58 protein-coding genes and 2 tRNA genes (2 of these 60 running past the window's edge) are annotated in these 57,671 nt (G+C 41.5%); 38 read left to right on the forward strand and 22 right to left on the reverse strand.

Going from position 1 to position 57,671, the window contains the following annotated elements; translation table 11 throughout:
- Positions 1-361: the 5' portion of a DUF4442 domain-containing protein gene (locus tag EGM47_RS06485; protein WP_124979967.1), read on the reverse strand. Its footprint begins 89 nt before the window's first position; the window shows 361 of its 450 coding nt (coding positions 1-361); it begins with the start codon at positions 359-361; the stop codon falls past the left edge of the window.
- Positions 362-520: 159 nt separating this feature from the next.
- Here EGM47_RS06485 and EGM47_RS06490 point away from each other — a divergent pair, with 159 nt between their 5' ends.
- The 4 genes from EGM47_RS06490 (at position 521) to EGM47_RS06505 (ending at position 4,019) form a co-directional block, all read left to right on the forward strand.
- Positions 521-1,021, forward strand: a complete 501-nt coding sequence (locus EGM47_RS06490) for a DUF4870 domain-containing protein (RefSeq protein WP_124979968.1) — start codon at positions 521-523, stop codon at positions 1,019-1,021.
- A gap of 1 nt (position 1,022) precedes the next feature.
- Positions 1,023-1,364 carry a PadR family transcriptional regulator gene (locus EGM47_RS06495; RefSeq protein ID WP_124979969.1) on the forward strand — a complete coding sequence of 114 codons (342 nt, stop codon included), beginning with the start codon at positions 1,023-1,025 and terminating at the stop codon, positions 1,362-1,364.
- Complete coding sequence (locus EGM47_RS06500) at positions 1,361-3,067, forward strand: PspC domain-containing protein (protein WP_124979970.1); 1,707 nt, start codon at positions 1,361-1,363, stop codon at positions 3,065-3,067. The genes EGM47_RS06495 and EGM47_RS06500 overlap by 4 nt, the downstream gene beginning before the upstream one ends.
- Before the next feature lie 127 nt (positions 3,068-3,194).
- On the forward strand, positions 3,195-4,019 hold the full coding sequence (locus tag EGM47_RS06505; protein WP_124979971.1) for a GIN domain-containing protein: 825 nt from the start codon (positions 3,195-3,197) through the stop codon (positions 4,017-4,019).
- A gap of 74 nt (positions 4,020-4,093) precedes the next feature.
- Here the strand turns inward: EGM47_RS06505 and trxB are convergent, their stop codons facing one another.
- On the reverse strand, positions 4,094-5,080 hold the full coding sequence (trxB, locus tag EGM47_RS06510; protein ID WP_124979972.1) for a thioredoxin-disulfide reductase: 987 nt from the start codon (positions 5,078-5,080) through the stop codon (positions 4,094-4,096).
- A gap of 116 nt (positions 5,081-5,196) precedes the next feature.
- On the opposite strand from trxB, the gene EGM47_RS06515 reads away from it, so the two are divergent.
- The 7 genes from EGM47_RS06515 to EGM47_RS06545 all read left to right on the forward strand — a co-directional run bounded on the left by EGM47_RS06515 (position 5,197) and on the right by EGM47_RS06545 (position 12,315).
- On the forward strand, positions 5,197-5,751 hold the full coding sequence (locus tag EGM47_RS06515) for a cupin domain-containing protein (RefSeq protein ID WP_124979973.1): 555 nt from the start codon (positions 5,197-5,199) through the stop codon (positions 5,749-5,751).
- A gap of 53 nt (positions 5,752-5,804) precedes the next feature.
- Positions 5,805-7,574 carry a Na+/H+ antiporter NhaC family protein gene (locus EGM47_RS06520; protein WP_124979974.1) on the forward strand — a complete coding sequence of 590 codons (1,770 nt, stop codon included), beginning with the start codon at positions 5,805-5,807 and terminating at the stop codon, positions 7,572-7,574.
- A gap of 89 nt (positions 7,575-7,663) precedes the next feature.
- Positions 7,664-8,542: an MBL fold metallo-hydrolase gene (locus tag EGM47_RS06525; protein ID WP_124979975.1), complete on the forward strand. Its 879-nt coding sequence runs from the start codon at positions 7,664-7,666 to the stop codon at positions 8,540-8,542.
- A 7-nt stretch (positions 8,543-8,549) separates the two neighbouring features.
- On the forward strand, positions 8,550-9,461 hold the full coding sequence (locus tag EGM47_RS06530; RefSeq protein ID WP_124979976.1) for a patatin-like phospholipase family protein: 912 nt from the start codon (positions 8,550-8,552) through the stop codon (positions 9,459-9,461).
- Positions 9,462-9,551: 90 nt separating this feature from the next.
- Entirely contained in the window at positions 9,552-11,243 is a 1,692-nt protein-coding gene (gene lysS / locus EGM47_RS06535; protein WP_124979977.1) for a lysine--tRNA ligase, read from the forward strand.
- A 168-nt stretch (positions 11,244-11,411) separates the two neighbouring features.
- Entirely contained in the window at positions 11,412-11,834 is a 423-nt protein-coding gene (locus EGM47_RS06540) for a guided entry of tail-anchored proteins factor 1 (RefSeq protein WP_124979978.1), read from the forward strand.
- 109 nt (positions 11,835-11,943) lie between these two features.
- On the forward strand, positions 11,944-12,315 hold the full coding sequence (locus EGM47_RS06545) for a hypothetical protein (protein ID WP_124979979.1): 372 nt from the start codon (positions 11,944-11,946) through the stop codon (positions 12,313-12,315).
- Positions 12,316-12,389: 74 nt separating this feature from the next.
- Here the strand turns inward: EGM47_RS06545 and EGM47_RS06550 are convergent, their stop codons facing one another.
- Together EGM47_RS06550 and EGM47_RS06555 are read right to left on the reverse strand one after the other, a co-directional pair.
- Positions 12,390-13,016 carry a carbonic anhydrase family protein gene (locus tag EGM47_RS06550; RefSeq protein ID WP_124979980.1) on the reverse strand — a complete coding sequence of 209 codons (627 nt, stop codon included), beginning with the start codon at positions 13,014-13,016 and terminating at the stop codon, positions 12,390-12,392.
- A gap of 139 nt (positions 13,017-13,155) precedes the next feature.
- Positions 13,156-13,656, reverse strand: a complete 501-nt coding sequence (locus tag EGM47_RS06555; RefSeq protein ID WP_124979981.1) for an OmpH family outer membrane protein — start codon at positions 13,654-13,656, stop codon at positions 13,156-13,158.
- A gap of 233 nt (positions 13,657-13,889) precedes the next feature.
- On the opposite strand from EGM47_RS06555, the gene EGM47_RS06560 reads away from it, so the two are divergent.
- Entirely contained in the window at positions 13,890-14,789 is a 900-nt protein-coding gene (locus tag EGM47_RS06560; RefSeq protein ID WP_124979982.1) for a DUF6263 family protein, read from the forward strand.
- A 108-nt stretch (positions 14,790-14,897) separates the two neighbouring features.
- Here the strand turns inward: EGM47_RS06560 and EGM47_RS06565 are convergent, their stop codons facing one another.
- Positions 14,898-16,247, reverse strand: a complete 1,350-nt coding sequence (locus EGM47_RS06565) for a DEAD/DEAH box helicase (RefSeq protein WP_206052132.1) — start codon at positions 16,245-16,247, stop codon at positions 14,898-14,900.
- A 97-nt stretch (positions 16,248-16,344) separates the two neighbouring features.
- On the opposite strand from EGM47_RS06565, the gene rlmF reads away from it, so the two are divergent.
- The 4 genes from rlmF to EGM47_RS06585 are packed head-to-tail and all read left to right on the forward strand — an operon-like array spanning position 16,345 to position 20,641.
- Entirely contained in the window at positions 16,345-17,190 is an 846-nt protein-coding gene (gene rlmF / locus EGM47_RS06570; protein WP_124979984.1) for a 23S rRNA (adenine(1618)-N(6))-methyltransferase RlmF, read from the forward strand.
- 14 nt (positions 17,191-17,204) lie between these two features.
- Entirely contained in the window at positions 17,205-18,545 is a 1,341-nt protein-coding gene (locus EGM47_RS06575; protein WP_124979985.1) for an ATP-binding protein, read from the forward strand.
- Positions 18,545-19,798, forward strand: a complete 1,254-nt coding sequence (locus EGM47_RS06580) for a tetratricopeptide repeat protein (RefSeq protein ID WP_124979986.1) — start codon at positions 18,545-18,547, stop codon at positions 19,796-19,798. Before EGM47_RS06575 ends, EGM47_RS06580 begins: the two co-directional genes overlap by 1 nt.
- A 6-nt stretch (positions 19,799-19,804) precedes the next feature.
- On the forward strand, positions 19,805-20,641 hold the full coding sequence (locus EGM47_RS06585) for a fructosamine kinase family protein (protein ID WP_124979987.1): 837 nt from the start codon (positions 19,805-19,807) through the stop codon (positions 20,639-20,641).
- A gap of 139 nt (positions 20,642-20,780) precedes the next feature.
- Here EGM47_RS06585 and EGM47_RS06590 read toward each other — a convergent pair whose 3' ends face one another.
- Positions 20,781-23,216 (reverse strand): hypothetical protein, encoded by a 2,436-nt coding sequence (locus tag EGM47_RS06590; protein WP_124979988.1) that lies wholly within the window; start codon positions 23,214-23,216, stop codon positions 20,781-20,783.
- 62 nt (positions 23,217-23,278) lie between these two features.
- The gene (locus EGM47_RS06595) at positions 23,279-23,878 is read right to left on the reverse strand and encodes a ribonuclease HII (RefSeq protein ID WP_124979989.1); all 600 of its coding nucleotides are present in this window, start codon (positions 23,876-23,878) and stop codon (positions 23,279-23,281) included.
- Positions 23,879-23,970: 92 nt separating this feature from the next.
- On the opposite strand from EGM47_RS06595, the gene EGM47_RS06600 reads away from it, so the two are divergent.
- The 5 genes from EGM47_RS06600 to EGM47_RS06620 all read left to right on the forward strand — a co-directional run bounded on the left by EGM47_RS06600 (position 23,971) and on the right by EGM47_RS06620 (position 30,623).
- Positions 23,971-25,932 carry a putative porin gene (locus tag EGM47_RS06600; protein ID WP_124979990.1) on the forward strand — a complete coding sequence of 654 codons (1,962 nt, stop codon included), beginning with the start codon at positions 23,971-23,973 and terminating at the stop codon, positions 25,930-25,932.
- A gap of 186 nt (positions 25,933-26,118) precedes the next feature.
- Positions 26,119-27,129 (forward strand): YncE family protein, encoded by a 1,011-nt coding sequence (locus tag EGM47_RS06605; RefSeq protein ID WP_124979991.1) that lies wholly within the window; start codon positions 26,119-26,121, stop codon positions 27,127-27,129.
- A gap of 96 nt (positions 27,130-27,225) precedes the next feature.
- Positions 27,226-27,513: a hypothetical protein gene (locus tag EGM47_RS06610; protein ID WP_124979992.1), complete on the forward strand. Its 288-nt coding sequence runs from the start codon at positions 27,226-27,228 to the stop codon at positions 27,511-27,513.
- A gap of 54 nt (positions 27,514-27,567) precedes the next feature.
- The gene (locus tag EGM47_RS06615; protein WP_124979993.1) at positions 27,568-30,024 is read left to right on the forward strand and encodes a TonB-dependent receptor; all 2,457 of its coding nucleotides are present in this window, start codon (positions 27,568-27,570) and stop codon (positions 30,022-30,024) included.
- A gap of 41 nt (positions 30,025-30,065) precedes the next feature.
- A complete protein-coding gene (locus tag EGM47_RS06620; protein ID WP_124979994.1) occupies positions 30,066-30,623 on the forward strand; it encodes a type 1 periplasmic binding fold superfamily protein in 558 nt (185 codons plus the stop codon).
- 220 nt (positions 30,624-30,843) lie between these two features.
- Here EGM47_RS06620 and EGM47_RS16295 read toward each other — a convergent pair whose 3' ends face one another.
- The 7 genes from EGM47_RS16295 to EGM47_RS06650 all read right to left on the reverse strand — a co-directional run bounded on the left by EGM47_RS16295 (position 30,844) and on the right by EGM47_RS06650 (position 36,592).
- Positions 30,844-30,987, reverse strand: coding sequence for a hypothetical protein (locus tag EGM47_RS16295; RefSeq protein WP_164510833.1), 144 nt, complete (start codon positions 30,985-30,987; stop codon positions 30,844-30,846).
- 30 nt (positions 30,988-31,017) lie between these two features.
- Positions 31,018-31,185, reverse strand: a complete 168-nt coding sequence (locus EGM47_RS06625) for a lmo0937 family membrane protein (RefSeq protein ID WP_124979995.1) — start codon at positions 31,183-31,185, stop codon at positions 31,018-31,020.
- A gap of 128 nt (positions 31,186-31,313) precedes the next feature.
- Positions 31,314-32,858: a cryptochrome/photolyase family protein gene (locus EGM47_RS06630; RefSeq protein WP_124979996.1), complete on the reverse strand. Its 1,545-nt coding sequence runs from the start codon at positions 32,856-32,858 to the stop codon at positions 31,314-31,316.
- Between the two features lie 240 nt (positions 32,859-33,098).
- Positions 33,099-34,424: a DASH family cryptochrome gene (locus EGM47_RS06635; protein WP_124979997.1), complete on the reverse strand. Its 1,326-nt coding sequence runs from the start codon at positions 34,422-34,424 to the stop codon at positions 33,099-33,101.
- Between the two features lie 10 nt (positions 34,425-34,434).
- On the reverse strand, positions 34,435-34,578 hold the full coding sequence (locus EGM47_RS06640) for a DUF2256 domain-containing protein (RefSeq protein ID WP_124979998.1): 144 nt from the start codon (positions 34,576-34,578) through the stop codon (positions 34,435-34,437).
- Between the two features lie 10 nt (positions 34,579-34,588).
- Positions 34,589-35,233 carry a flavin reductase family protein gene (locus tag EGM47_RS06645; protein ID WP_124979999.1) on the reverse strand — a complete coding sequence of 215 codons (645 nt, stop codon included), beginning with the start codon at positions 35,231-35,233 and terminating at the stop codon, positions 34,589-34,591.
- Between the two features lie 189 nt (positions 35,234-35,422).
- The gene (locus EGM47_RS06650) at positions 35,423-36,592 is read right to left on the reverse strand and encodes an FKBP-type peptidyl-prolyl cis-trans isomerase (protein WP_124980000.1); all 1,170 of its coding nucleotides are present in this window, start codon (positions 36,590-36,592) and stop codon (positions 35,423-35,425) included.
- A 77-nt stretch (positions 36,593-36,669) separates the two neighbouring features.
- Between EGM47_RS06650 and EGM47_RS06655 the strand changes: the two genes are divergently transcribed.
- From EGM47_RS06655 to EGM47_RS06665, 3 genes are read left to right on the forward strand one after another with little or no spacing between them, the layout of a single operon-like run.
- The gene (locus tag EGM47_RS06655) at positions 36,670-37,044 is read left to right on the forward strand and encodes an RNA-binding S4 domain-containing protein (protein ID WP_124980001.1); all 375 of its coding nucleotides are present in this window, start codon (positions 36,670-36,672) and stop codon (positions 37,042-37,044) included.
- The gene (locus EGM47_RS06660; RefSeq protein ID WP_124980002.1) at positions 37,041-37,634 is read left to right on the forward strand and encodes a methyltransferase domain-containing protein; all 594 of its coding nucleotides are present in this window, start codon (positions 37,041-37,043) and stop codon (positions 37,632-37,634) included. Before EGM47_RS06655 ends, EGM47_RS06660 begins: the two co-directional genes overlap by 4 nt.
- Positions 37,624-38,118 (forward strand): phosphoribosyltransferase family protein, encoded by a 495-nt coding sequence (locus EGM47_RS06665; protein WP_124980003.1) that lies wholly within the window; start codon positions 37,624-37,626, stop codon positions 38,116-38,118. Before EGM47_RS06660 ends, EGM47_RS06665 begins: the two co-directional genes overlap by 11 nt.
- On the opposite strand, the gene EGM47_RS06670 is transcribed toward EGM47_RS06665, so the two are convergent.
- A complete protein-coding gene (locus EGM47_RS06670; protein ID WP_240642315.1) occupies positions 38,110-38,643 on the reverse strand; it encodes a shikimate kinase in 534 nt (177 codons plus the stop codon). The genes EGM47_RS06665 and EGM47_RS06670 overlap by 9 nt on opposite strands.
- A 99-nt stretch (positions 38,644-38,742) precedes the next feature.
- Between EGM47_RS06670 and EGM47_RS06675 the strand changes: the two genes are divergently transcribed.
- The 9 genes from EGM47_RS06675 to EGM47_RS06715 all read left to right on the forward strand — a co-directional run bounded on the left by EGM47_RS06675 (position 38,743) and on the right by EGM47_RS06715 (position 46,098).
- Positions 38,743-38,815: transfer RNA gene (locus tag EGM47_RS06675), tRNA-Lys, on the forward strand.
- A 110-nt stretch (positions 38,816-38,925) separates the two neighbouring features.
- Positions 38,926-39,007: transfer RNA gene (locus EGM47_RS06680), tRNA-Leu, on the forward strand.
- A 204-nt stretch (positions 39,008-39,211) separates the two neighbouring features.
- Positions 39,212-40,123: a MerR family transcriptional regulator gene (locus tag EGM47_RS06685; RefSeq protein WP_124980004.1), complete on the forward strand. Its 912-nt coding sequence runs from the start codon at positions 39,212-39,214 to the stop codon at positions 40,121-40,123.
- The gene (locus tag EGM47_RS06690; RefSeq protein ID WP_240642317.1) at positions 40,120-41,586 is read left to right on the forward strand and encodes a phytoene desaturase family protein; all 1,467 of its coding nucleotides are present in this window, start codon (positions 40,120-40,122) and stop codon (positions 41,584-41,586) included. The genes EGM47_RS06685 and EGM47_RS06690 overlap by 4 nt, the downstream gene beginning before the upstream one ends.
- Complete coding sequence (locus EGM47_RS06695) at positions 41,583-42,422, forward strand: phytoene/squalene synthase family protein (protein WP_124980006.1); 840 nt, start codon at positions 41,583-41,585, stop codon at positions 42,420-42,422. The genes EGM47_RS06690 and EGM47_RS06695 overlap by 4 nt, the downstream gene beginning before the upstream one ends.
- Positions 42,423-42,425: 3 nt before the next feature.
- Positions 42,426-42,872, forward strand: a complete 447-nt coding sequence (locus tag EGM47_RS06700; RefSeq protein ID WP_124980007.1) for a sterol desaturase family protein — start codon at positions 42,426-42,428, stop codon at positions 42,870-42,872.
- A 3-nt stretch (positions 42,873-42,875) separates the two neighbouring features.
- Entirely contained in the window at positions 42,876-44,339 is a 1,464-nt protein-coding gene (gene crtD, locus EGM47_RS06705) for a 1-hydroxycarotenoid 3,4-desaturase CrtD (protein ID WP_124980008.1), read from the forward strand.
- On the forward strand, positions 44,336-44,956 hold the full coding sequence (locus tag EGM47_RS06710; protein ID WP_124980009.1) for a carotenoid biosynthesis protein: 621 nt from the start codon (positions 44,336-44,338) through the stop codon (positions 44,954-44,956). The genes crtD and EGM47_RS06710 overlap by 4 nt, the downstream gene beginning before the upstream one ends.
- Positions 44,935-46,098, forward strand: a complete 1,164-nt coding sequence (locus tag EGM47_RS06715) for a lycopene cyclase family protein (RefSeq protein ID WP_124980010.1) — start codon at positions 44,935-44,937, stop codon at positions 46,096-46,098. The genes EGM47_RS06710 and EGM47_RS06715 overlap by 22 nt, the downstream gene beginning before the upstream one ends.
- On the opposite strand, the gene EGM47_RS06720 is transcribed toward EGM47_RS06715, so the two are convergent.
- Positions 46,060-46,797: a DUF3291 domain-containing protein gene (locus EGM47_RS06720; RefSeq protein WP_124980011.1), complete on the reverse strand. Its 738-nt coding sequence runs from the start codon at positions 46,795-46,797 to the stop codon at positions 46,060-46,062. The genes EGM47_RS06715 and EGM47_RS06720 overlap by 39 nt on opposite strands.
- A 123-nt stretch (positions 46,798-46,920) precedes the next feature.
- Between EGM47_RS06720 and EGM47_RS16530 the strand changes: the two genes are divergently transcribed.
- Positions 46,921-47,079, forward strand: coding sequence for a hypothetical protein (locus EGM47_RS16530; protein WP_240642318.1), 159 nt, complete (start codon positions 46,921-46,923; stop codon positions 47,077-47,079).
- A 27-nt stretch (positions 47,080-47,106) separates the two neighbouring features.
- Positions 47,107-47,280, forward strand: coding sequence for a M23 family metallopeptidase (locus tag EGM47_RS16535; RefSeq protein WP_262707061.1), 174 nt, complete (start codon positions 47,107-47,109; stop codon positions 47,278-47,280).
- 237 nt (positions 47,281-47,517) lie between these two features.
- Here the strand turns inward: EGM47_RS16535 and EGM47_RS06730 are convergent, their stop codons facing one another.
- The 5 genes from EGM47_RS06730 to EGM47_RS06750 form a co-directional block, all read right to left on the reverse strand.
- Complete coding sequence (locus EGM47_RS06730; protein WP_124980012.1) at positions 47,518-49,785, reverse strand: aconitate hydratase; 2,268 nt, start codon at positions 49,783-49,785, stop codon at positions 47,518-47,520.
- A 451-nt stretch (positions 49,786-50,236) separates the two neighbouring features.
- Positions 50,237-51,196, reverse strand: a complete 960-nt coding sequence (locus EGM47_RS06735; RefSeq protein ID WP_394341792.1) for an AAA family ATPase — start codon at positions 51,194-51,196, stop codon at positions 50,237-50,239.
- Positions 51,197-51,220: 24 nt separating this feature from the next.
- On the reverse strand, positions 51,221-52,690 hold the full coding sequence (locus EGM47_RS06740) for a peptidylprolyl isomerase (RefSeq protein WP_124980014.1): 1,470 nt from the start codon (positions 52,688-52,690) through the stop codon (positions 51,221-51,223).
- Positions 52,650-53,459 carry a peptidylprolyl isomerase gene (locus tag EGM47_RS06745; RefSeq protein ID WP_240642319.1) on the reverse strand — a complete coding sequence of 270 codons (810 nt, stop codon included), beginning with the start codon at positions 53,457-53,459 and terminating at the stop codon, positions 52,650-52,652. The genes EGM47_RS06740 and EGM47_RS06745 overlap by 41 nt, the downstream gene beginning before the upstream one ends.
- Positions 53,460-53,493: 34 nt before the next feature.
- Positions 53,494-55,476 (reverse strand): peptidylprolyl isomerase, encoded by a 1,983-nt coding sequence (locus EGM47_RS06750; protein ID WP_124980016.1) that lies wholly within the window; start codon positions 55,474-55,476, stop codon positions 53,494-53,496.
- Positions 55,477-55,598: 122 nt separating this feature from the next.
- On the opposite strand from EGM47_RS06750, the gene EGM47_RS06755 reads away from it, so the two are divergent.
- Both EGM47_RS06755 and EGM47_RS06760 read left to right on the forward strand, forming a co-directional pair.
- On the forward strand, positions 55,599-56,102 hold the full coding sequence (locus EGM47_RS06755) for an SRPBCC family protein (RefSeq protein WP_164510834.1): 504 nt from the start codon (positions 55,599-55,601) through the stop codon (positions 56,100-56,102).
- Positions 56,099-56,332 (forward strand): hypothetical protein, encoded by a 234-nt coding sequence (locus EGM47_RS06760; protein ID WP_124980017.1) that lies wholly within the window; start codon positions 56,099-56,101, stop codon positions 56,330-56,332. Before EGM47_RS06755 ends, EGM47_RS06760 begins: the two co-directional genes overlap by 4 nt.
- Here EGM47_RS06760 and EGM47_RS06765 read toward each other — a convergent pair.
- Complete coding sequence (locus EGM47_RS06765) at positions 56,327-56,911, reverse strand: hypothetical protein (protein ID WP_124980018.1); 585 nt, start codon at positions 56,909-56,911, stop codon at positions 56,327-56,329. The two genes, EGM47_RS06760 and EGM47_RS06765, sit on opposite strands and share 6 nt — an antisense overlap.
- A gap of 320 nt (positions 56,912-57,231) precedes the next feature.
- Here EGM47_RS06765 and EGM47_RS06770 point away from each other — a divergent pair, with 320 nt between their 5' ends.
- On the forward strand, positions 57,232-57,671 hold the start of the coding sequence (locus EGM47_RS06770; protein WP_124980019.1) for an FAD-binding oxidoreductase. 946 nt of this gene lie beyond the right edge of the window; 440 of the gene's 1,386 nt are visible here — the first part of the coding sequence; its start codon is at positions 57,232-57,234; its stop codon lies beyond the right edge, outside the window.

Consider the following 57,671-nt stretch of genomic DNA (forward strand, 5'->3'; position numbering starts at 1 on the left):
GTCCTTCTCCAGTGGCGACGGTCTGCGCAATGGCTTGTTGAATAGCCTCTCCATCATGACATGTAAAAGTGATTCGTCCTGTTGCTTTTTTAGTAAAAGTCGCCTCATTATTGGCCACCAACATGGAAACTTTAGCATTGCTTTCCTGTATATATGACATTACGAGTGCGCCAGTAGAGAGTTCGGCAGCCATCGCTTGTACGGCAAAATATAGACTGTTGAATGGGTTTTGATTGATCCAGCGGTGCTTGACGCTAACCACGCAGCTTTTGGCATCGATATTCTTGCACCTCACCCCATTCCACCAACAGCTAGGCAGCTTAAAAAAGGTAAAAAGATTAATTTTTTTGGGCGTGATCATTTTTTAACATTTAGGCAAAAATACATAAAAGCCCTTGATGTATAACGCTTTCGCGAAAGCGAATTGCAACATTAACACCTGAATTAAAAAAATATATGGTACTTTGTATTGCATAATACCTTTTTTTAGATATATATTTGCATAAGAAAATATTATGTCATGGAAAAAACTCAAAATAACAACCACAAAAACATCGCAACGGGCATCCATTTGCTGACTTTCGGTAAGTGGTTATTTCCGTTGGGGAATTTTGTATTGCCCATTCTCTTGTGGATGGTTAATTCCAATAAATCTCCATTCATCGACCGGCACGGAAAGCAGGCGGTCAATTTTCAATTAAGTATCACTTTATACACCGTTGTATTGGCCTTTGTTGGTGGAGGCATCATCATTGGATCAATAATATCTGGCGGTCCCGGACTTTGGGAAGCCATGAACCACGGTAGCGACTGGCCGTTTAGCGAAAGTATGGGCACCTTCAGTACTATTGTAGCCAGTGGTATCATTTGTGGAACCGCAATTCTGGGCTTATCCATCTTGGATCTAGTTTGTACCATTAAAGCGGCAATCCGGGCCCATGACGGAAACGATTATGACTATCCAATAACGATCAACTTCATCCCACATTTTGATGAGGCTGACGTATCAAAACAACAATAATATGAAGATAGAAAACACAAAAGCGCAAATGCGCAAGGGCGTACTCGAGTACTGCATTCTATCCATTCTCAAGGAAGAGGATGCCTATGTGGCGGAAATCCTTGACACCCTCAAGGATGCTAAAATGCTAGTAGTTGAAGGTACCATCTACCCATTATTGACCCGGTTAAAAAATGCTGGCTTACTCAACTACAGATGGGAAGAAAGCACGAGCGGTCCACCGCGTAAATACTATGGACTAACTGAGACCGGAAAGATATTCCTGACTGAACTCAACACCACTTGGGATGATCTGAAGAATGCCGTTAACATTGTGACCAAATCAAAAAACAAGAAATCATGAACAAGACCATCAATATCAATTTAGCTGGGCTGTTCTTCCACATAGATGAAGATGCCTATCAACGACTCCAACGTTATCTGGCTGCCGTGCGCAGATCCTTTGCTGGCACAAGCGGAGCAGAGGAAATCATGGGCGATATCGAATCTAGGATTGCCGAACTTTTCCTCGAAAAAAGGGCCAATGAACAACAAGTCATATCCATCAATCACGTCGAGGAAGTCATCAGTATCATGGGGCAACCTGAGGACTATGAAGTGGACGAAGAAATTTTTGAAGATCAACCCAACTACAAACGTGCGTATAAGCAACCACGCAACAAGCAATTATTCCGCGATACCCAAAACGGATACGTTGGAGGGGTAAGTTCTGGTTTGGGCTACTACTTTGGAATTGAAGCGGTTTGGGTTCGGGTAATCTGGGTTATCTTGGTCTTTCTTAGTGCTGGATGGATCGTACCTATTTATGTATTAATCTGGATACTCGCTCCAGATGCAGTGACGACCAACCAGCGACTGACCATGATGGGAAAGGAAGTCAATATTTCCAATATTGGAGAGGAAAACGTTAAGTCGGGTTTTGAATCAGTGGCCGACGGGGAGACCGACGCCGGCCACCGAATCGTAGGTCAAAAAGGAAAAAGAGGTTCCATTAAGTTTTTTAACTTTTTAGGACGCATCATTAAAGGCTTTTTCAAAGCTATCGCAAAACTTATAGGACTCTTCCTTTTCCTGGGAGCGACCATAGGCCTCATTGCACTAATCATTTCTACCATTACGGCCAGTGTGGTGAGTATAGAAGGCCATAATTTGTTCACCATTTTTGACCTGGTCGTACCAGTTGAGCAAAATACTTGGTGGTTTGTACTTGCCTTGATCCTTGCTGCGGGAATTCCGTTGTTGATCCTGGCTATCTTAGGACTTAAACTGTTAGTAAGTAACTTGAGGTCTATTGGTACCACCGCCAAGGTTGTATTGGTGGTGCTTTGGGTAGCGTCCGTCATTGTGGTCACAATCCTTGTTGCCCAAATAGCTGCTAGCCAAGCAGTAGAAGGTACACACACCACCATTGAGAAATTTGACATCAATCAGGAGAAAGTTTTTCAACTCAACATGAATGATGATACCTATACTGATGACATGGATAACGTTCAATTCCGTTTCGACAATATGATCATCGCCGATTTTGAGAATGGAACGGAGCGTCGATTGTTTGACATCAAAACCGCTGTCGCGGCAACACCAGACAGCACGGCTTTTGCCAGGATCTCTTACATTGCCAGGGGCGCTTCGCTGAAAGAAGCCAAGGAAAATGCCAAGGCCATCCAGCACGAAGTAGTCATCAATGATTCAACCATGACGATTAGGGATTATTACACGCTAATTGAAGGTGCCAGACTTAACAAACAAGATGTTGAAATCACTGTTTACTTGCCTGAGGGAGTCAAGCTCAGGATGAACGATGCATTTGCCAGTCGGTACAGGTCCTATATCAGTAATGATGCTTTCTCGTTAGGAAGTAACAGTGCCTACACCTATCAAGTCGTAGATGGAAAAGCTGTGTGTCTGGATTGTCCGATCAAAAAGGAAACACAGCCCGAAGAAGAGATTAAAGCTGGATCCTCTGTCATCGATATGGATGAAGAACCTCAGGACTCTACGGTCACAACAGATGGTAAATGGGAATACCAAGAAGATCCAATTTGATAAAATTTTAAAAATTTGTATTTTCAGTTGACGTTTTGCTCTTGTGATTGAGGTGCAAAACAACGGAACCGCTTCATTGTGATAATGGAGCGGTTTTTGTTTTACCTTTGGAAAACAAATTAAAAACATGAAAAAAATACTACTCCTCATTCTTGCGATCTATTCAATCAATACTCAAGCACAAGACCTTATTAAAGTTAAAGGAAATCGAGAGGTAACAACTCAGATCAGTCCGTTGGATTCTTTTGATGTACTGGAAATAGATGGGGAATATGAAATAGAAATCGTTCCAGGTGCCGTACCTCAGATCGAGATCACCACGGACTCCAATCTTCATCAATATCTGGCAGCTAGCGTGGTCAAAGGTAAGTTGGTGGTCACTACTACCGCACGCATTCGGTCAAAAAAAGAATTGAAGTTCAGAATTATTTATGGCCCCGAACTCAAAAAAATAAGCGTAACTGATGACGCCCAACTTTCTTCAGTTACCAGTCTACAATTTGAAGAATTGGAGTTAAACATAGAAAAAGATGCTGAAGTTTACCTTACCGCGACCATTGACAACCTTACTTTGAACGCCGAGCGCAGCACTAAATCTGAACTGAACTTAACGGGTAAACAAGCTAACATCCGTTTGACCGATAACGCATCTGTAAAAGCCCTTGTTAAATATGAGAAATTGGATTTATCCTTGGACAACCGTGTGGACGCACGAATTGAAGGTGATGTCAAACGAGGAACGCTGAGCTTAAAAGATCGCGCGCAGTTGGAAGGTAAGAATTTGGTTTTTGACAACCTGGAACTCATGATCAAGAATAACGCTCAGGCTTCTGTGAATGTCAAGAATAATTTTTCTTTGGAAGCAACAGATGACGCCGAGATAGCAATACACAATAACCCTGATTTTGATATCAAAAAATTTACTGGTAAAGCCGTGCTTAAAAAAGAATAGTGAGTAGACATTACTATGAAAAAAAATCCCTTTGGTAGCCACCAAAGGGATTTTTTTATCAATAGAAGTGACTTTTATTCAACGTGATAATCACCGGCGGTCATCTCCTCTACTACGCCTAGTTCGGCCAGGTAGCGCTCTGCGTCTAAAGCAGCCATACAGCCTGTTCCTGCAGCAGTTACCGCCTGACGGTATATTTTATCTTGAACATCTCCAGAGGCAAAAACACCCGGTAAATTAGTCTTGGTCGTTCCCGGCACAGTTTTAAGATAACCATCACCTCCCATATCTAATTGCCCTTTGAAAATATCTGTGTTAGGTTTGTGACCGATAGCGATAAAAAGGCCAGTGATTTCGATCTCGTGCTTTTCTTGGGTTTCGTTATTGACAATGCGTAAACCTTCTACTACAGTATCCCCCAGTACCTCGTCTACCTCGCTATTGAAGAGCACCTTGATATTTTCTTTCCCATGCACCCTGTGTTGCATAGCCTTTGAAGCTCGCATGTAATCTTTACGTACCAGCATGGTTACACTTTTACAAATATTGGCGAGGTAAGTAGCTTCCTCGGCAGCGGTATCCCCTGCTCCAACGATGGCTACATCTTGATTTTTATAAAAGAATCCGTCACATACCGCACATGCGCTGACACCACCTCCTCTTAAACGCTGTTCACTAGGTAATCCCAGATATTTAGCACTGGCGCCAGTGGAAATAATCACGGTATGTGCTTCCACTTTCGTTTTTCCATCGATGATAGCCGTATGTATGCCTCCTTTTTCTTGAGCAAATTGCACCTCTGTCACCATACCTATACGTACTTGTGTACCAAAACGCTCGGCTTGTTTCTGTAGGTCAACCATCATCGCAGGACCATCAATACCTTCTGGATACCCAGGAAAATTATCTACCTCAGTAGTCGTGGTTAATTGGCCTCCTGGCTCCATACCTGTATATACAACGGGTTTCATATCTGCTCTTGCTGCATAAATGGCAGCCGTGTAACCCGCAGGACCTGATCCGATGATCAAGCATTTTATTCTTTCAATGTTTTCTGACATAATATTCGACTTTGCTTACAAATCTAAGCTATTGCCAGAGGATGTTGAAGCCAACAGCATCAGTATTTATTATCAGTTTATTAAGGGAATGAATCTGCAGCCATTACCTTTGAAGTATGAGCCAGACCTATGTCAATCCTATCACTCGGGAACGCGCCACTATTTTACGAAGCTCGGCTGATACAGATGGTGCTTTCAGTTTAATTGAGGTAGAGTTACAACCTGATGGAGGAAATCCTATTCATTACCACCAACGCTTTACTGAAGATTTTTATCCCATCAGCGGAAGCTTAGGTGTACATTATAAAGGAGAGGAGTTGCGACTCGGGCCAGGACAATCCTTTAAGGTTCCGATTGGCGATCTGCATAGATTTTATAATCCAGGTGACCGACCCATTGTTTTTCAGGCCAAAATAGAACCCGGCCAACCTGGATTTGAAAAGTTCATGGCTGCCTTGTTCGGACTGGTGCGGGATGGCAAAACCTTTGGTGCCAACCAGATTCCTTACAACCCTTTTTATGCCATTATTTTATTGGATTGGGGGGACACCCAGGTCAAACATTGGACGTTTAAATTAATACAGCCCTTATTACCAAGCATGTTATCGCTTTCGCGAAAGCTAGGATTCCAACGTCGCCTAGAAAGACTTTATGTCAATGCCCAGCGCTAAGGGTTGCAACTCAAATTACAATATCGTAACATTACACCTCATCAACAACATCTATGGAGAGCCAAAATATCAACCAGGAAGACGAAAAAATTATCGAAAATAGAGCCTTAAGTATTTGGGAAGCTTTGATTCCTGTGGCGGCTTTGGTTATTATGCTTGCCATAAATGTCTATGTATATGGAGATATGTCCCTAAGTGGAACCAATCAATTTGTCTTACTCCTAGGAGCTACGGTTGCTGGAATAGTTGGCTATTTCAATAAAGTCTCTTATCAAAGCATGATTGAGGAGGTTGCTCAGAACATAAAATCTACAACAGGTGCTTTACTGATATTATTGATGGTGGGGGCATTGGCTGGTACCTGGCTGATCAGTGGTATCATACCTACCATGATTTACTACGGACTTGATATCCTCAATCCCTCCATTTTTCTGGCGGCCTGTGTTATCATTTGTGCGGTCATTTCTGTAGCTACGGGAAGTAGTTGGACCACCAGTGCCACGGTGGGTATCGCATTGATAGGTATTGCCGGGGCGCTGGACATAAGTGTAGGGATGACAGCGGGAGCAGTTTTAAGCGGCGCCTATTTTGGGGACAAGCTGAGTCCGCTGAGTGATACTACGAATTTGGCACCAGCCATGGCAGGTACGGACCTATTTACCCACATTAAATATATGAGTTATACGACAGTTCCCACGATCATGGTAACATTGACAGTTTTTATCATCATCGGTTTTAGTCAAGGGAATTCTGGAATAGCCGATGTTTCCCAATACCAGGAGGCTATATCTAACACTTTCAACACGACAGCATGGTTATTTGTAGTCCCCATCGTGGTGATCGCAATGATTGTAAAAAAAGTATCTCCACTACTGTCCTTGCTTATAGGAACACTTTTAGCTGGAGTATTTGCACTGCTATTTCAAACCAATTTAATTTGGGGACAAGGAATGAAGTATAGCATCTCAGATATCCCTTCTGAATTTAAAGAAATGGTGTTATTGGATAATAAATCAAGTAATAATTATCAAGACCCTGGAGTGTACGAATTAGTGGCCGCTCCTGAATCTAATGTAAGTCTTTCGCAACCTTTGAAACTGAACCTTCCTGATGGAGCTGAAACTCAAAATTTTACCACCTCTAAATCTACCGAGATATTAGTGGACGGTCAAGTGAAAGGTACAATCGAAGTTACTGCCGCTTCTACAAATTTTCTGGTCACTTCTTACTTTGCTATCATGGACGCTATTACGGTTTCCACTTCCGTGACTCCAGTGACAAACAATCCAAAAATTAGTGATAAGCTTTCTGGACTATTTGAAGGTAAAGGCATGGAAGCTATGCTAGGAACTATCTGGCTGATCATTTGTGCTATGGTATTTGGCGGAGTTATGGATGCTATAGGTGCGCTAGCGGTGATTAGTCGTTCTTTACTGAACCTTTTTGATTCCGTATTTGGTTTGTTTGCGAGTACCGTTGTTAGCTGTCTAGCCATAAATGTTACCGCTAGTGATCAATATTTAGCACTGGTAGTACCAGGTAAAATGTACTCTAACGCATATCGAGAAAAAGGTTTGGCCCCAGAAAACCTTTCGAGGACATTAGAAGATTCAGGAACAGTAACAAGTGCCCTTATACCGTGGAATACTTGTGGTGCTTATCAGAGCACCACCTTGGGTGTGGATGTGAAGGATTATTTTATCTATGCCATTTTTAACTGGCTGTCACCTTTTATGACCTTATTATTTGCCGCTTTCCGGATCAAGATACGCCAACTCACCGTTAATGAGCCTACATTAGATACTATTGGGGAAGAACAGTAGATCACATAGATTTCTATAGCCATCTAGATTACTACATCAATTTTCTGTAGCCAGTATGCGTATATTTAGTACCTATTAATCTTCGCAATATGTCACTTAAATATTTCCTTCTGCTGATGGCGACCCTTGCTTCAACTATGGTTTATCCCCAAGGTAGGTTTGACAACGTCAATATCAAAACAACCCAGGTCAACGGTCAGGTTTATATGCTGGAAGGCGCTGGAGGCAATATCATGTTGTGGATTACCGAGGAAGGTGTGTTAATGGTGGACTCACAATTTGCACCGCTCAGTGATAAAATCAAGACTGCCATCAATGATTTGACGGATCAGCCGATTATTTATTTGGTCAACACGCATCATCACGGTGACCATACTGGAGGTAACGCTCAATTTAATGATGCACAAGCCACATTGATTGCCCATCAAAATGTTTATAAACGTTTGCAGGCTGACGGTAAAGAAACTGGCTTTTTACCTGAAAGCACCATCGAGGATTCTGCCATGCTGGAAATGGCATCTGACGAAATCATCCTGATACATTTGGAAAATGCCCATACGGATGGAGACAGTTTTGTCTACCTGCCCAGATATAATGTTCTTCATACAGGAGATATGTTTTTCAATGGCCGCTATCCATTCATAGACCTTCAGTCTGGTGGCTCGATCGACGGATACATCAAAGCTCAGGAAACCATGCTCGAATTGATCAATCCTTCCACAAATATCATACCTGGTCACGGAGCCTTGGGTAGTTTTGAAAACCTTGGCGAATCTGTAAAAATGCTACGTGAATTAAAATCTAAAATATCACTTGCTATTGAAGAAAAACGCACCCGAGACGAAGTGATCAACGATTCCAGTCTTACCAAATATTATGATGATCTAGGTTTTGGAAATGGCTATATTGATGGAGTCAAGATAAGAACAACACTATATGATGGTCTTTATCGATCGTCAGGTCAATAAATAAGGCATGAGGGCATTAGTAATTTCTGGTGGCGGCAGTAAAGGTGCTTTCGGTGGTGGGGTTGCCCAATATCTGCTGGAAGTACAAAAATATCAGTACGATTTGTTTGTGGGTACGTCAACAGGAAGTTTGATGGTCTCGCATTTGGCCTTGAACCGTATAGAAAAAATCAAACAAGTTTACACCAGTGTTAACCAATCCTCGATTTTTAACCTGCGCCCTTTCCTGATCAAAAAAGACAAATATGGTCAGGAGCAAATCAGTATTAATCATTGGAAAGTATTACGCAACCTGATCAAAGGATCTAAGACTTTTGGCGAAAGCCGCAACTTGAGAAAGTTAATCGCCAAAACTCTGACTGTGGAGGAATTCAACGAACTCCAACAAAGTCACAAAAATGTAGTAGTGACCGTATCTAATTTGTCGCTAAACGAGACTGAATACAAATCCATAAAGGACTTTGACTATGAGGATTTCATCGATTGGATCTGGATCTCCTGCAACTACATCCCTTTTATGAGCCTGGTGCGCAAAAACGGCTGTGAATATGCCGATGGCGGCTTTGGGAGCATGGTCCCTATCAAAGAGGCCATTGATCGTGGAGCCACAGAGGTAGATGTCATCATTCTGGAAACCGAAGTCACTTACTACAACAACCTACCTTCCAAAAACCCATTTGCTTTGTTGTCTAACTTGCATAATTTTATGATGGATAGGATTGAAAAACAAAACATCACCATCGGCAAATACACCGCAAATAACCACGACGCTATCATCAATCTATACTATACGCCTACTGTACTGACGACTAATTCGCTCATCTTCAAAAAGGAAAAAATGTCCTCTTGGTGGAAAAGCGGTTTTGATTATGCTGCACACAAAAACAAAGAATTAAATGAAATCAAACCTGAGGAATAGGTGCCTCGCGTTTTGGTTTCAGCAGTCTCGTTTTGATTTTGTAACTGCAAGGCTCCATAGTATCTTTGCAGGCTTAAACAAATTCTTGATATGCAACTTTCTGAACAAGAAATCGTACGCCGCGAAAAACTCGGTAAATTACGTGAGCTAGGCATTGATCCGTATCCCGCGGCACTCTATCCGGTGGACCACACCTCCAAAAAGATCAAAGCAGATTTTGAGGACGGAAAAAAAGTGGTGATCGCTGGGAGGTTGATGTCCAGACGCATACAAGGAAAAGCTTCATTTGCCGAGCTGCAGGATGCTGACGGTCGTATTCAAGTCTACTTTAACCGCGATGAGATCTGCCCTAACGAAGACAAGAGCCTGTACAATGACGTGTACAAAAAGCTACTTGATATTGGCGATTTTATTGGAATCGAGGGCGAATTGTTCCAAACCCAGGTAGGTGAAAAAACTGTCATGGTCAAGGATTTTACATTGTTGAGTAAATCACTCAAACCTCTACCCCTTCCAAAAACCGATGCCGAAGGTAAAACCTATGACGAGTTCAATGATCCAGAAATGCGCTACCGACAACGCTATGCAGATCTGGTAGTCAACCCCAAGGTCAAAGATGTATTTGTAAAGCGCACTAAATTGTTTAATGCAATGCGATCTTTCTTTAATGATCGTGAGTATTTTGAGGTAGAGACGCCTATACTACAGCCCATTCCTGGTGGTGCTGCGGCTCGTCCCTTTATTACACATCACAACTCGCTTGATATTCCATTATATATGCGTATCGCCAACGAATTATACCTGAAACGTTTGATCGTAGGAGGCTTTGATGGCGTGTATGAATTCAGTAAAAACTTCAGAAATGAAGGGATGGATCGTACCCATAATCCAGAGTTTACGGCCATGGAAATCTACGTAGCCTATAAGGACTACAATTGGATGATGGAATTTACCGAGAAGTTACTGGAGCACTGTGCGATAAGTGTGAATGGAACAACCAAGAGTACTTTTGGAAAGCACGAGATTGAATGGAAAGCCCCCTACCCCAGAGTAACCATGAGGCAATCCATTATTGATTTTACTGGATTTGATATCGATGGGAAAACGGAGCAGGAATTGTTCGCTTTCGCGAAAGCGCAAGGTATAGACGTGGACGACAGCATGGGTAAAGGGAAATTAATCGATGAGATATTTGGCGAGAAATGCGAGGGAAACTATATCCAACCTACATTTATCACGGATTATCCCAAGGAGATGTCTCCACTTTGCAAGCAGCATAGGGACAATCCAGAATTGACAGAAAGATTTGAACTGATGGTATGCGGAAAAGAAATTGCCAATGCTTATTCCGAACTCAATGATCCAATCGACCAACGGGAACGCTTTGAGGCGCAAGTAAAACTAGCTGATCGCGGTGATGACGAGGCTATGTTTATAGATCAGGATTTCTTACGTGCATTGGAATACGGGATGCCTCCCACTTCTGGTCTAGGTATTGGTATGGACCGTTTGATCATGTTCCTAACCAACAATCCATCCATTCAGGAAGTTCTTTTCTTCCCCCAAATGAAACCTGAAAAGACACTAAGCGTCGAGCTCAATGATGACGAAAAACATGTATATGAGTTATTACTCAAAACAGACCAACCTGAATTGAATGATCTTAAAGATCAGGCTGGTCTGAGCAACAAAAAATGGGACAAGGCTATCAAAGGGCTGACCGCCAAAAAGGTGGCCAAGGTTTCCAAGACTGAGCAAGGCTTATTTGTGGAGGCACTTTGATGTGATAAGATTTCACAAATCATGGATTTTTAAAAGGCAGGAAGTTATTCTGCCTTTTTTTGTACTCGCCATATTGCTACATGATAATTATGGCGTCAACTTGTATGAGCCATTAAACTTTTCATTTCCGGGAAAGTCATAATGGGGTAATACAAAAACACAAAAGACATGAAAAACACAAAAGCAATCCTATTGGCAGTCTGTTTGATGATGGTAGGTATAGTAAGTGCTCAAAGAGGAGATCGTGCTATGCAGGAGGCAACTCCAGCTCAACTTGCCTCGGTACAGTCTAAGAAAATGACTTTAATGCTGGATCTGGATCAGCAACAACAGCAGAAGGTTGAGCAATTATTGTTGAAGGAAATCAAAGACCGCAAGCAAAACAAAATCGACCGCGAATCTTTAAAATCACTATCTGTTGATGAAAAAGTAGCAAGAAGAGAGCAACGACTGGAGAAGAAAATCGCCATGAAGCGCGAAATGAAAAACATCCTGAACGAAGACCAGTACAAACGCTGGCAACGAATGATGGCCAAAAAAGCCAATCGAAGAAAGCATGCTAAAAATGGTAAGAGACCAGGTCGGTCATAGACCCGGACTGCAGATCAACATTAAAAGACTGGATTTCAACTAAGGAATCCAGCTTTTTTATGGTCTGTAGAAATAATTGCTTATTTTTAGGAGCGTTAAAACTTACAGCATGAAAAAATTACTATTTATCGCCGCTCTTCTAATGGGAGCCACTGCCATGGCACAGCAGGAAATAACACCTCAGCAAAAGCAACATACCCTTGAGACCGAAACACGTCTTGAAACTCTGAATGAAAAGGTAAATTCCCTTACGGATCAAATCATTTCTATTACCCAATTGGATCTCAAGAAAAAAGGTTCACTTTTGGAAGTGGTAGAACAAAGGGTTGCGGCACTTCAAGAGTTACATGCCGACAATTCTGCGGTGCAGGATAAACAAGGCATGGAAAACGACATCAATAACCGATACGAATTACAACTGAAAGAAGTACTGGGTGAAGAAAAATTCCAGCGCTACATGAACAATATTAGCCCTAAATAAGCTGTATTTATCAAATAAAAAAAGCCTCCAATGTTGGAGGCTTTTTTTATGAAGGAATTTACATGCGACTCTTTTTAATAGAACTCTACTTTCCCTGTAGCGATATCATACATACCACCCAGTATTTTGATCTCACCGGCTTCCTCCATATCGTTCAACACCTGGCTCTCATCCCGGATTTGCTCTATGGTCATATGAACGTTTTTCTTGGCCACCTCATTGACAAATTCAAGATTGCTTGAATTGCGACGTTCAGCTTCACTAGGTTGTTTTACCGCCTCAACGGCTGGTTCCAGTTTTTGAATAAGTTTTGTCAGATTACCTAATCTGGCATGATCGCAAGCACCTTTGATGGCGCCACAGCTGGTGTGACCCAAAACAAGTATCAATTTTGTTCCTGCCAATTTACAGGCAAACTCCATGCTTCCCAATATGTCTTCATTGACAAAATTGCCAGCTACCCTAGCGCTAAAAATATCTCCTATTCCCTGATCAAAGATCAGTTCTGAAGATACCCTGGAGTCAATACAACTCAAAACAGTGGCAAATGGAAATTGACCAGTTGCCGTGTCGTTTACCTGATCTAACAAATCCCTGTTGATCATTTTCTTCTGAACAAATCTTTGATTCCCTTCTACCAACAGGTCTTTAGCTTTGGTTGGTGTAATGGTAGACTGAGTTTCCTTGGTATGGGCTTTCATAAAATTTTGATTTAGTTATTCTCAAAAATAAGCATCATTCTTAGTCAAGAAAATATAATTCCAAGCATTAACCTAAAATTAGCGCAATAAAAAACCGTTTCCGATGTGGAAACGGTTCATAAGTTATGATGAAGTCTTCTTACTCCTGGTCCAGTGGAATACCTAATTCTTTGGCCACTGCCTCACTGATATCAGTGCCCTCGGTGGAATAAGCCACTGTACTTACATCAACAATGAGTTTAAAGCCCTTGGCATCAGCAACCTTCTTGATAGCTGCGTTTAATTTAGCCGTTAGCGGGTCAAGTAGCTTATTGCGTTCTGCGGCAAGTTTTAGATCTGCCAGTTGTTTCTCGCGTTCGATTTCTTGTTGTAAAGTCTGAGCTTGTTTACCGAATTCTTGCATCTGAGCTTCGGTAACATCTGGTGCTTGGGCTTTATATTTCAAATCATTCATTTTGGCCCCAGCATTTTTTTCAGCTTTTTTTAAGTCGGCAACCAATGTTTCTGTAAACTTGTTAATCTGAGATTGGGCAGTATTGTATTCTGGCATGGATTGGAGCAGGGCTTCATACTGGACGTAACCAGTTTGAGCCATGGCTGTACCTGCGACAAGAAATAACAATAAAAATACTTTTTTCATTTTTTGTGTTTTTAAGGTGTGCAAGATAATCAAGTCTACTTACACTCTTAGACTGTTTTGCTGTCCTAATTTCAACTATTGGACCGTTCTAGCTAGCTTTTGTGTTAATTAATGTTATTTGGCTATCAAAACCCTTATAGTGATCTTTCATATTTTGAACTTATTTACCAGAAATTATTCATTGTAGTGGAATTTTATCAGTTACTTTACCAACTATTGATAACGCTATAACAATGAAAAATCTACTTTGGATCACGGTATTCTTATCTACCCTAAGCCTTTCTTTTGCACAACAGGATATCAATTTGAACCTGGAAGTTGGTGAAACTTATAAAATGAGACAAGAAACTGTTTCCACTACCAAACAAAAGGTTAACGGATTCTCACAAGATGTTACTACAACCATTACTCAGGATACGGATTTTAAAGTTATGTCTCTGAAAGAGAATATTTATAAACTCGAGGTTACTCCAACCACTAGTAGTACAGAACAAAAATCTGCGATGGGAAATATGTTTATGGATTCTGAGGGTCCACAATCAGATCCCTTGAATGTCATTATGAAAAACCTAACTGGTACCCCACTACTTATGACTATCACTAAAAGCGGAGATATTCTATCTCTGGACGCCTCCAAAATGAGAGAAGGAATCATGAATAATGTAAATCTTCCAGAGATGCAAAAGTTACAAGTAGAAGCAGAAATGTTAAAAAATCTTACCGACGAAGTATTCACTGATAGTTACCAAGCCCTATTCAACATTTATCCAAAGGAAAAAGTCAAAAAAGAAGATACCTGGAATTCGGTCTTTAAAACTTCTACATTTTTCACCATTGAATCCACGGCGACCAATAGACTCATTGCTTATGACGATCATTCCTATACCATAAAATCTGAAGCTGATATGGCTACTGAACCTGGAGCTAAGCTTGAAATTTTAGGAATGAAGGGAGTAGCCGATATCAAAGGTCATATGAGCTCCACTTACATTTTAGACCGCAGTACGGGTTGGATCAAGAGTATGCAACAAGAGCAAAAACTTTCAGGAAGTATTGAAATGCCTGCTAATGATATGAGTCCGCAGGCAGTAAAAATAGTTATGGACGTCATCAATGTCACCACCATTGACTAAAATTAACACTCACCATAGCCGAAACTGAAGAGCCAGGTCATATCAATTGAAATAGAGCTGTAGGTAATCTGAACTGCTTTAGGATCATCTCCAAGTTAGTCGATGTGCCTATTTTCTTTTACGGCGGCGATTGATATTCTTGTCGCCTCTGGTCTTGGGTTTCTTATATTTTTTGGCCAGTTCTCGCCGGTAGCTACCTCCCTGATTGGTCTTTTTGTTTTTCTCGCTTTTTTCATGAAAGGCGGCTCCTCGCTCGTCTTCCTCGACATTGTGCGGGTTATGACGCTCTCTGACTACAGTCTTCTCCTCTGGAGCTTTGCGTTGAGAGACTTCCACCACTTTAGGAAATTCTAACACAGGAATGGGTTGATCCATCAATTGCTCGATCTCTATTTTCAAGGCTTGTTCCTTCTCTGTAAAAAACAATATACTTTCTCCTTTTTGTTCGGCTCGTCCGGTTCTTCCTATTCTGTGCATATAATTTTCGGGAAAGGCAGGAACATCAAGATTGATGACGTGGGAAATTTTTTCCAAATCCAAGCCTCGGGCCATCACATCTGTAGCGATCAGTATCCTGCATTGACCAGAATCAAACAATTCTATAGAACGCAACCTATAGTTTTGGGTTTTGTTGGAATGAATCACGGCTACTTCAGACCCGTAGTGTTCACTCATCTCTTCCTGCAATCGATCAGCCTGTTTTTTGTTTCCTACAAAAACAAGTACCTTATGATAGGTAGTAGGATCACTTAAAAGATGCATCAATAAATTGGCCTTGGTGTAAAAGTTAGGAACAGGATAACTGGATTGATTGATATGTTCTAGTGGTGTTCCAGAAACAGCGACAGAAACCTTTTCAGGGCGATGGAAATATCCTTTGATAAATTCCTCAATTTGATCAGTCATCGTTGCTGAGAACATGATGTTTTGACGCCGGTTGGGCAGATGATCAAAAATATTGGTGAGCTGAAACCTGAACCCCAAATCCAACATGACGTCCACCTCATCAATCACAACCTTTCGGCAATGTTTAAAGCTGACCGTTTGATGAACAATCAAATCATACAATCTCCCTGGTGTAGCCACCAGGATGTCCACGCCCTCTGCATAGGACTTTTTTTGTGTATTGATATTGGTCCCTCCGTAAATTCCCAGCACCTTTAAGTTCATATATCGAGAATAGGACGCTGCTTGCTCGACGACCTGTACGACTAATTCACGGGTTGGTACAAGTATTAAAATACGCGGGTGTTCCAATTCTGCATACGACAGCTGATGCAGCAAGGGCAACATATAAGCCAGGGTCTTACCCGTTCCGGTTTGCGCGATCCCGATCATGTCTTTGCCTGAACAAATTTTGGAAAACGAGTTTTCCTGTATTGGGGTCATTTTCTCAAACCCCAATTCGTCTATACTGTTGCGCAAGGGCGCTTTCAAGTTCAATTCGGCAAAGGTCATGATGACAATATTTTTTGCAAAGGTACTATTTAAGCAGCGGGTGATGATGCCTTCGCTTCACCATTGTGTAAAGTAGGTATAAGAGTATCTTTGTAACATGCATATCAGAAACATACATCGGTACGGCTACGATTTTCCAAAATTAGTAGATGCGCACCCAGCATTACAACCCTTTCTGGAGAAAAGCCCTACGGGTAGTGACACCATTGATTTCAGCGATGCTGACGCCATTTTGGAATTCAACACAGCTTTACTCAAATATCACTATAAAATTAAATATTGGAGACTGCCCGAGCACTCCATTTATCCGCCGATACCCGGTCGGGCAGATTATATTCATCATATCGCGGATTTAATCGGTAAAGGAGATAAAAAAGGCCTGGATATTGGTTGCGGGGCCAGCGCCATTTATCCCTTATTGGGTAACGCCATTTATGGGTATGAAATGGTAGGTGTGGATGTAGATGATCAAAGCGTCGCTTTCGCGAAAAGAAACACTTCTAAAAATGAACATATTGAAATACGACACCAGATCGATCGTGGCAACATTCTGAATCGCGCCATCCGTGAAGAAGAATATTTTGACTTTACCATGTGTAATCCACCGTTCTACGCCAGTGAGGAAGAGGCAATCAAAGCCAATCTAACCAAACAAAATAATTTGGGTACAAGAGAAGCGCGACGTAACTTTTCCGGTCAGGCGCATGAGCTTTGGTGCAACGGTGGAGAAGCCCTGTTCATTAAAAGAATGATCAAGGAGTCGGTCAATTTTAAAACTCAGGTGGGCTGGTTTACATGTTTGCTTTCGCGAAAGCAACACCTCCCCAAACCCATCAAACAACTTAAGAAGTTAAAAGCAGAACACCAGGTGATCCAGATGACCACCGGAAATAAAGATACCCGGTTCCTGGCCTGGCGTTTTCCAGAAGCTTCCAAATCATAAAAATACGGTCATCCATGGACGATAGAACCATCAATAATTTAAGGGAAGCCCTTGAGGTTTCTCCAGACAATATCCCGTTAAGACTACACTTGGCCGAGTCCTTGCGACAAGCTCAGCGTTTAGAAGAAGCCGAGGAGGAATATGAAATTATACTGCAGTATCAATCAGAACCTAAAGCACGACTAGGCTTGGCATTGATTTCCTACAAACAGCGCAATTATTCTAAAGCGATTGTGATCCTTGAAAGCCTGATTGCAGATGGCAGTAAAGATCTAGACACACATCTGTTCTACACCAGATCATTGGTACGCTCCAACGATACGGAACAAGCTGTTGAGGCCTATCAGGAATTACTGCGACTACACCCAGATTTTGCCGACGCCGAACTGGACAAGGAACTCAGAATGCCATCTAGCACAACCTATGCAGAATACGACGAGGATGATGAATTTGATGATTTTGAGGACGGCTACAACGATGCCAATATATTCATAGAAAAGCCCGAAATCAATTTTGACCAGGTCGGCGGAATGGAAACGGTTAAACGTGAGATTGATCTTAAAATCGTGCAACCCCTACTCCATCCAGAAATTTACAAAGCCTATGGAAAAAAAATTGGTGGCGGAATCCTGCTTTATGGACCTCCAGGATGTGGTAAGACCTATATCGCTAAAGCTACGGCTGGACAAATCAACGCTAAATTTATTTCCTTAAGTCTCAATGACATTTTGGATATGTGGATTGGAAACTCAGAAAAAAACCTCCACCGCATCTTTGAAGTGGCCCGAGAAAATACACCTTGTATTTTGTTCATAGATGAGATCGATGCGCTAGGCGCCAGCCGAAGCGATATGAAACAAAGTGCTGGAAAAAATCTCATCAACCAATTTCTACAGGAACTCGATGGAATTTCCAATGACAACGAGGGACTATTGATTTTAGGGGCTACGAATATGCCATGGCATTTGGATACGGCATTTAGGAGACCAGGGAGGTTTGACCGAATTCTTTTTGTTCCGCCACCAGACGAAAAAGCCAGAGAGGGTATTTTTGATTTAAAACTAAATGGTAAGCCTGTCAAGGATGTTGACTCATTAACTTTGGCCAAAAAAAGTCAGGAATATTCTGGAGCCGACATCGAAGCAGTGATCGATATTGCCATTGAAAGCAAATTGGAGGAAGCGATCTCTGCCGGAATACCTCAACCATTGACCACAAAAGACTTAACCAAAGCTCTGAAAAAACACAAACCCAGCACCAAAGAGTGGTTTGTGACTGCCAAGAACTTTGCTATTTACGCCAATGAATCTGGGCTGTATGATGACATTCTTACTTATTTGAAGCTTAAAAAATAATGCAGGAAGCCAGTTACGACCGAATTATATTACTTTACGAACAGGGAAGGTACAAACACGCAGAGGATTTGCTGAAAGTCGCTTTACAGGAGGATCCCAATGATGTTACTTCTCTGCACCTCATGGCAGCGGTCCACCTCGCTTTGGATCGACCAAAGGATGCCAAGCATTTTATTGATCTGGCGCTGGGTATTGCTCCTTATATGGATCAATTATATTCCACCAAAGCGCGAATCATGATTGATGTAGAACGATATGATGAGGCAGAAGGACTACTGAAGGAAGCTATCAACATCAATCCCTCAGAAGCCGGGCATTTTGCTCAATTGGCACAGATCAAATTGGCACGAAAAGAATATGCAGAAGCCGAAAACTTATCCGATAAAGCCTTGAGTTTAGAACCGGATAACTTATTGGCTTTAAACACCAAAAGCACAGCCCAACTCAAACAACACAAGAAAGCTGAATCTGAAGAAACCCTTAGAGGCGCACTGGGTGAAAATCCAGAAGATTCTTATACACATTCTAATTACGGCTGGCATAAATTGGAGACTGGCCAACATAAACAGGCATTAGAACATTTCAAACAAGCCCTGAGATATGACCCCAATAATGGATATGCTCAAGCGGGAATGATGCAAGCCTTACAATCCAAATATTTCTTTTATCGCTGGTTCCTCAAATATCAGTTTTGGTTGGGCAATATGGGCGCTAAGTATCAATGGGGTTTTATCATTGGATTTTATTTGGGTATGCGCGTATTGGATTATCTCTCTGAAAGTATTCCCGCCCTTTCCCCTGTCCTGACTCCAATTGTAATCCTTCTCGCGATTGTCGCTTTAAGCACTTGGATCATCGGGCCGGTTTCCCAATTGCTATTTAGTTTTAATAAGTACGCCAAGTTTCTGCTTGAACCAAAAGAAAAACAGGCGGTTTGGCTTACTGGAATTTGTATCATTGTCTTCTTGGCAGGGGTTGGCGCCTATTTGCTGACAGATGATTTTAGATATGCCATGATCGCCGTAGCTGGTTTGATTTTGATGATCCCTTGGAGCATGTTCTATATGGAGACGAAACCTAGAAACCTCATGCCATTGGCCGCTGGAATTATGACCATCATTGCTGGAATTGCAATTTATCTCAGCTTCAAGACGGGTGACATCGCCAATCCATTTGTCATCGGTTTTTTGGTCAGTTTTTTTGCTTTTCAATGGTTGGTCAATGCTGTAGTCATACGCAGAGATAATATTTAAAGTTCGATGGGTTTACCTGCTGACATTCGAGCTCAAATTCACTTGAACATCAATGCAACTCAACCTTTAAGTGGTGGGGATATCAACGAGGTTCACAAGCTCACAACATCGTCAGGTGATTTGGTGATTAAATTGAACGATAAGGATCGCTTTCCTGGCATGTTATATAAGGAAAAGTTAGGACTGGAATGGCTATCTTCTTGTCCTGATCTCAAGGTGCCAACAATTATTCAACAGGGAGAAACCGAAAGGTACCAGTACTTAGTCATGGAATATATACCCACCGGTACGACACCGGTGAAAGTGAAAACTCTAAGTAAAACATTGGCCGCGCTGCACCAACAAACCCATGAACATTTTGGAGCATCTACCGACAATTACATCGGTAGCCTGCCACAATCCAATAAACGCCATTCCACTGCGGCAACATTTTATTGGGAAGAACGACTGCAACCCCAGATACATCTTGCTCAAAAAAAGGGTTTTAATTTGCCTGTCAAAAATTTAAAAAAAAGAATTCTTGAATTAGTTCCAACTCAACCACCAGCGCTCATTCATGGTGATTTATGGTCGGGTAATTTGTTAACCGACCCAGCAGGGGACCCTGTTTTTATAGACCCGGCTGCGCATTACGGGATTGCCGAGATGGATCTGGCGATGATGAGATTATTCGGCGGATTTTCCGAAGAGGTTTTTGAGCTTTATCACCAATATCGTTCACCCATAGTTGGATGGCAAGACAGGATTGCCTTGTTTCAGCTTTACTACCTATTGGTACATTTAAATCTTTTTGGGAGCGCATATCTGGGCAGGGTGACTTCCATTATTCAGAAATATTCCTGAATTCGAGACCATGCGTATTTTGCCATGAATGAGGACTCAAATTGTAGGTCGGTCACTTGCATCTCCAATAAAGCCCTAGCGTAATTGAAATTCAGCATTTGTTTCTCTACCGACCCTTGCCATGTGTTTGTTATTTACATTACCACTTGTAAATAATGACATCATCGCCGTCCAAGGTCGCCAGATAACGTCCCTTGGATTGTGCTAAACTACTGGTTGATTTTCCGTACACTGGCAAGGAGGGTAAAATATCGCCCTCTTCATCAATAATATAGACCCGATGCTCTCCAGACTCTACCAGGTGTACAAAATTTCCATCTTTCAAATGGGATAAACGTGCAGGAAGATAGGTTCCGTAAGGCAACGTAGTTTTTACACCATTGATATTAAGCACATTATTATCTTGTCTGATCAGCAGTTTTTCATTGGTCACCAAATGCTCGCCGGCGCCCCATTTACCTGAGAGTACCACCTCTCCCTTAACTAAATCTACAGTTGCCAGGGCACCATCTGTTGTTAACGTTTTTAAGCGATTCTCATGGAAGTATAACGGACCTCTTGGGTTAACTTTTTGTTTTACCTTGGTTCGTACACCACCTGTTCGGTGCAATAGGGAGATGTTTCCGTCCGCTTTCGCGAAAGCGATAAAATCCTTGCGTCCGACTCTACAGTGTTGTGGCTTACTGACAATGCTACCATCGGGACGATAGTTAAAGCCTTTGACCACATCTCCTTCACGATCAAACATGATCAACTCATCCTCCTGTGTTACCAGAAACCTGTATTCCCTGCGGTTGTCATAATCAAAAACGCTCAATGGCTGGGTGATGGGTTGTTTGAGCTTTTTGGGATATGAATTGACATCCTTGCCATTACGATCAAGGAAATATACAGCGCCAGAAGTGGCAAAAGCCATTTGCTTGCGCCCATTTTTGTAGGCATCTGTAACTTCAGGTGTACCCAGGATTTGAGCATCCAGCGGTTTGCTCCACCATTTCTTGCCCGTCGCCGAAATCAAGTGCAAGACGTTTTCCTCGTCCTGAAAGGCTACATCGTGTGTTTTGGCAATGTGATTGGGGAATAGAAATGGGCCTGCAATAATTTTCTTAGGCGATTTAAATACGCCGGCTTGACTGATCTGTTGTTCAATACTTGTACCTTGAGTAGTAGGCACCACGATATGGTAATGCGCATATTCATCCTCATGCACGTACTGGCTGATCATTAATGGATATTGCTCTCTATCCAGACTTGTCATGATTTTCTTATCGGCGGTAGAAGCTACCTCTGCCAAGGATTTAAAATAATCCAGCGAGGTGATTTTTAACAGGCTACTGCTCCTACTGATAGAACGATTGGCCGATTTCCACCACGACTGCTCGGACAGTACTGTTTTGTTTTGGTAATTAGAAATAAAAGTTTCTGGAGTGGCCTGGCTTTTTGAAAAAATCATATGCTGACCCAAGACGGTAACATAAGGATAGACATCTTGCTTAACCAACGGAACAATACTCGAGGTATTTAACGCTTCCGCCAGTTCATAAACTGTCTGCTCACGGTAGGTAAACTTTGCCGTAGATAGGCTATCCAGATTCATAAAAATGGCTTCGTAGGGTTTTAACGTAAAAACCAAAGCCAGTTCCTTTTGCAATTGGATCTCGCTCATTTCTGAGGTATTTTCCAGTAGGTCTTCAATGGGCTGGCTCACATTTATTTTCTTGGAGTGGAATCTGCTCAGGTTTTTGACCAACTGTTCTGGACCATCGTATGTCACAGATCTTAAATTAATCAGATTGACTGGCGCAATTTCCTGCACTCTATTTTCTTGTCCGCGCAGGTTGTTGTAGAGATCATGGTCCATGCGCATACTGTCCCTGTAGGTCAAAATACCGTCCAATTGTAAAACAGCCTCACTATTTTGAGGTTCCAACTGATACCAGAGTGCATGGTTTTGGTTGGCATTCGTATTTCTACCCATCAAGAACTGCTCAAGCCAATTTTTGCTGCTGGCTTTGACATATATGGAAAAATCATTGTTGTAGGTCCGCTGATAAATATGTCGGAAAGATTCATCAAAAACATAATTCTCAATGTTTCTGTTGATCAGATTTTCAATCACCAATTGTGAGGTACTCGCCAGATGGATGCCTTTATGATTCAAAGAATAAACAGTAAGCCCCTCTTTGGAATGCGCCTCAATCTTTTCACCATTATAGGTAAGGCTGTGATGCAATGAAGTAGAATCTGCAGGAAATTGAGCAGTATTGGTGATTAAGGTAATAACTACCTCATTACGCCCCTCCATACTCAAAGCAACTAGAGCTTCATGATCCAAATCATATGCTCCTAAAAAATCAGCTGCCTTTTTGATTTCCTGTAGGCGAGAAAGCTTTTCCAATTGACCAAATAACTCATTGCTTTGCAGGAACTGATGCACGTCGGCAAGTCGTTCAGTATGCAATATAATTCTGGAATCGGTAGGGATACGTTGCAATAAGTCATTACTGTATTCAACGTCGTTTTGACAGCTGGATAGTAGCATGGCGCTGGCGATCATTACCAAAAGTAGGCGCATAAAAAACATTTTTTGTAAAAATATAAAGGAATTCAGAATGCAGATACTGAATCTACAACAAGTTATAAGTCCAGTGTCAACTGTTCTGGCAAAAGTCTAAAACTTTTTCGGTGATATGATGTAGGTCCAAAAGCCTTGATGGCCTCACGGTGTTTAAAGGTGGGATAACCCTGGTTGTTCTGCCAATCGTAGTTCGGATGGATTTTAGATAGCTCCATCATATAGTCATCCCTGTAGGTTTTGGCCAAGACTGACGCAGCTGCAATGTGCAGATATTTACCATCTCCTTTGATCACAGTCGTAGACGGGATATTTGGATAAGGAGTAAATTTATTGCCGTCAACAGCGATGTGCTCGGGTGTGAGTTTCAATTGACTGATGGCTTGATGCATGGCCAGAATACTGGCTTGAAGGATATTTATCTCGTCTATGGTATCCATCATGACATGAGAAACGCTCCAACTCAATGCTTGCTCTTCAATGATTGGCCGAAGTTCATATCTACGCTTTCGCGAAAGCTTTTTGGAATCATTTAAAAGGCTACAGCTAAAATCCGATGGCAGAATTACCGCAGCCGCAGTAACTGGACCTGCCAAGCAGCCTCTTCCCGCTTCATCAGTACCACATTCTAAAATATCAGGATGAATCTGAAGTTCTAACATGGTCAAAAGTACATAATAGGCACAGGATAACATCGTTTTAATGGTTACTTTTGGACACAGATGGCGTTCTTATGGCGAACAGATTTTTAGTAATGACTTTTCTTTTGATAGGCTTTCCCCTGGCTGTTCTGGCCCAGGAAGAAGAGCTTAGACCTATCAACGACTTGAATCCAGCCCAGAGGGAGGATCAATTAATCAATAAAGACATCACTATCGAGGGAGATAAGCCTCCTATTACAGATTACTTGATTATTTCACAAGATCGGGATACCACTTTTGTAGACACCACTCTTTCTTTAAAAAAAGAATATAAGTTCAATTATTTGCGGCAGGATAATTTTGAACGACTGGCTTTTCATAATGTGGGCCAGCCCTATAATCATTTGGGCCGTAATTTTGACTTTGATTTATTGTCTCCACGTATGGGTGCCAGAGCCAGGCATAACAATTACATAGAGATTGAGGATGTGTATGACTATTACGTACCCACGCCGCTCACCGAACTATATTTTAAAACAGTGGTGAATCAGGGTCAACAACTGGATGCCTTATTCACGTCCAACCTATCTCCAGAATTCAACTTTTCCATTGGTTACAAAGGGGTGCGTAGTGCTGGTGATTATATCAATACCTTGACCAGTTCTGGAAACTTTAAGTTTACCGCTAATTACGTTTCAAAAAACGGTAAATATCGCTTGCGCGCTCATACTACTTTTCAGGATCATCTTAATCAGGAAAATGGTGGACTGACCTCCCAAAGCTTGGAAAATTTCAGGGCAGATCTTGAAGACTTTAGCAATAGAGCAAGGTTGGAGCCCAACTTGGAAACAGCACAAAGCAACCTGGATGGGCGACGTTTCTATATTCATCATGATTACGAATTGGTAGGCCATCGAGATAGCACCTCTTATTACAGCGGAAGAATTTACAACCAAGCTTTCTACGAGGATAAGTATTACAGATTTACCGAAGATCGACCTACCAATAGTTTTTTAGGTGAATCCTACGTAAATAATGGTATCAGGGATAAGACGGATTTTGAAGAAGGTGCTATTGAAGTGGGCGCGGTATTTGATCACCACCTTTTGGGCTATTATAAGGCAGGAATTGCCAGACGCAAATACAATTACGGCTACAATCGGATCATTGATCAGGGAACTAATGTGATTACAAATAGATTGATAGGCGAATTGTATCAGTTCAAAGCTGGTTTTGCCAAGCAAATAGGTAAATTTGATGTCTCCGCTCAGGGAGGATTGAATCTGGCCGGAGAGCTGGACGGGCAATTTCTGAAGGGAAAAGCTAGTTATGATTTCCCTTTATTCCAACTCGCCGCCGGTATTTCGGTAAGTTCGCGGGCTCCTGACTTTAATTATCAACTCTTTCAAAGCGATTACGTCAATTATAATTGGCAAAACAGTTTTAGCAATGTTGAAAAACAAGAGCTGAAATTTGAAATGAAGTCAGAAAAATTATTGGATGTCGAGCTGAGCCTGACCACCCTTCAAGACCACGTCTATTTTTCTGAGAACTTGATTACAGACAACGACGGTGAAATCACAGGATATACGGCCCGACCTTTTCAAGCCGATGATGACATTGCCTATTTAAAGATCAAAGCCCACAGGGAATTTAAATTCCTGAAATATTTTGGATTGGACAATAGCATCATGTACCAAAACCTGACCCAAGGTAGTGATATCATCAATCTTCCCCAGTTGACCACGAGAAATACTTTATATTACAAAAACAGATTTTTTCAAAAAGCGCTTCTCCTGCAAGCTGGAATAACGGCAAGGTATTTTACTGAGTACTCCATGGACGGATATGACCCAGTTCTGGGTGAATTCTACACCCAAAACTCAGAAGAATTAGGCGGATTCCCGTTGATTGATCTCTTTATCAATGCCAAGGTCAGACAAACCAGAATATTCTTTAAACTTGAACATGCCAACCAATTGGTGGCGAGTAACAGTGATTACTTTTCTGCCCCAAGAAATCCTTATCGAGATTTTACCATACGATTCGGTCTGGTCTGGAATTTTTTCCTATAAACTTTCCAATAACTAACTCCAGACGTATTAAATTTTTGTTAGAAAAGTTAAACTATCAGAGTTTTGCATCCGTATTTGCCTGATAATCAATCCTACATTGTTAAAACGTTGAGAGCGTTTAGATTTCTTTAAAAACCACATCCCAAGAAGCCTCGTAGGTTTGTGTACATATTAAAAACACAAACTATGAAAACTAAAATTTTAATGATCGCACTTCTTGCAGGTGCAGTTTCTTTCACATCATGTGACGATGACGACAACGTAAACGAAGAGCGATTTGACCGCGCAGAACTTTACGCTACAAGTACAAGTAATGGAAATGTTACAGTTTACGATTTTAGCGAAAGTAATGATGTAACCACCACATCCCTTACCACTACCTCAACAAATAATGAAGGTATTGCATACAACCCAGATCAAAATGAACTGTATGTGGCCTCTCGTAGCAATAACACCCTAAGCGCTTTTGTCGGAATAGAAGATCTTCTTACTGGTGGTGTTACTGCTATCACTGGAGCAACCAGTAATGTAGATTTTTCCAGTCCCAGAGCTTTAGCTTATCAAGGCAACAGTATTGTTGTTGCAGATAATGCCAATAACACTTTCTTTGTGTACACAAGAACTGCTAGCGGACTACAATTGAGAAACACTTTTGATATCAATTTTCCGGTTTGGGGAATTGAATTTGTAGGTAACGATTTATATGCTGTAGTAGATGTATCTAGTGATTTGGCCATTTTTAATAATTTCCTAAATAATACTACAGATGGAAGTCTGGCGGCCACAAAACGCATTACTATCGAAGGTATAGTTAGAACTCATGGTATCGCTTATGATGCTCAGGATGATTTGTTGATCATGACCGATATTGGTGAAGCATCAGGGGCTGGATCGGATACAGACGGTGGATTCCACTTGATCTCCAATGCAGTAAGCAAAATTGGCGCGGTAGCCGATGGAGGTACCTTGGCCGTAGCAGGAAACCAAATTAGAGTAGCAGGTTCTGCAACTTTGATGGGAAATCCAATCGACGTTACTTATGACACCAATACAGATACAGTATTTATCGCTGAAATCGCTAACGGTGGTGGTCGTATCTTAGGATACAGTAACGCCAGTGCTGGAGGAAACCTTACACCAACTGTAAACAATACATTGGCAGGAGCAAGTTCAGTTGATTTCTATCAAGAAGACTAGTTGTTATTTCCATAATTCTAAAAAGGTCGTCCTCACAGGCGACCTTTTTTTATTTAAATTGTGTGACCATACATATTTTTGATACCTTTGTTGATCATGCAGATCAGCAAATCCATTTTGGCCACCATCTTCTTGATGGTATTTGCAGCAGCGCAACTTACTGCGTTGCATGAGTTCTCACATGACGACCAAGGCTCGGATTGTGAAATCTGTCTGATCGCTCATGACTTCCAACAAACAGACTTTGCCTTAACCGAGGCCATCAGTTTTGAAATAGTGGAGATCAATCCAGTTTCAAAATTGATGATTGTAGAAACCGCTTTCGCGAAAGCGGACAGTCACACATCTCTATTTTTCACAAGACCCCCTCCTGCTTTACTATAACTACCGTGGCCCGACTGGGCAAAATCAGTATTATTAGTAAAAAATCCTCTATTTATGTTCACGAGAACACTCGTGGCATTGTTGGTCCTCACGGGATTACATCTCGTTAAAGCCCAGGAATGTCGTTTGGAGCTTAAGGGTGTCGTAATTGATTTTCACGACGCACAACCTTTAGAATTGGCCCAGATTTATGTGGTCCAGCTGCAAAAAACTTTTTCATCAAAATCCGACGGAAGCTATATCATTACCGGACTCTGTCCAGGAAATTACGAGCTGAAGATTTCGCATTTTGATTGTGAAAGCAAAACCCTGTCGCTGAACTTACAGGAAAGTATGGTTCGGGATATTACATTGGAACATCATGTGAACGAACTTCAGGAAGTTCAGGTGCTTGCAGATGTGCACGATGATCATAACAGCTCACAGTCAGCCACCAGATTGGACCAAGAAAGCATCAACAGGTTCAGTGGAGGTACTTTGGGAGACGCTTTGGAAAGCGTTCATGGGGTAAATGCTCTTAAGACAGGTAGTGCAGTGGTCAAACCCATCATACATGGTCTTTATGGAAGCAGGGTAAGCATAGTCAATGATGGGCTACGCCAACAGGATCAGGAATGGGGTGTTGAACACGCGCCCAATATAGATCAAAATACCGCCGGGAATATCCAGGTAATTAAAGGGGCGAGCGCCCTAAGGTACGGAGGCGATGCCATAGGAGGTACAATTGTCCTGGAACCCAACCGAGTTTTGGCCAAAGACACCCTGAACGGTAGGTTGATCATGCAGGGCCAAACCAATGGCCGCGGTGGTTCCTTAACAGGTACCTTGAACCGTTTCCGTAAATCAGGCTGGTTCCAGCAGGCAACGCTTACTTACAAACGATTAGGTGATTTTGAAGCGCCAGATTATATATTGAGTAATACAGGAAATCAGACTGCAGCAGCCAACTTGAAAATCGGCTATAAAAAATTTGAGTATGGTGCCAGTCTTAAATACAGTTATTATCAGGCATCCCTGGGAATACTGCGGGCATCCCATATTGGAAATGCCTCTGATCTGGTATCCAGCATCAATTCTAGAACACCCTTAGTGATCAATGATTTCACCTACGACATTGCCGCTCCTAGACAGGACGTAAATCATCATGGTTTACAGGCTCAACTATTTAAAAGATTTGCCAGTGCTGGAAAGTTAGAAGTGGACTACAGCTTTCAATTCAACAATCGCAAGGAATTTGACATTAGAAGAGGAGAGAGATCTGGACAGGCTTCACTGGACATCGACCTGAGCACACATCAAATGGCTAGCGTTTTCCGATGGGACGCTATGGAAAAACTGAATTTAGAAACAGGGTTGGACGGCATGTTTCAAATCAATCAGCCCAATCCGGAAACAGGAATCCGTCGTTTGATACCCGATTATGAAGCCTACCGATTGGGTGCATTTACTTCTGGTATTTATAGGTTCAATTCTTCATGGATTCTTGATGCTGGATTAAGATATGATTTATATCATATAGATGCGCAAAAATTTTATCTACAGAGTCGATGGGAGGATTTAGAATACGATCGTTTGTACCCACAATTTGAAGTAAGGCAAGAAGGCAATCAGATTCTTACCAATCCCAATTTTGATTATCATCTACTGGCTTTTACCACAGGTATTCAATACATATTTGACGAGCATTATGATTTATCTATGAATCTAAGCAGCGCTAATCGGGCACCCAACCCAAGTGAACTCTTTAGTGATGGATTACATCATGCACTAGCCACGATTGAATTAGGTAGACTGGATTTGGAGAGAGAACAGTCTTATAAAATAAACACAGTCTTCCATCTCAACAAAAAAGGTTTTGACGCAGAGATCAATCCGCATCTGAACCTAATCAATAATTTTATACAACTGGTTCCTACTGGATTGGAAACCACAACTCGAGGAGCCTTTCCTGTTTACCGCTACCGTCAAACGAATGCCATATTATATGGAGTGGATCTATCGGCTAGATATAATTTTTACAAGCAATCCGATAGCCCGACAAATCTCAATACCAACGTACTAGCAGCAAGCATAGGAAGCCAATTCTCTTATAACCATGGAAACGAAAGAGATACGGACCGACCATTGATTGATATGCCGGCACCCCAATTGCGCACCAGTGGCACACTGTACGGACTTTTTAATACTGCCCTCCAGATAGGACTGACGCACGAATGGGTATTTAAACAGGACCGTTTCCCCGATTACGATTATGAAGTGTTTGTTCCTAACGATCAAGGCGGACAGGATTTGAGAACGGTAGAGATATCAAAATCACCTGATGCCTACCAACTCGTGCACTTAGAAATGGGATTGCCTATTGGGGCTAAAAATTCCCAGCCTAGGGCACAAGTCTTTTTAAGAATCAACAACGTTTTTGACAGGAGTTATCGCAATTACTTGAATCGTCAACGATTTTATGTAGACGAGTTAGGCCGCGATATACAGCTCCAATTGATTTTGAATATTTGAAAGTATTTCCTTTAATTTTTTTAAACCTTAATTGTTTTATTATGAAAAAGAACATTTTTAAACTAGCTATGATTTTTGTAGGTGCCATTAGTTTGACCGCCTGTGGCGACGATGATAATCCCATGGTGATCAACGAGGAAGAGGTGATCACCACGGTAGAATACACATTGACCAATACAGCTGATGCGAATGATGTGGTGGTTTTAAGATCCATTGACGCTGACGGTGAAGGACCAAACGATCCGATCCAAACGGTTTCCGGAGACCTTACTGCCAATGCAGATTATGAAGGAAGTATCAGATTCCTGAACGAGACTGAGAATCCAGCAGAAAACATCACTGAGGAAGTGAGGGATGAGGCCGATGAGCACGAGGTGTTTTATATCACTAATCTAAGCTCACTACAAATCACTAAAACCGATACTGATGACAATAACAATCCACTAGGATTGTTTACTGACGTTACTACCGGCGCAGCTGGAATGGGAAATCTGACCATCGTATTGAGACATGAGCCCAATAAGCCTAATGACAACACATTGGCAGGAGCTGGTGGAGAAACAGATGTACAAGTAGTGTTTGAAGTAGCCATCCAATAGGATCAGATACTTTATTTGGTAGGGAGGCAGCCTGAGGGCTGTCTCTTTTTTTTGCATTAAATTCAAGCAAGGAATTTGCAAAAAAAGTTGGGGTTAGTACTAAAGGTGAAGGATGAAGCATACCAGAAATTGTTGGCAATTCAGACAAAAGACGAATCCAGTACACTACAAAAAAAAACCGCTTCCTTTCAGAAACGGTTTTTATCACGTATATAGAAAATTAATCTTCTAAATCATCCGCAGCATCCTCAATATCGTCTGCTACGTCTTCAACCTTATCTTCAAGGTCTTTTTCTTCTCTGCAGCTCACGGTACCTAGGGTAAACATGGCTGCAATAGCGATAATAAATATCTTTTTAAACATGGTTATTGAATTTAGTGGTTGATTTAATAATTATAGGGGTTTTCTACCAGAAATTATATTGATCAAGATCACAATTACCGCGATCACCAACAAAGCGTGAAATAATCCGCCAGTGGAAAGACCTGGCACTACTCCTAATAGTCCAAGTAACCAAACGATAATACAAATAACGGCAACCAGCCATAAAATACTTCTCATAATTAAGTTTTTAAAGGTTATGATACGAATGTACCTACAATATCAAGCCTTAGTTGTTAAGGATTTACGAATTTGTCAAAGTTTAACTTAGTTATTTATAAGCCTCTTAAACAAAAATTGGATATTCATTAGAACTTTGCTGGGTTATCAATAACCTCTCTGGCCCGCTTTTTATGGGCCTTTAGTTTATCTGCTGCCATTTTATCTAGCGTACTTAGCATCATATTCATCCGTTGATTGTTGGAAAAATGGGTCTTTTTCTCATCCAGAAAATTCCAATACAGCGAATTAAACGGACAAGCATCTTCCTCTCCCCCTTTTTTGCTGACCTTATATGTGCACGCCTTGCAGTAATTACTCATTTTATTGATGTAACTACCGCTGCTTACATATGGTTTTGTCGCTACCAGGCCGCCATCAGCCCATTGTGACATTCCTCTTGTATTGGTGATTTCTACCCACTCGATCGCGTCTATATAGATTCCCAGGTACCATTCATCTACATAACTAGGATCCGTCATGGTAAGCAAGGCATAATTTCCGGTCACCATCAGTCGCTGGATGTGATGGGCATAGGCGTTGTCCAGCGAATTGTTGATCGCATGCGACAAGCAATTCATCTTGGTTTTACCGGTCCAGTAAAATTCAGGCAGATCATTTTTGTTGTCGAGTTCGTTTTTGGTTTGATAACCTGGCATTTCTTTCCAGTAAATCCCACGCATAAATTCACGCCAGCCCAATATTTGCCTAACAAAGCCTTCCACCTGCGAAATATGTATGTCTGTATCGCTTTCGCGAAAGCGGGAAATGGCTGCCTCAATTACTTCTTGCGGACTCAACAATTTTGAATTCATTGCAAAACTCAGTCTAGAATGGAACAAATATTCCTGTTCGGTATGCATGGCATCCTGGTAGTCTCCAAAATGTTTCAATAGATGCTGGCAGAAGTAATTAAGTACATCCAAGGCGTCTTGGCGGGTCACTGGCCAATTAAAACTTTCTTCATTGATACGACCGAAAGTCTTTACTCCCTGATCTTGTAATAATTTGACGATCTTGCGTACATCTTTGCGAAATCCTTTTTCATGAGGGATTTCTGTATCTCCATCCCATTTTTTACGGTTGCTTTGGTCATAGTTCCATTGGCCGCCTTCGGGCTCCTTGTCGCCTTCGATCAGGATATCGTGCTTTTTGCGCATATCCCTGTAAAAATACTCCATGGTAAGGCGTTTCTTCCCCTCAAAAAACTTTTGGACGTCCTTCCTTTTGGTGTAAAAATGCTCTGTATCATAGCCTTGCCACTCGATATCCAAACCTTTGCAAAAATCCTTGAGTTGCTGGTCGAGACGATATTCATCTGGAGCGAGGTATTCAAATTTTTTGATGTCGTGTTCCTTGATGAGCTGTTTCAAGTTTTCAGTCAAATCCTGATGATTTGATTGATCATCCAATTGATAATAGACTGTATTCCACCCCCTGGATTCCAACCAATCGTTAAAACCTCTCATGGCCATAAAAAAGGCCACAACCTTTTGGACATGATGCTTTACGTAATCTGTTTCTTGGCGCATTTCTGCCATGTGGTAGATGATATGGTCATGGTCACCTTTATACCAACTGTGCTTGTGGTTGAGCTGATCACCCAGGACCAGTCTTAAGGTCTTTTGTAACATTATTATACTTTTTAGTACTCATAACGAAATGAACGTCATGAAAAATCATTTGAAATATACCTTGGTACTAACCCTGTTATGGCTCCTCAGTCTTTTTTACATCAGCTTTTTCACTGATGCAAGTTCCACCACCATCACCATGGTCTATGTTATTGGACAAGGGTTTTTAACAGCTTGGGTCATCTCGCAATGGAATAACAAAAGTTGTCGAAACTCAAAAAAATCTTCCAAAGCTGATCGTTAAAACAACTCATCTTCAAGCCATAGTCTTTGGTATTCTCCATTCTGGTCATAGCGATCAGCTTGGGAGACTATATTGAACTTTCTGTCCCTGGGATCGTTCCCTACTCCGCTGTTATACATCCAGTTGCCATAATTGGAATGCACATCATAGTCGATAAGGATATGCTCAAAATAGGCGGCTCCTAGTCGCCAATCCTGCTGCAAGTGTTTTGACCAGTAACTCGCTACATTTTGTCGTCCTCTGTTGCTCATAAATCCTGTTGCAGCAATTTCTTTCATGTTGGCATTCACAAAACGCTCATGGGTCTCCCCATTGATCCAGCGATCCAATTCGCGCAAATTATTTTTCCAATCGTATTCTTTGTCTAGTAGGCCTCCTAAGGCAAACATTTCCTCTTTATGTTTAAGGGAAACATATTTAAAAAAGTCTCTCCAGATCAATTCAAAAATCAACCAGTAAGTATCTTGGTTTTTCTTTATTTGCTCTTCAAATTTTTTGACCTGATAATAAATTTCAGGCGCTGAAATACAACCTTGGGCCAACCATGCACTGAATTTGCTGCTGTAATCCGTACCGATCAAACCGTTTCTTGTTTGCTTGTATTCCTGCAGTTTTTTGGTGTCCCAGAAATAGTGTTGTAACCGCTCCCAGGCGGCTTTTGACCCTCCTTCAAAGGGAAAAGCACTGCGATCGTCCCTATCGATTTCACTCAAACCCAACTCCTGAAGGCTGGGCAGATCACCTTGATCAATATGGGGCATCTCCTGTTGATACCCATCCACAGATACCAATGGGCGCACATCGGCCTGTTTCTCACATCTTTTTCTAAACTCTGTAAAAACTTTGGGGATCTTTTGAAAATGATCAAATGGAATATCGTCTGGATGGAATAAAAATTGGTCGTAAAATCGATGACCCTTGGGAGGATTGTTTAACCTTCCTAATGCTTTTCCCAATTCGTTTTCCTGGGTTAATTCGTCCCGCGTCCATTCTTTTTGCAGATAAATATCTGTGACATTATGTTCTTTGACCAAGGTAGGTAGATACCCTGCAGGACTGCTGTGACTGACCATTAATGGAATTCCCATCGCATTGAGTTGGTTCCTGAGGTCTGCTATGGACTGACGTATAAATTCGGCTCGGTACTTACCAGTTTTTCCGAATTTAATCTGAAGTCCCAAATCTTTTTCAAACGAGTCTGACGAATAAAAAAAGGGGTCAAAACAATATACCGCCATCACTGCACCGCCAGCATCACAGGCAGCTTTCAACCCATGGTGGTTTTGAGTCCTCAAATCGTTCCGGTACCAGACTAGTTGCATAAAATTTTTTCTACGATTGTTGTCGACATTTTTTACTACAGAATTTGACCTGCTCCCAATCCTTGGCCCATTTTTTTCGCCATGTGAATTCGCGTTCACATACTGGACAGACCTTAGTAGGTAATTGATGTGGATTCCTGGCAGATTGTTTCATTGGTGAAGGTTTATGAAGGAGATATTTTTTCTAATTCTTTACCGACCTGCGCATAGCTGAATCTGGTTCCTCCTTTCGCGGAAGCATAACCATCAAGACCATTCACCACCATACTTCCCGCGGCAGTCAGGTCTACCCATCCATCTTTTGATTGCAAACCTTTATCGAGGTAGATATCAGTTATACGACAAATCACAAAAATACATTTGTTCTCTTGGAGAAAATATTCATTTTCGTAGACTGCTGCTACCTGCACAGGCGCCGCCTGAACAAAAGGGACCTCATGAGGTTCTCGATCCAGGCGCTCTATTCCCAATACCTCAAATTCGGAAATGTTGGGATCGTATTTGGCGCTGGACTGATGAGCTTTTGTGACCAAATCCTGGGACACATGATTAAGGCTTATTTCTCCAGTTTCCTTTAAATTCTTGTAGGTATTTCCCGCTCCGTGTCCCAATGGACGCTGTACAAAACCAAATAATGCAGGATCACTTCCCAAATGGAGAACACTACTAAAAATCGCTACATTATCCACCCCATCTTTAGATCTTGTTGCCAACAGGTTGGCACTCTTGAATCCCGTAATACAATTGACCAAATTGGCTCTATCAAAGCGTTCCATATGTTGGATTTGGTCTAGACTGTAATGAATCATGTAGAGTTGGGTTTAGAAATTTTTCTATTGGGTGACGGCAGAGCGATGGTACTTAATAACAACGCTCACCACACCCAAATTTAAGTTTAATATTTACATAAGATAGTTAAACAAAAATTAAGCCTTAGGATTGTGCTCAAAAAAAAACCGCCCTGAAATAGGACGGTTTGTATTGAATTGTTTCCGGAATTAGCTGTTCGGATCCAAGTAATCAGGAATTCCATTTCCGTTAGTATCTACCGCATCAGAGGGGTTTCCATTATTGTTGGGGTCTGCCATCTCATTGATGGTAAGTATCCCATCGCCGTCGTCATCAGGGTCCAAATAATCAGGCACACCATCATTATCTGTATCTCTAGCATCGGCTGGATTACCATTTCCATTTGGGTCTGGAGCTTCAAAACGATTTTGTATGCCATCGCCATCCAGATCTATATTGACCGAATCTTCGTCCAGGTAATCAGGAATTCCGTCATTATCTATATCTTCTGCATCACTAGGGTCACCGTCTCCATTTGGATCAGCATTTTCAAAAATTGTAGGTACGCCATCATTATCATCATCAATATCTACATAATTATAAAGTATCCTAGTACGCGATCTATCCTGATCTGTATTATCTGCATTGTTAGGAGAAGTCACACTCTTATCTCCATCTAAATCCTCGAATTTGGAAAAAATACCATCTCCATCGTGATCTGTGGTTTCACTCTTATATAACTGAAAAGTAAAAATTAGTGGAGAATAAGTTGGTATTCCAGGAATAGCACTGCTAAAATAACCTATTCCTGAAGGCATAAAGACAGCACCCACACCTGAGTCAGTAAAAGTAAAAGTTCCATCACCATTAGCACTAGAAGCACTAGATTCGTTAAAGTCAGTTAATCCCAGAGAGAAACCGGTAACGGTGTTGGTCAAATCAAACCAAATAGGATTAGTAGATTGATCAAAGTTATTCCCATTCAATAGCTGGCCGCGATAAGTAACTAAAGTACTGTCAGCAAATGCCGGTTGTCCTGCTCCACCTCCCTGGCGCACTTTCAATACATAATACGTGTAATCTATATCGTCACGTCTGATGGTACGACTCACGACATCCTGCATAAGAGGTCGTTTATCAACATTGTTTCCAGCGATGGTATCAAATTCGATTTCAAATCCTTCACCTTGCGGATTACTGGCAAACTCTTCATAGTTATAGAAGTGAGTTTCCAGATAGGCTTGGAGCTCGACAAGATCTTCTGCATAAACTTCGTTGCGGTCCCTCACTGGTATCCCTCCGTCATCATCATCGTTTCCACAACTATATAGCACCAAACCTGCCAACAGGCCGGCCAGCGCAAATCCAATATTTTTCATCATCAATTTTTTAAAGCAGTCAAAGATAGTATTTTCCGCTATTTTTGTGGATAAAACGAGTAAATATCGGGCTTCTTATGCGTGTAGATAAATATTTGTGGTGTGTACGATACTTCAAAACCAGAAGTAAGGCGACTGATGCTGCCAAAAAAGGTAGAATACGCGTGAATAATGATATCGTTAAACCAGCCCGCGATGTCTACCCAGGTGATATCATTCAAGTGCGAAAAGACCAGATCGACTATAAAATTGAAGTATTGGATCTACCACCCAGCCGGGTGGGTAATAAATTGGTCAATCTTTACCGGATGGACCGCACACCTGCAGAGGCATTTGAAGCCAAAAAGCTTATCAGCCTGAATCAAGATTATTACAGGCGTAAAGGAGAAGGTCGTCCCACTAAAAAGGATCGGCGAGACCTGACCGATTTATTACGTCAAGAAGAAGAATGAAACTGGATGCCAAATATTGGGAGAATCGATACCTGAACGAGGAGACAGGTTGGGATCTAGGGCAAGTTTCTGCGCCTATCAAAAACTATGTCGATCAAATCGCCGATACGGATATTTCGGTATTGGTTCCTGGAGCGGGTTATGGTTATGAAGTACTGTATCTGAGAAAAAAAGGAATTTCCAACGTGACAGTAGTAGATATTGCGCAAACGCCATTGAAGCGGCTTCATCAACGCCTAGGTGATCAGCAGGGGTATGAACTGATCCAACAAGATTTCTTTTCGCATAGCGGTAGTTATGACTTAATTTTAGAGCAGACTTTTTTTTGTGCCTTGGAAGTTCGCTTTCGCGAAAGCTATACCCAAAAAATGTACGAATTACTGAAGCCTGGTGGAATACTGGCAGGTGTGCTATTTGATTTCACTCAACAAAGAGATGCTCCGCCATACGGAGGATCTATTGAGGAATATCAGGAATTATTTGCTCCTAAGTTTGACATCTCCCGCATTGAAAGCTGCAGATGTTCTGAACCTGATCGTCAGGGAAAGGAATTGTTTATCGAACTCATTAAACCAGTTTATGAAAAATGAAATTCTCAACCATAAAGAAGTTGAACATAAAATTAAAAGAATTGCCTATCAAATTGCTGAGGTCTACCATCAGAACGATGAGATAATTTTGGCTGGAATCGCTGAAGGTGGTTATGTTTTTGCCCGATTGATCAAAAAAGAATTGGAAAAAATAGTAGGAAGCACAATCAATCTCTGCAAGGTAAAAGTGAACAAAAATGATCCCCTAAAAGAGGTGTCCACCAGCATGACACCAGAAGATTACAAAAACAAGGGGTTGATTTTATGTGATGATGTACTCAATAGTGGGACTACGTTGATTTATGGTGTAAAACATTTCTTGGATGTCCCATTGGACAGGTTCAAGACGGCGGTATTGGTCAATCGTAACCACAAAAAATACCCTGTCAAAGCAGATTTTAAAGGCATCTCTTTATCCACAACCATTGAGGAACATATCAAAGTACAACTTGACCAACCTCCTTATAGTGTTGTTTTAAAATAGATCGCCTACGATCAATTGCACGACTTCGTGGGGACTTTTGTCATCGCATTTGATTTTTTTATCTGCTTGATGGTAAAATGGTCGACGTTCAAAAAGATGCTTCCCTATGAATTCTGCCAATTCCTCTTGGGAACCCACATCAGCAATAAGTGGTCGGTGGTCTTTTTCAGGCCACAACCTTTGCACCAGTTGAGTAATACTCAAATCCAGATACACAGTAATCACTTCTTGTTGGTCGCGTAGAAGCTCCATGGTGTTATAATAGCATGGAGTTCCACCACCAAGCGAAATTACAGTTGGCGAATCCTGCCCGAGTAATTTTTTCAACAGTTCGTGTTCCTTTTTCCTAAAATAAATAACTCCTTTCTCCTGAAAAAGATCAGCAATGGACTGTTGGAGTTCAGAAGTTATAAAATGATCCAGATCCACAAAAGGAAGTTGAAGTGCTTTGGCAAGCTCCTTTCCCACAGTAGATTTTCCTGACCCCATATAACCCAACAAGACAATTTTAAAAGCTTTTTGCATGCGAATAAATACCTTGAAAAATGAATCGGTAAATTAATCCAAAAAAAATTAGGTAGTAATTTAAAAACAGCCGTATATTTGCAGCCGCTAACGCAAAAAGATCTGGTAGCTCAGTTGGTAGAGCATCTCCCTTTTAAGGAGAGGGTCCTGGGTTCGAGCCCCAGCCAGATCACAACAACAGAACGATAGGGACTCCTAATCAAGGCATTTCCTACAATAGAATCCAAATCGTAGCTGTACAAAGTCTTCAAAAAGTCCTTATTTTTAAGGACTTTTTTTAATACCCGGGTGCTGAAATTGGTAGACAGGCACGGTTGAGGGCCGTGTGCACTTGTGCGTGTGGGTTCAAGTCCCATCCCGGGTACTATTTTTCTTCCAGGAATCAACCACCCTATTCGTTTTACTTCAAATTCCATCTTCATCTGAAAGAGATAGGATTACTTATCAGACCCAAGTTAAATCTGTCCCAAAGACACAAAGTACTGTGGTTGGTTTTACATTTTTGTTTAACTTTACTTTGTTGTTTGATGAACAAAACAATGATTTATAATTATTAAAAACATTAACTGTGATCAAGACAAGGTTCAGTATTAAGGATCTAGAAAACTTGAGTGGTATTAAATCACACACCATACGCATTTGGGAAAAGCGATACAATCTACTGAAACCAGACCGTACGGATACAAATATCAGGACCTATGACCTTGAGGCCCTACAAAAGATATTGAATGTCAGTTACCTCAATCAACTGGGGACAAAGATTTCAACCATCGCCAGCCTCTCTACGGCTGAAATTGAAAATCAAGTTCGCAACTACGCAGAACGCAGCAATAAAAATAACCATGCCATCCAAGAATTAAAATTGGCCATGGTCAATTTTGACCAACATATGTTTCAACGGGTGTATGACAGCGTGTTGGATGAATTAGGATTTGAAGGTCTTTTCTACAATTTATTTGTGCCATTCCTAGAGGAACTAGGTTATTTATGGCAAACAAAGACCATCAACATTGCACACGAGCATTTTATCAGCCACCTCATCAAGCAAAAACTCTTGGTCAACCTAGAGAAGGTGCAGTACAGAGAAACACGCTTTAAAGAAAAGGTCTATATCCTTTTTCTTCCAGAAAATGAAATGCATGATTTAGGATTATTGTTCCTCAATTACGAGTTACTCTCCAGAGGTTGCAACACTATTTATCTGGGAGCAAGTATGACATTAGATGCCCTGCCTTATTTTAAAAAGCAGGAAATGAAACCTACATATATCACCTATATTACGGTACAACCTACCATTAAGCAACTTCCGAGTTTTTTAAATCGTTTCCAAAAAAAGGTAGCCAAAGAAGATCCAGTCGAATTATGGATCTTAGGACAAATCGCTCAAAAACTGGATCCCTCCCATTTGAAAAAGAATCAAACGGTTTTCCAAGGTATGTCGGATGTTATCAAGCAAATTCCCCAACTGATCAAAACATGAGTCAAAAAATTGCCGTTATAGGCTCCGGATTTTCTTCACTGGCCGCGGCAAGTTATCTAGCTCAAGCAGGTCACGAAGTTACCATATTTGAAAAAAACGACACGGTAGGTGGCCGAGCCAGGCGACTGGAAAGAGATGGATTCACTTTTGATATAGGACCATCCTGGTATTGGATGCCGGATATCTTTGAAAGATTTTTTGCCGACTTTGATAAAAAACCTTCTGACTTTTACGCCCTGGACAAGCTGAGTCCAGCCTACGCGGTTGTTTTTAAAGAGGATACCATTAAAATCGCAGATAATCTGGAGGATATTAAATCCACTTTTGAGAGCATAGAACCAGGCAGTTCAAAAGCATTGGATGAATTTATCTCAGAGGCCGAGGAACACTATGAGATAGCCATTAAAAATTTGGTATATCGACCAGGTGAATCTCCCATGGAATTAGTGACGCTGCAAACGGCCAAAAAGGTAGGTGCCTTTTTAAGCAATGTTTCCCGGGATGTGCGCAAAAAATTTCAAAACCCAAAACTCATTAGCATACTTGAATTTCCCGTGCTTTTCCTTGGTGCTACTCCTCAAAACACTCCCAGCTTTTATAATTTTATGAATTATGCCGATTTTGGACTGGGCACTTGGCACCCCAAAGGTGGTATGTACGAAGTCATCCTGGCCATGAAGAAATTGGCACAATCACTGGGCGTGGTCATTCAAACCAAAAGCCCGGTAGATAGGATACTGATAGATGAAAAAGACAGAGCGCACGGCATCATGACCAATGGGCAAAAATTCTTGTTTGATGTCATACTGTCTGGAGCTGACTATCACCATTCCGAAACCTTGCTGCCAGAAAAACACCGTCAATACTCAGAAAAATACTGGAGCAAAAAGACCTTTGCGCCCAGCTCTTTGATCTTTTACGTGGGATTTGACAAGAAATTAAAGAACATCGAGCATCATAATTTATTTTTTGATACTGACTTCACCAAACATGCCAATGAGATCTATGAGGATCCTCGATGGCCTGAAGATCCTCTTTTTTACGCCAATTTCACTTCGGTCACCGATCCAAGCACTGCTCCAGAAGGTTGTGAAAATGGTTTTTTCCTTATTCCGCTGGCTCCAGGTTTGGAAGACACACCTCAATTACGCGAGAAATATTTTGACATCGTAATCGATCGGTTTGAGAAACGTACCCAGCAAAAGGTAAGAGATCATATACTTTTTAAAGAATCATTTTGCGTCAATGATTTTATTTCAGCCTACAACAGTTATAAAGGAAATGCCTATGGAATGGCAAATACCTTGATGCAAACCGCATTTCTTAGACCAAATTTAAGAAGTCGCAAAGTTAAAAACCTTTACTTTACAGGTCAATTAACCGTTCCCGGTCCTGGAGTTCCACCTTCATTGATCTCTGGGAAGCTAGCCGCACAACTCATTAACAAATACTCTAACCAATGAAAAGCCTATTCGATAAAGTCTCCAGGGAATGCAGCCGCACTGTGACGCACAATTACAGTACGTCCTTTTCACTGGCCAGTAAAATGCTGGGACCCAGTATCCGCCAAGACATCCACAACATTTATGGCTTTGTACGATTTGCTGATGAAATTGTAGATACTTTTCATGATTACGACAAACGTACTTTACTAGATAGGTTTGAAGAAGATCTCCAAAGAGCCATTGAGGATAAGATCAGCTTAAATCCGATTTTAAACAGCTTCCAGGAAACCGTCAATAAATATGATATCACACCAGATATGTATGGAGCGTTCATCCACAGTATGCGACTGGATTTGGACAAATCTGTATATCTTACAGATGAGGAGTACAGAAATTATATTTATGGGAGTGCAGATGTAGTCGGACTCATGTCGTTGAAAGTATTTGTCAAAGGGGATAATGCAAAATATCAAGACTTAAAAGATGACGCTATGAGATTGGGTAGCGCATTTCAAAAAGTAAACTTCCTGCGGGATTTAAAAGCAGATTTGGACATGTTGGAGCGTAGTTATTTCCCCAACACAGACCTACATGACTTGAGCGAAGAGGATAAAGCTAGACTCATTGAAGAAATCAAAGAGGATTTTGATGCTGGACTACGAGGTATCAAAAGACTACCAATCGAAGCAAAATTGGGCGTATATACTGCTTACACCTATTACCGCAGACTACTCACCAGATTGGAACGCACTCCTTCGAGGGAGATACGCAATACCCGAATCCGTGTACCTAATTATGAAAAGATTTTCCTGCTGTCCAAAGGTTATGTAACTTACCGCCTCAACCTCATATAATCTATGCAAGTCGTCTATTGGATCTTGATTTTTGTCGGCACGTTTTGGATCATGGAATTTAATGCCTGGTGGATGCACAAATATGTGATGCATGGTTTTTTATGGAATTTACATGAAGATCACCATCACAAGAAACATAATAGTTGGTTTGAAAAAAATGATTGGTTTTTCGTCTTTTATGCAGTGATAAGTATAGGGTTAAAACTCATCCATAGTATTTACGACATTTGGTGGTGCCTTCCCCTTAGCGCTGGTATTCTGGCTTATGGTATCGCCTATTTTGTGGTACACGATATTTTTATCCATCAGCGGTTCAAATGGTTGCGCAAAGCCAATAATAAATATGCTCGTGGCGTACGCCGCGCCCATAAAGTTCACCATAAACATTTGGGCAAAGCAGACGGTGAGAATTTTGGCATGCTTGTCGTTCCCCTCAAGTACTTTAAATAAGTCATGAAACAGGCCATTGTCATAGGAGCTGGAATCGGCGGTCTGGCCATGTCTCTACGCCTAAGAAAACTAGGCTATGCAGTTTGTGTAATTGAAAAAAATGAGTACCCAGGCGGTAAATTACACGCCATCGAGCAGGATGGGTTTCGTTTTGACCTTGGTCCTTCTTTATTTACGCTGCCTCATTTGGTAGAGGAACTACACCAACTTTTTCCTGATCAATCGGTTGATTTTAGATTTCATGCTAAGTCTACTGCTTGTCATTATTTCTGGGAAGATGGGACGGTATTTAAAGCCCCTACCCTACCTGCAGATTTTGTAGAAGAAGCCCATGAAGTTTTTGGAGAATCTAAAAAACGAATTGACCTCTACCTCCAAAAAAGTAAGGCCAAATACAATCTTACCAAAAGACTCTTTCTGGAAAGATCGCTGCATCAATGGAGCACCTATTTTTCTCTGGATACTGTTAAAGCCATTATCAATGCGCCTTTTTTAGGACTAACCAATACGTTGGACAAGGAAAACCAACATTTTGAAAATCCTAAATTAAGGCAGTTGTTTAACAGATACGCAACCTACAATGGATCTTCCCCCTATCAAACACCAGGCATCATGAGTATGATACCGCATTTGGAATTGGAATTAGGGACATATTATCCTGAAAACGGAATGCATCGTATCTCTCAATCACTCTACGAATTGGCTATCAAAGTGGGTGTAGAATTCCGCTTTCGCGAAAGCGTAAATCGCATCAATCACTCCCTGGAAAGAGTGACCGGAGTGTCCACTAACAAAGGTCAACACAAAGCAGATGTCGTGGTCTCAAATATGGATATCGTTCCTACGTACGAAAAGTTGATGCCCGATATCAAGGGACCTCAAAAAACCCTTCAACAAGAACGATCCAGCAGTGCATTGATTTTTTATTGGGGAATAGCCAGAAAATTCGACCAACTGGATTTGCACAACATTCTGTTCAGCAAGGATTATCAAGCTGAATTTGATCATATTTTTAATCAAAAAACCTTGTTTGAGGATCCGACAGTCTATATCAATATCACCAGTAAAGAAACGCCTTCGGACGCGCCCCAAGGGCAAGAAAACTGGTTTGTGATGATCAATGCCCCAGGCGATTACGGACAGGATTGGGAAGAGATGACCGCTAGATCCAGAAAAAATATACTGCAAAAAATCAAGGCCTGCCTGAAAGTAGATATCAGCGACCTGATTCAAACAGAGCATGTGCTCACTCCACAAGGAATTGAACGCGATACGAGTTCATATCGTGGCGCACTTTACGGAGCGGCAAGCAATGATAAATTTGCTGCGTTCCTGAGGCATCCCAACGATAACAAGAGAATAGAGAATCTGTATCATGTAGGAGGCAGTGTCCACCCTGGAGGCGGTATACCTCTTTGTTTGTTAAGCGCCAGGATCACTGCTGACCTCATTTCCAGGAAGCGATGAAACAGGCAGCCATTGTTTTTCTCTGGATCATTCATATAGCAGCCCTGATCGGGATTGGATTAGGTTACGCGTCTTTCTTTTTACCTAAGTCTCCTTTTACCATGTTGTACTTATGGCTGGTATTGATATTTTTCTTCCCATTTAAGGAATTGAAGACATGGATACTATTCATGGTATTTATGGCTGTGGGAATGATAGTAGAATGGTTGGGTGTACATACTGGATGGTTGTTTGGACAGTATGTTTACGGAGAGAGTTTTGGATGGAAACTGGACGGTATTCCCTGGTTAATCGGAGTAAACTGGGCCATACTGACTTTCTGTTGTCATATCATTGCCAAAAAAATAATCAATTCCAGCTATGGAGCGATGGCCCTGGGGGCGACCTTCATGGTGCTACTGGACTTTTTTCTCGAACAAATTTGTGATTATGCTGGCTTTTGGCATTTTGCAGGTGGTGCAGGCTGGTTCAATTATATTTGCTGGTGGATCATAGGTTTTGCCTTACAAGCGGTTGCCAGTAGATGGGAGCTCAAAGGCGATTTTAATACCTGTCTACATTTATATGTTGTTCAACTCATTTTTGCCCTCGGATTATGGATCATCATTATGACTTAGCCATCATCGGCATGGGTTGTGCAGGCAGCCACGTGGTACTGGAGCTCATACGACGTCAAAGCAACATAAAGGTTGTGGTTCTAGATGATTTTCAAAAAGGATCAATGGACAAAACCTGGTCCTTTTGGGAAATAGGCACCGGAAAATGGGATCACCTGGTACATCATCGATGGGAGAAAGGAGCATTCATCATGCCTGATGATCATATTGAATTGACCCTTACTCCTTATCTATATAAAAGTATTGAGAGTAGTGATTTTATCGCTTTCGCGAAAGCGGAATTACAGCAACATGAGTCTTTTACCCTCATCGAGCAACAGGTCAAGGAGGTTTTGTCACCCGCAGCACTAGATTCAGAAAAAAGCTACCATCAGATCATTTATGGAAATGAGCGTCTATTTGCCCATCAAGTTTTAGATAGTCGAGTCCCACATGCCTATTTTGAAGATCAAAAGAGTTTGGGCCTCAAGCAACATTTTGAAGGTTGGGTAATTAAGACCGAAGAGGAATATTTTGATCCAAGTGTATTTACGATGATGGATTACAGGTTGCGGGATCCAGGAACGACCAGCTTTACTTACGTCCTGCCCCATTCCTCTCAACAAGCCTTAGTGGAATTTACTTATTTTTCAAAAGAACTCGTCAAGGCGGAAGTATATGCCCAATACCTAAAGGATTATATAAGAGACCACTTGAAAATTGACAGCTTTGAGATCATTCAAATCGAGAAAGGAGTGATCCCGATGACCACCTATAATTTCAACCAGCATCATAAGGCAGGCCATCTGCGTATTGGCACTGCTGGTGGTTGGGTCAAACCATCCACAGGATACAGTTTTAAATCCAGCGAAAAGAAGGCAATTCAGTTGGTAGAAAACATTTTTTCTGGTGACCCGCTGTACAATGGTTTACAGGCTGGACGTTTCAAATTGTATGATGACATTATGATAGAGGTGCTGTTTCGCGATAATGAAAAAGGACCTGAGGTATTCCATCATTTGTACAAAAACAATCCGATTGATCGCATCCTAAGATTTCTAGATGAGGAAAGCAGTTTTTCTGAAGAAATTGCTATTATGCTCCCCATGACTTCATGGCCATTTTTACGATCTTTCTTCAACAGGCTCTGGCGAAATTTTTAGTGCTTTTGGGATATCAAAACCCTCCCAGCTCCCAGCTATTTTATAGGGCTGAAACCTCGAGAACAATTCTTCCTTGTACCATTGTAGGGCCTGAGTTTGTTGCACGGCTTGACGGTGATTTTGGCTGCGGTAGGCAAACTTATTGAGAGCTCGTGCATTGTCCCAAAGACTGAAGGTCGCCATCTGGGTAACTGGTCTTTCACCAATTCCGGCTGTGAAAAGAAGATGATCATTGTCCACCAAGTCCTTTTGACTAGTCGGTACATAATCCCAGAATTTCTTAAGAAATCTTGTTTTAATGGTGGCTCGGGTAATCACGGCAATGAACTCTTGTTCAGTATTCAGCGAACTACTTTGTTCAAAAGGATTTATTTTGGACCACCTCCCATGGGCCTTAATGTTTTTTAAATAAAAGGTAATTCGCTCCGAACTGTGACTCTGATAACGCGCCGACAATTTTGATGCATTAAAAAAGTCTCGGGCATCTACTTCCGTGTTCCAAACCTGAAGCAAAGCATAAACGCCCCAATCAGGTTTGGGGTCAAAATTCTGTTTCCCACTGCCCATCAACTTATAAAATTGAAGCCCTGATGTTTTTTTTAGAGCGGGTTTGGCAAACTGCATCATCATAAACGCCCATAGTTTATGCTTAAGACTGGTATACCTGTAAAAACTAAGCGTAGTAATTTGTTGGGACATAAGACAAATATACAGGTCATTTCTGGGGAAATAACTAGATTTAAGCATGCTTATAAAATTATATCGCTTTTAATTTTTATCAGTAGTCTGGCCTCATCTTACAAGTAGTCGGCAAAACGAGAATTGCCTCTATCAATAGAGTTGAACACCTCCCATACCAAACAAGAGAAGAGCGCTATTCCTTTAGCGCTGAGTTTTGATTTTCCAGTAGGCAAACCAGAAGCTAAAGGCTATTACAATGCCCAGGCATTTGGTGTGAATGATCATCTGGGAGATGATTAGAATGCAGTTACTGGAGGTAATGCTGACCTGGGCGACCCTATCTATGCCGTAGGTGCAGGCAAGGTCATCTTTGCCGAAGATCTAAGAGGCGGATGGGGAAAGCTGATAGAAATCATACACCATTTACCTGACCAACAATTTGTGGAATCACTTTATGCGCACTGTGATAGCATGCTAGTTACAGAAGGGGATCTGATTTAAAAAGGAGCGCAAATAGGTACCATACGAACTGCCAGTGGAAGGTATCTCGCTCATCTTCATTTTGAAATCAGAGATCAGATCCATAGACCCATAGGTGGCGGATACTCATTTGATACAGAAGGATATGTGAACCCCAGTATGTTTATCACTAGCCATCGCAATTGATCTTTAAGCCATTGATCAATAAAAAAGCCCCTAAGAATTTAGAGGCTTTTCAGTGTATCAAAAGAGCATAGCTTAAGCAGCGTTTTCCTCTTTAATTTTATTCAGTGCACTTCCTTTGTGGAACCATTCGATTTGCGCATCATTATAGGTATGATTAACTTTAATCGTATCCTTAGTACCATCGGCGTGGGTGATCTCAATCGTCAATGGTTTATCTGGAGCAAATTCATGCAGGTCCACAAAGTTAAAGCTATCATCCTCTTGAATCAGGTCATAATCTGCTTCGTTGGCAAACGTCAAGCCCAACATTCCCTGCTTTTTTAGGTTGGTCTCATGAATACGGGCAAACGATTTCACGATCACGGCAACCACCCCTAGGAACCTAGGCTCCATCGCAGCGTGTTCACGAGAGGAACCTTCCCCATAATTGTGGTCACCCACAACAACAGAAGGAATACCTTCGGCTTTATATTGTCGTTGAACCTTAGGAACGGCATCATACTCACCAGTCAATTGGTTTTTAACAAAATTGGTCTTTTTATTGTATGCATTCACTGCACCAATTAAACAGTTGTTAGAAATATTGTCCAAATGACCGCGGAACCTTAACCATGGACCAGCCATAGAGATATGATCCGTGGTACACTTACCATAAGCCTTGATCAACAGCTTGGCGTCTTTGATATCCGTACCAATGGGTTCGAATGGTTCTAACAATTGTAGTCTTTCAGAATCTTCGGCTACTTCGACTTTTACGCTACTCCCATCTTCTGTAGGTGCCAGATATCCATCATCCTTTACTTCAAAACCTTTCGGTGGCAATTCCCATCCTGTAGGTTCATCCAACATCACTTCCTCTCCATCCTCATTGATTAACTTGTCAGTAAGCGGATTGAAATCCAATCTTCCAGAGATGGCAATAGCCGCTACCATTTCAGGTGAAGCAACAAATGCGTGGGTATTGGGATTACCATCCGCTCTCTTCGCAAAGTTCCTGTTAAACGAGTGAACAATGGAGTTTTTGGGTGCATTCTTGGGGTCTTCATAACGCGCCCACTGTCCGATACAAGGTCCACAAGCGTTGGTAAATATTTTTGCATCTAATTTTTCAAAAATACCTAGAATACCATCACGCTCTGTAGTGTAACGTACTTTTTCAGAACCCGGATTAATTCCGAACTCTGCCTTGGTCTTCAACTTCTTGTCGATCGCCTGCTGGGCAATTGAGCTGGCTCGGGATAAATCTTCATAGGAAGAGTTGGTACACGAACCTATCAGTCCCCACTCAACTTTTAGAGGCCAATCATTTTTGGTCGCCTTTTCATTCATCGTTCCTACCTCAGTAGCCAAATCTGGGGTAAAAGGTCCATTCAAATGTGGCATTAAAGTATCAAGATCGATTTCGATTACCTGATCAAAGTATTGTTCTGGGTTTTCGTAAACCTCAGGGTCACCGGTAAGGTATTCTCTTATCTCATTGGCTGCATCGGCGATATCTGCGCGTTCTGTAGCACGTAAATAACGCTCCATGGAATCATCGTATCCAAATGTGGAAGTGGTAGCCCCTATTTCTGCTCCCATATTACAAATGGTCCCTTTTCCTGTACAGGAGAGATTTTTGGCACCTGGTCCAAAGTATTCAACAATGGCTCCGGTTCCACCTTTCACTGTAAGAATTTCGGCTACCTTTAGAATCACATCTTTGGGCGCGGTCCAACCAGATAGGTTACCAGTTAGTCTCACTCCGATCAGTTTAGGGAATTTGAGTTCCCATGCCATTCCTGCCATTACGTCGACAGCATCTGCACCACCAACACCAATTGCCACCATTCCTAGTCCACCTGCATTTACGGTATGAGAGTCCGTTCCAATCATCATTCCTCCTGGGAAAGCATAGTTTTCCAATACTACTTGGTGAATGATACCAGCTCCTGGCTTCCAGAAACCAATACCGTATTTGTTGGATACTGTTTCAAGGAAGTTGAAAACCTCATTGGAGGTATTCATGGCATCCTGAAGATCGGCATCTGCACCTATTTTAGCTTGGATCAAGTGGTCACAGTGTACAGTAGTAGGAACTTCAACATTATCTTTTCCTGCTTGCATGAATTGAAGCAAGGCCATTTGAGCAGTAGCATCCTGACATGCGATACGATCTGGCGCAAAATCTACATAATCTTTACCACGGGTAAAGGTTTTTTCTGGAGTACCATCCCAGAGGTGCGAGTAAAGAATTTTCTCGGCCAGGGTAAGAGGTTTGCCAGTGATTTCACGTGCTTTATTGACACGTACAGGCATCTCGGCATACACCTTTTTAATCATATCTATATCAAAAGCCATATATGTAAGTTTAATTTTAATCTAAGGTTTGCGAAAATACAAAAATAGCAGATGAAATGAAAGCCTTCAGTCATCTTGCGCTGTGTATATCAAAACTAACCATCAACCTTAAAATAAGCATTTTTAATGCGGATTTGATAATAAATAAGCACTAAAACCATGTTAATTGTAATCCAGTGGTTAGGGACTATGGATCGACCCAAATATTAGACGGATTTAGAATTGTGGCATTGAGAAAGGAAAAGAGAGTTTGAAGCCAAGACACATCTCGCTACGATAAGAAAAGTCCACAGTTTGCGCAATATGTGAAGCAAAACTATATGAATCCGCACAATACGGATCCAAAAACAACCCAAAACAACCAATCGAACAGAAAAAGTGGCTGCGGTTGTCCGGCGTATCTAGCTTTTCTAGTAGGAAATCAGTCAGCGGTAGCGTGCGGGATACTTCATCACAGAATCTTTGCGATAATGCTTTCCTCAGTAAAACCTTCCGCTTCGGCTTTGTAATTTTTGATGATACGGTGTCTAAGAATACCATTGGCTACCGCCTTAACATCTTCTATGTCTGGACTGTATTTACCATTCACAGCAGCATGAGTTTTAGCAGCCAAAATTAAATTTTGGGAAGCTCGAGGCCCAGCACCCCAATCAATATATTCCTTGATCAATTCTGGTGCTGTATCACCTTTAGGACGTGTTTTTCCTACCAGTGTAACCGCATATTCTATCACATTATCAGCCACAGGAATACGACGTACCAATTGTTGGAAGTCTACGATTTCCTGAGCAGTAAATAATGCATTAATTTGAGGTTTGTGGTCACTAGTGGTGCTCTTAACTACATCTACCTCTTCCTGAAATGAAGGATATTGTAGATTAATCGAAAACATAAAACGATCCAGCTGCGCCTCTGGCAATGGATAGGTTCCTTCCTGCTCGATCGGGTTCTGAGTAGCCAAAACAAAATAAGGAGCATCCAATTTGTAGTGTTGTCCCGCTACGGTAACCGACTTCTCCTGCATGGCTTCAAGTAATGCGGCCTGAGTTTTAGGTGGCGTACGGTTGATCTCATCGGCCAAAATGATATTAGAAAATACGGGACCCTTTAGAAATTTAAAGGTGCGGTTTTCATCCAAAATCTCACTACCCAAAATGTCGCTGGGCATCAAATCTGGTGTAAATTGGATACGTTTGAACTGCAAGCCCAGGGCTTGGGAAATGGTATTGACCATCAAAGTTTTGGCCAGTCCAGGAACACCTACCAATAAGGCATGTCCACCTGAAAAAATACTGATAAGAATCTCATCGATCACCACTTCTTGACCGATGATCACTTTGGCAATTTCCTTTTTTAGTTCCCGATGCTTTTGAACGAGTTGGTCGATGGCTGCTACGTCAGACATATGAATTTTTGGTTTAGCCGAAATATACTACTAATTCCAACCATCAAGGATTTCACATTCCTTAAATTCTTCACCAATCTTGACGTAAGTGTCTTTGATTTTTTCGGCGCGCCATTCCTGAATGGCTTTTACCTGCTTATCCTTCAGCGCTAAATCTTTGATTTTGAGGTAATCCTGAGAATAGTTGGCTTTATGATCTGGAATCTTGTCAATTATTTTAATGATCTTAAAAGAGGTACGTCGTCCTGTTGGATCAGTTTCCTCGATGATACCACTTACATCTCCTTTTTCCAGGAATTGAACTTGAGAAGCCATATCAGACTCAAGTCTGGTCACTTCAACTCTAGCCGTTCCTGTGTTTGGATTGATGATCCGACCACCATTTTCTGCAGAGCGCTCGTCATCGCTAATTTCGGCGGCGGCATCTTCAAAAGAGATATCACCTAAGATGATCTTGTCCCTCATTTTCTCTAACTTTTCACGAGCCGCATTTTTTTGAGCGGTTGATATAAAAGGTTCAAGCAGAATGTGACGCACATCGCGCACTTGCCCCTTAACACTTTCCACATAAAGAATGTGCCAACCAAACATGGTTTCAAATGGTTCACTGATCTCTCCTTCCTGAAGCGAAAAGGCTTGATCCTTGAACTCCTTTACAAAAGGACTATTTCTTTTAAGCGTTAACACACCTCCCTGTCTCTCCGTGCCCGTATCATCTGAGTATAAAGTAGCTTTTACACTAAAATCCGCTCCATTATCCAACACATCTGCCCGGTATTCTTTGAGTTTATTGATCACCAAGTCTATTTCCGCTTGTTCTGGTTTGGGAGTAACAACTATACGGGCCATCTCGACTTCTGTATTGAACAATGGACGCTGATCTTCTGGAATATCATAGAAAAACTGGCGTACTTCTTCAGGGGTGATTTCTACCTGTTCAGTGATACGCTGCTGCATGCGTTGAGCCAGCAGTTGATCTCTATTCACACGATTCAATGCTTCACGCACCTGTTGGATGTTGTCTTTTTTGTAGAATTCGGCTATCTTTTGTTCATCCTGAGTTTTCAGCACATTTTTAAAATAGTCGATCTGCTGTTCTGTACTCCCCTCAATTTCACGATCACTGATCGTAATAGAATCTTGAATGGCATGGTGAGCATACATTTTTTCGGCGAGCAGACTTTGCATCAACTCACAGCTGGACAAATCAGAAATTCCGGCCTGTCTTTTGGCCTGTTCTTTGGCCTGTGTGATATCTGAAGATAAGATCACATAATCCCCTATTACCCCTGATACACCATCGATCAAAAAGCGCTTCTGTTGGGGCCTAACGCTATCCAACGCAGCAAGAGTTTCCTTTTTTATTTTCTCATCTATGGCAGCATACTCTGTGGAGTCTTGCGTGGTTTGTACCGTTCCCGCTTTCGCGAAAGCGAATCCAACCAACAGCAGCATCCAACTACTGATCTGCTTTAACTTTATTACTTGATTTGGCATCATTGAGTAAATCTTTTTCTAATTTTTGTATGTAGGCAATCTTGCTCTTGTTGAGTAAGACTTGCTTGATCGTAGGTTTAACGTAGGAAAGTGGTGCGCGATTGCCCCTTTTCAGTACATCTTTAAAGTGCACCAAATATACACCAAGACTATCCTCCAACTTCCAGTACGCTCCTTCTTTTATGTAGGTGCGCTCATTGGTCGGGTTGATGGCATTGATACGATCAAAAAGCGTGCTCTTTTTTATCCAGATGTCATCATCGAGGAAATAACTGCGATAATTGAGGTTGAGACTATCGACTTTTTTCAAAGATATGGAGTCGCCTTCTCGGAACCATTTATCAATTTGGTCCAGGTCCTTGTTGATCGGATCCAAGTGAATGTATTGGAATTGCACCAAATCCTCATTGAGTTTTAAGTCCTCGCGCCTCTGCTCATAATATTTCTTAATTTCTGCCTCTGAAATATTGGTATCCATGTGCTGTTTCACCATTTCAGCCAGGTATTCCTGAACATACAGCTCGATACGGTAGCGCTCTATAAGTTGATCCAATTCCCGCTGTCGCTCTTCTGAAATATTGTCCATGGCATTGTTCAACAGCATATGATCTTTGGTCCATTCTTCCAAATGCTGTTCCACAATTTGTGTACTGTCTTCTACCGTATAATCCACCGGCAACAATTCCATGATTTCACTTCTGTACACCTTGTGTTCGCCCAGTTGCGCAACGATAATTTGCTCTTCTTCATTTTGAAAAAGAGAACAAGACACAAGGAGCAGTGTCACAATGAGCAAAATGCCTTTTTTATGTGCGTTTTTGGTCTTCAATATGTTGTTTGACTTTTTTCAATACCTTTTTGTTCACCTTGATCTTTTTACCGTCCCTCAGCTGTTCAAGCCATTGTCTTTCTAAGGTTTGTTGATAATCATTAATCACAGCACCCCTGGCTTCTTCCAGACTCTTAATGGTAGGTTCCAGGATTTCATTGACCTGGATCACTTTATAAAAACTATCTCCGGCGTCATGATAAATTTGAGAAACCCCTTTGCGGACCTCAAAGTCTTCTGGCAACCTACTATAGGTCTCGTCCACTATTCCTTTGGAGACCATAACTTTAGTACGATTATCAATGTTGAAACGCTCCTTGATACTGTCCACCTCAACTCCTTGTTCCAATAACTTTTTGACCTGTTCGGCCGTTTCTTCACTTGTACTTTGGGTAATAATCAAGTCCAATCGGCGCTTCCATTGATAGTCATTTTTATGATTTTCGTAAAAGTTCATTTGGCCGACTGAATCAGTTTTTGCCTTTTCCCAAACTTTGGTCTCAATCAGGTCGAAAATCAAAAAGCCTTCCTTGAATTCGTTATACAGAAAAGCAAAGTCTTCGTTATCCTCTTCCAAGTGCTCGTCATAATAAGCCCTCAACTTATCGTTCACAAATTGGTCGAAATAAGAAGACAATTTTGCCTTTTTAGACGGGTACACCTTAGTTTCCTTTAGTTGCTGCTGCTCAACATATGTAAGAAATTCCGTATAGGTATAAGATTGATCCTGGATGTTAAAAACGGGAGTTTCAACCCGCTGATGTTCGGCTTTTAACTTATACTCATTTTTTAACAACAGACTATCATCTACCATATCTAGTAATGTTGTGGGCAGCTTTAAATTCTCTGATATGCCGTATTTGTCTTTCAGTTTCTTGATAAAAGCCTCTGTAATCTTTTGGGATCTTGGGGATTTTTGAATTTTACCTCTCAGGCTTTTTTCCTGTTTTTCAAATGCTGGTACTGGATGCCGCTCCAGTAGTTGGATAATGTGCCAACCATAAGGTGTCTGAATGGGCTGAGTATATTCCCCAACAGATGGTATCTCAAAGGCAGCTTCGGCAAAGGTCGGATCTATTCCTCCCGTACCAAATTTATTGAGACGACCACCCCTGGAAGCACTATTCACATCATCTGAAAATTCACGAGCCAATTCTGCAAAATCCTTTCCAGCCTTCAACTGACTGTAAATTTCCTGGATGCGTTGAGCGGCGGTTTGTTCCTGAACTTCCTTTTTATCAAAGGTCATGATATGTGCAACTGTAATCTCTCCAGGATTGGAACGGCGGTCATTTACCTTAAGAATGTGGTATCCAAAATCTGTTCTGAAAGGCTCGGATACTTGACCTACTGGCGTTTGATAGGCAGCATTTTCAAATTCATAAACCATCCTAAACGCTCCAAACCACCCCAATTCTCCCGCATTACCTGCGCTTGGGCCTTCACTTTTGGTTCTGGCTAATGTTGCAAAATCAGCATTGGGTGCTGTAGCTTGACGATATAAGTCCTGGATGCGATTCCAGGCATTCAGCGTATCTGCTGGAGAGGCATCCCTGGATACCTTGATCAGTATATGACTGGCGTTGACTTCTTCTTTGCTACGCTCATAGGCCTGGCGCACCAATTGCTCTGAGACCTCATTGTCAGTCAGGAAAGCTTGAGCAATACCAGATCTGGTGGATTGAATTTCCTTGAGATACTCCTCCTTTTGGTCCAAACCTAAACTTTTGGCTTGCTGTAATTTTAACCTGTAGTCAATGTAAAGATTCAGGTAATTGTCAACGTCTTTTTGTTGGTCATCTTGAACGATATCCAAATTCTTAAAGTAGAATTTGATAAAAGTCCCTGCATCATAATCGGTACCATCAATGCTTAACAATGTCTTATCCTTCAGCTCCTGACTGTTCGAGAACTGGGCGGCAAGACAAAAAACTACCAATATCCATTTAAAGTTTCTCATAAAAAAATCATTACCAAGGCCTGCAAAAATAGGTATTTAGGGCACTCCTTCAAAACCCCAAATGACTTGACCTTTAGGGTTTGTTAACATAAGTTTGCACTTCCCGCTACGACTTAAACCGTATGATCCATACCCAAGACGAAATTATCATACATCTCCCACTGTCCAAAGTCATTTATTTATTTCAACAACCTGAATATTTCAAACACTGGCAACACGGACTCATTGATTTTAAATACTTATCTGGAGCACCAGGGGCTCAAGGCAGCACCAGGCAAATGCGTATCAAGATGGCGGGACAGGCCATCACCATGAAGGAAGAAATCACGCTGGTCGATCTGCCCCATAGATGGAAAGCAACTTATAAGCTCAAAGGGGTAATTAATTATCAAGACAACAAATTTGAGTCTTGCTCAGATTCTATTCAGCAGCCGCTAACAAACATTAACAAAAATAACCAAGGATCCACCAGATGGCTAGCCCAAAGCCAATTCAAATTTACTGGCATGATGCGATGGGTCGCTAAAGCAAGGCCTCAGGCGTTTGAGAAACAGACCCGCCAACACATGAATGATTTCAAGATATTTGCCGAGAACTATGATTTTAAAAATGACCGTCCTACATGAGAAAGTTAAAGTTAATTTGGGATTTTAAAGGCCCTGCAGCCCGCCCGACAGCCGAACACCACCTGGTGCACCTGAATGAGTTTTTAGAAATAGAATCTATCGATAGTTTGGCGTGTGGTGTAGAACAGCTTCACGACAACCACTGGATCGCATTTGTTGCATTAAATGAAGAGTTTATGCCACTGGTGCGCGATAGACTTAAACCTCATCGTGGGCAGCTTTGGTCATGATTGACTTGAAGTAGTCTCATTCGTGGCATCTTTCGATAGGCTTGCGCGAGCCAAAATACTTGCCCTGGCTGTGGACGGGTATTGAATACGCTTCACCATTTGGTAGGCCAGCATTGACACCAAAAGTATATAAGTCATCCTCGATAAAATAAAGAACCAATCGTGTATAGTAAAGATGGCAATAACCAAAAACGCATTACTGATCAAATAAGCATATGGAATTATCAAGAAATGTTCGTTGTCGGTGCGATCTAGCTGCATATAACTCACTCCAGAAATCATTGTACACAAAGTTCCTAAAGCCCCGTAAATATAAAAACACAAGAGTTGGGTTGGTTCAATAAATTCAGCTACCGCTTGAAGCAAGACATGGAGTAAATAAAGATTAAAGCCTGTAACAACAGTCAAAATAAGCGTGTTGCCCAGGTTAAGTTGGCGCCAATCAATCACTCGCCAAATACTCGTCATTAAATAGGCAAAGCCCGTTTGGGAAATGATAAGATATAGTATAGATACCCAAAATTCATCGAAGAAAACCAAACATAAATCAGACATGACTAGAAAAGCCCAACTAATCATGTACTTGGTTTTCTTGTTCAGATCCCATCTAAACAGAAGATAGGCAAATAAGAAAAGTCCTGTCGCAAACCTTATCCAAAATACAAATTCTGGCAGGGTTATGATGACTAGAAGATTCACTATCAGGAGAACGACCCCCAATAAAATAATATGTCGTTTTAGGCGGCTAATTTTTTGGCGAATAGATTATTTGAACTGGAAATCTAATAGAAATCAAAATCTTAGCTTTGCACTCTAGATCAATTATTTATTAAAATCGATAAAATACCACTTTTTTGTCGTTCATCTATTCTTTAATCTATTGACTGTCGCAAAACAATATGAACTTCTCTATTCGTCAACTCTTTAACGAATTTCTTCAAAAGGACCAGATTCTGACTGGCTCAGATTTGGACACCCGTTATCACCACATCTGGCACATGGATCAGTCGCTCCAAGCGGCTTGCCTACTCTTACCCGAAAGCACCAAAGAGGTATCCATGATCATGAAGCAGTGCGATAAGCACCAACTTACCGTCGTGGTACACGGGGGATTGACCAATCTTGTGGGTAGCACTGAAACCCAGGAAGATGAAGTAGTTATTTCGTTGGAGCGCATGAACCGTATCGTACAAACCGACACTTCCAGTAGGACGATGGAAGTGGAAGCCGGCGTTATTTTAGAACATATTCAAGACAAGGCTGAGGAAAATCAGCTGCTCTTCCCCCTCAACTTTGGCGCGAAAGGAAGTGCGCAAATAGGCGGTATCATATCTACCAA

It is taken from the genome of Nonlabens xiamenensis (genome assembly GCF_003865345.1).
GTDB classification, from domain to species: domain Bacteria; phylum Bacteroidota; class Bacteroidia; order Flavobacteriales; family Flavobacteriaceae; genus Nonlabens; species Nonlabens xiamenensis.

Excerpts from the sequence above, each read along its gene's own strand:
- EGM47_RS06700 (WP_124980007.1), top strand. The coding sequence starts at position 42,426 with ATGCAAGTCGTCTATTGGATCTTGATTTTTGTCGGCACGTTTTGGATC.
- EGM47_RS06755 (WP_164510834.1), top strand. The coding sequence starts at position 55,599 with ATGATCCATACCCAAGACGAAATTATCATACATCTCCCACTGTCCAAA.
- EGM47_RS06565 (WP_206052132.1), bottom strand. The coding sequence starts at position 16,247 with ATGACCTTTGCCGAATTGAACTTGAAAGCGCCCTTGCGCAACAGTATA.
- EGM47_RS06520 (WP_124979974.1), top strand. The coding sequence starts at position 5,805 with ATGGAGAGCCAAAATATCAACCAGGAAGACGAAAAAATTATCGAAAAT.
- EGM47_RS06750 (WP_124980016.1), bottom strand. The coding sequence starts at position 55,476 with ATGAGAAACTTTAAATGGATATTGGTAGTTTTTTGTCTTGCCGCCCAG.
- EGM47_RS06545 (WP_124979979.1), top strand. The coding sequence starts at position 11,944 with ATGAAAAAATTACTATTTATCGCCGCTCTTCTAATGGGAGCCACTGCC.
- EGM47_RS06600 (WP_124979990.1), top strand. The coding sequence starts at position 23,971 with ATGACTTTTCTTTTGATAGGCTTTCCCCTGGCTGTTCTGGCCCAGGAA.
- EGM47_RS06610 (WP_124979992.1), top strand. The coding sequence starts at position 27,226 with ATGCAGATCAGCAAATCCATTTTGGCCACCATCTTCTTGATGGTATTT.
- EGM47_RS06525 (WP_124979975.1), top strand. The coding sequence starts at position 7,664 with ATGTCACTTAAATATTTCCTTCTGCTGATGGCGACCCTTGCTTCAACT.
- EGM47_RS06550 (WP_124979980.1), bottom strand. The coding sequence starts at position 13,016 with ATGAAAGCCCATACCAAGGAAACTCAGTCTACCATTACACCAACCAAA.
- EGM47_RS06660 (WP_124980002.1), top strand. The coding sequence starts at position 37,041 with ATGAAACTGGATGCCAAATATTGGGAGAATCGATACCTGAACGAGGAG.
- EGM47_RS06760 (WP_124980017.1), top strand. The coding sequence starts at position 56,099 with ATGAGAAAGTTAAAGTTAATTTGGGATTTTAAAGGCCCTGCAGCCCGC.
- EGM47_RS06490 (WP_124979968.1), top strand. The coding sequence starts at position 521 with ATGGAAAAAACTCAAAATAACAACCACAAAAACATCGCAACGGGCATC.
- EGM47_RS06715 (WP_124980010.1), top strand. The coding sequence starts at position 44,935 with ATGGATCATCATTATGACTTAGCCATCATCGGCATGGGTTGTGCAGGC.
- EGM47_RS06615 (WP_124979993.1), top strand. The coding sequence starts at position 27,568 with ATGTTCACGAGAACACTCGTGGCATTGTTGGTCCTCACGGGATTACAT.
- EGM47_RS06500 (WP_124979970.1), top strand. The coding sequence starts at position 1,361 with ATGAACAAGACCATCAATATCAATTTAGCTGGGCTGTTCTTCCACATA.
- EGM47_RS06575 (WP_124979985.1), top strand. The coding sequence starts at position 17,205 with ATGGACGATAGAACCATCAATAATTTAAGGGAAGCCCTTGAGGTTTCT.
- EGM47_RS06690 (WP_240642317.1), top strand. The coding sequence starts at position 40,120 with ATGAGTCAAAAAATTGCCGTTATAGGCTCCGGATTTTCTTCACTGGCC.
- EGM47_RS06765 (WP_124980018.1), bottom strand. The coding sequence starts at position 56,911 with ATGATTAGTTGGGCTTTTCTAGTCATGTCTGATTTATGTTTGGTTTTC.
- EGM47_RS06720 (WP_124980011.1), bottom strand. The coding sequence starts at position 46,797 with ATGTCCCAACAAATTACTACGCTTAGTTTTTACAGGTATACCAGTCTT.
- trxB (WP_124979972.1), bottom strand. The coding sequence starts at position 5,080 with ATGTCAGAAAACATTGAAAGAATAAAATGCTTGATCATCGGATCAGGT.
- EGM47_RS06740 (WP_124980014.1), bottom strand. The coding sequence starts at position 52,690 with ATGATGCCAAATCAAGTAATAAAGTTAAAGCAGATCAGTAGTTGGATG.
- EGM47_RS06505 (WP_124979971.1), top strand. The coding sequence starts at position 3,195 with ATGAAAAAAATACTACTCCTCATTCTTGCGATCTATTCAATCAATACT.
- EGM47_RS16295 (WP_164510833.1), bottom strand. The coding sequence starts at position 30,987 with ATGTTTAAAAAGATATTTATTATCGCTATTGCAGCCATGTTTACCCTA.
- EGM47_RS06515 (WP_124979973.1), top strand. The coding sequence starts at position 5,197 with ATGAGCCAGACCTATGTCAATCCTATCACTCGGGAACGCGCCACTATT.
- rlmF (WP_124979984.1), top strand. The coding sequence starts at position 16,345 with ATGCATATCAGAAACATACATCGGTACGGCTACGATTTTCCAAAATTA.
- lysS (WP_124979977.1), top strand. The coding sequence starts at position 9,552 with ATGCAACTTTCTGAACAAGAAATCGTACGCCGCGAAAAACTCGGTAAA.
- EGM47_RS06710 (WP_124980009.1), top strand. The coding sequence starts at position 44,336 with ATGAAACAGGCAGCCATTGTTTTTCTCTGGATCATTCATATAGCAGCC.
- EGM47_RS06595 (WP_124979989.1), bottom strand. The coding sequence starts at position 23,878 with ATGTTAGAACTTCAGATTCATCCTGATATTTTAGAATGTGGTACTGAT.
- EGM47_RS06590 (WP_124979988.1), bottom strand. The coding sequence starts at position 23,216 with ATGCGCCTACTTTTGGTAATGATCGCCAGCGCCATGCTACTATCCAGC.
- EGM47_RS06555 (WP_124979981.1), bottom strand. The coding sequence starts at position 13,656 with ATGAAAAAAGTATTTTTATTGTTATTTCTTGTCGCAGGTACAGCCATG.
- EGM47_RS06540 (WP_124979978.1), top strand. The coding sequence starts at position 11,412 with ATGAAAAACACAAAAGCAATCCTATTGGCAGTCTGTTTGATGATGGTA.
- EGM47_RS06560 (WP_124979982.1), top strand. The coding sequence starts at position 13,890 with ATGAAAAATCTACTTTGGATCACGGTATTCTTATCTACCCTAAGCCTT.
- EGM47_RS06635 (WP_124979997.1), bottom strand. The coding sequence starts at position 34,424 with ATGCAACTAGTCTGGTACCGGAACGATTTGAGGACTCAAAACCACCAT.
- EGM47_RS06670 (WP_240642315.1), bottom strand. The coding sequence starts at position 38,643 with ATGCAAAAAGCTTTTAAAATTGTCTTGTTGGGTTATATGGGGTCAGGA.
- EGM47_RS06730 (WP_124980012.1), bottom strand. The coding sequence starts at position 49,785 with ATGGCTTTTGATATAGATATGATTAAAAAGGTGTATGCCGAGATGCCT.
- EGM47_RS06650 (WP_124980000.1), bottom strand. The coding sequence starts at position 36,592 with ATGAAAAATATTGGATTTGCGCTGGCCGGCCTGTTGGCAGGTTTGGTG.
- EGM47_RS06605 (WP_124979991.1), top strand. The coding sequence starts at position 26,119 with ATGAAAACTAAAATTTTAATGATCGCACTTCTTGCAGGTGCAGTTTCT.
- EGM47_RS06645 (WP_124979999.1), bottom strand. The coding sequence starts at position 35,233 with ATGATTCATTACAGTCTAGACCAAATCCAACATATGGAACGCTTTGAT.
- EGM47_RS06585 (WP_124979987.1), top strand. The coding sequence starts at position 19,805 with ATGGGTTTACCTGCTGACATTCGAGCTCAAATTCACTTGAACATCAAT.
- EGM47_RS06530 (WP_124979976.1), top strand. The coding sequence starts at position 8,550 with ATGAGGGCATTAGTAATTTCTGGTGGCGGCAGTAAAGGTGCTTTCGGT.
- crtD (WP_124980008.1), top strand. The coding sequence starts at position 42,876 with ATGAAACAGGCCATTGTCATAGGAGCTGGAATCGGCGGTCTGGCCATG.
- EGM47_RS06640 (WP_124979998.1), bottom strand. The coding sequence starts at position 34,578 with ATGAAACAATCTGCCAGGAATCCACATCAATTACCTACTAAGGTCTGT.
- EGM47_RS06655 (WP_124980001.1), top strand. The coding sequence starts at position 36,670 with ATGCGTGTAGATAAATATTTGTGGTGTGTACGATACTTCAAAACCAGA.
- EGM47_RS06665 (WP_124980003.1), top strand. The coding sequence starts at position 37,624 with ATGAAAAATGAAATTCTCAACCATAAAGAAGTTGAACATAAAATTAAA.
- EGM47_RS06695 (WP_124980006.1), top strand. The coding sequence starts at position 41,583 with ATGAAAAGCCTATTCGATAAAGTCTCCAGGGAATGCAGCCGCACTGTG.
- EGM47_RS06625 (WP_124979995.1), bottom strand. The coding sequence starts at position 31,185 with ATGAGAAGTATTTTATGGCTGGTTGCCGTTATTTGTATTATCGTTTGG.
- EGM47_RS06620 (WP_124979994.1), top strand. The coding sequence starts at position 30,066 with ATGAAAAAGAACATTTTTAAACTAGCTATGATTTTTGTAGGTGCCATT.
- EGM47_RS06630 (WP_124979996.1), bottom strand. The coding sequence starts at position 32,858 with ATGTTACAAAAGACCTTAAGACTGGTCCTGGGTGATCAGCTCAACCAC.
- EGM47_RS06495 (WP_124979969.1), top strand. The coding sequence starts at position 1,023 with ATGAAGATAGAAAACACAAAAGCGCAAATGCGCAAGGGCGTACTCGAG.
- EGM47_RS06580 (WP_124979986.1), top strand. The coding sequence starts at position 18,545 with ATGCAGGAAGCCAGTTACGACCGAATTATATTACTTTACGAACAGGGA.